Origin of the sequence: Lentilactobacillus sp. Marseille-Q4993 (assembly GCF_951230165.1) — a bacterium.
Taxonomy (GTDB): domain Bacteria; phylum Bacillota; class Bacilli; order Lactobacillales; family Lactobacillaceae; genus Lentilactobacillus.
This window is the reverse complement of sequence record NZ_CATNVB010000002.1, coordinates 1-57671: the sequence shown is the minus strand read 5'-3', so window position 1 is coordinate 57671 and position 57671 is coordinate 1. Positions and strand designations below refer to the sequence as shown.

Annotated in this window: 58 protein-coding genes and 1 riboswitch (1 of these 59 running past the window's edge); of the genes, 43 read left to right on the top strand and 15 right to left on the bottom strand. The window is 39.6% G+C overall.

All coding sequences use genetic code 11. From position 1 onward, the window contains the following. The 6 genes in view from xseA to recN are tightly spaced (at most 17 nt apart) and all read left to right on the top strand, a layout consistent with a single transcriptional unit that may run on beyond the window. Window positions 1-935: the 3' portion of an exodeoxyribonuclease VII large subunit gene (xseA, locus tag QOW94_RS01145; protein ID WP_283678218.1), read on the top strand. It extends 412 nt beyond the left edge of the window; 935 of the gene's 1347 nt are visible here — the last part of the coding sequence; its start codon lies off the left edge, out of view; its stop codon occupies window positions 933-935. Between the two features lie 14 nt (window positions 936-949). Beyond that, a complete protein-coding gene (locus QOW94_RS01140; RefSeq protein ID WP_283678217.1) occupies window positions 950-1189 on the top strand; it encodes an exodeoxyribonuclease VII small subunit in 240 nt (79 codons plus the stop codon). Beyond that, window positions 1179-2060 (top strand): polyprenyl synthetase family protein, encoded by an 882-nt coding sequence (locus tag QOW94_RS01135; RefSeq protein WP_283678216.1) that lies wholly within the window; start codon window positions 1179-1181, stop codon window positions 2058-2060. Before QOW94_RS01140 ends, QOW94_RS01135 begins: the two co-directional genes overlap by 11 nt. A 4-nt stretch (window positions 2061-2064) precedes the next feature. Continuing rightward, entirely contained in the window at window positions 2065-2889 is an 825-nt protein-coding gene (locus tag QOW94_RS01130; RefSeq protein WP_283678215.1) for a TlyA family RNA methyltransferase, read from the top strand. A gap of 17 nt (window positions 2890-2906) precedes the next feature. Continuing rightward, entirely contained in the window at window positions 2907-3365 is a 459-nt protein-coding gene (locus tag QOW94_RS01125; RefSeq protein WP_283678214.1) for an arginine repressor, read from the top strand. Window positions 3366-3382: 17 nt separating this feature from the next. Further along, window positions 3383-5077, top strand: coding sequence for a DNA repair protein RecN (gene recN, locus QOW94_RS01120; RefSeq protein WP_283678213.1), 1695 nt, complete (start codon window positions 3383-3385; stop codon window positions 5075-5077). Window positions 5078-5146: 69 nt separating this feature from the next. On the opposite strand, the gene QOW94_RS01115 is transcribed toward recN, so the two are convergent. Further along, window positions 5147-5458 (bottom strand): hypothetical protein, encoded by a 312-nt coding sequence (locus QOW94_RS01115; RefSeq protein WP_283678212.1) that lies wholly within the window; start codon window positions 5456-5458, stop codon window positions 5147-5149. A gap of 167 nt (window positions 5459-5625) precedes the next feature. Between QOW94_RS01115 and gmk the strand changes: the two genes are divergently transcribed. From gmk to QOW94_RS01060, 11 genes are all read left to right on the top strand, one after another. Then, window positions 5626-6240 (top strand): guanylate kinase, encoded by a 615-nt coding sequence (gene gmk / locus QOW94_RS01110; RefSeq protein WP_283678323.1) that lies wholly within the window; start codon window positions 5626-5628, stop codon window positions 6238-6240. 2 nt (window positions 6241-6242) lie between these two features. Continuing rightward, complete coding sequence (gene rpoZ, locus QOW94_RS01105; RefSeq protein WP_283678211.1) at window positions 6243-6455, top strand: DNA-directed RNA polymerase subunit omega; 213 nt, start codon at window positions 6243-6245, stop codon at window positions 6453-6455. A 94-nt stretch (window positions 6456-6549) separates the two neighbouring features. Then, window positions 6550-7749, top strand: a complete 1200-nt coding sequence (gene coaBC / locus QOW94_RS01100; protein WP_283678210.1) for a bifunctional phosphopantothenoylcysteine decarboxylase/phosphopantothenate--cysteine ligase CoaBC — start codon at window positions 6550-6552, stop codon at window positions 7747-7749. Window positions 7750-7769: 20 nt separating this feature from the next. Then, window positions 7770-10166 carry a primosomal protein N' gene (priA, locus tag QOW94_RS01095; RefSeq protein ID WP_283678209.1) on the top strand — a complete coding sequence of 799 codons (2397 nt, stop codon included), beginning with the start codon at window positions 7770-7772 and terminating at the stop codon, window positions 10164-10166. Between the two features lie 19 nt (window positions 10167-10185). Continuing rightward, a complete protein-coding gene (gene fmt, locus QOW94_RS01090; protein ID WP_283678208.1) occupies window positions 10186-11133 on the top strand; it encodes a methionyl-tRNA formyltransferase in 948 nt (315 codons plus the stop codon). Beyond that, on the top strand, window positions 11130-12467 hold the full coding sequence (gene rsmB / locus QOW94_RS01085; protein ID WP_283678207.1) for a 16S rRNA (cytosine(967)-C(5))-methyltransferase RsmB: 1338 nt from the start codon (window positions 11130-11132) through the stop codon (window positions 12465-12467). Before fmt ends, rsmB begins: the two co-directional genes overlap by 4 nt. Window positions 12468-12481: 14 nt before the next feature. After that, a complete protein-coding gene (locus QOW94_RS01080; RefSeq protein ID WP_283678206.1) occupies window positions 12482-13231 on the top strand; it encodes a Stp1/IreP family PP2C-type Ser/Thr phosphatase in 750 nt (249 codons plus the stop codon). Further along, the gene (gene pknB / locus QOW94_RS01075; RefSeq protein WP_283678205.1) at window positions 13224-15287 is read left to right on the top strand and encodes a Stk1 family PASTA domain-containing Ser/Thr kinase; all 2064 of its coding nucleotides are present in this window, start codon (window positions 13224-13226) and stop codon (window positions 15285-15287) included. The genes QOW94_RS01080 and pknB overlap by 8 nt, the downstream gene beginning before the upstream one ends. Before the next feature lie 69 nt (window positions 15288-15356). Beyond that, window positions 15357-16247 (top strand): ribosome small subunit-dependent GTPase A, encoded by an 891-nt coding sequence (gene rsgA, locus QOW94_RS01070; RefSeq protein WP_283678204.1) that lies wholly within the window; start codon window positions 15357-15359, stop codon window positions 16245-16247. A 16-nt stretch (window positions 16248-16263) separates the two neighbouring features. Beyond that, complete coding sequence (rpe, locus tag QOW94_RS01065) at window positions 16264-16917, top strand: ribulose-phosphate 3-epimerase (RefSeq protein ID WP_283678203.1); 654 nt, start codon at window positions 16264-16266, stop codon at window positions 16915-16917. Between the two features lie 12 nt (window positions 16918-16929). Further along, on the top strand, window positions 16930-17583 hold the full coding sequence (locus tag QOW94_RS01060) for a thiamine diphosphokinase (protein ID WP_283678202.1): 654 nt from the start codon (window positions 16930-16932) through the stop codon (window positions 17581-17583). A 113-nt stretch (window positions 17584-17696) separates the two neighbouring features. Here the strand turns inward: QOW94_RS01060 and rpmB are convergent, their stop codons facing one another. Beyond that, on the bottom strand, window positions 17697-17882 hold the full coding sequence (gene rpmB / locus QOW94_RS01055) for a 50S ribosomal protein L28 (protein WP_283678201.1): 186 nt from the start codon (window positions 17880-17882) through the stop codon (window positions 17697-17699). A gap of 217 nt (window positions 17883-18099) precedes the next feature. On the opposite strand from rpmB, the gene QOW94_RS01050 reads away from it, so the two are divergent. The 19 genes from QOW94_RS01050 (at window position 18100) to QOW94_RS00960 (ending at window position 37860) form a co-directional block, all read left to right on the top strand. Further along, window positions 18100-18462 carry an Asp23/Gls24 family envelope stress response protein gene (locus tag QOW94_RS01050; protein ID WP_283678200.1) on the top strand — a complete coding sequence of 121 codons (363 nt, stop codon included), beginning with the start codon at window positions 18100-18102 and terminating at the stop codon, window positions 18460-18462. Window positions 18463-18487: 25 nt separating this feature from the next. Then, complete coding sequence (locus tag QOW94_RS01045) at window positions 18488-20170, top strand: DAK2 domain-containing protein (protein WP_283678199.1); 1683 nt, start codon at window positions 18488-18490, stop codon at window positions 20168-20170. A gap of 120 nt (window positions 20171-20290) precedes the next feature. Further along, complete coding sequence (gene recG / locus QOW94_RS01040; RefSeq protein WP_283678198.1) at window positions 20291-22318, top strand: ATP-dependent DNA helicase RecG; 2028 nt, start codon at window positions 20291-20293, stop codon at window positions 22316-22318. 11 nt (window positions 22319-22329) lie between these two features. Further along, a complete protein-coding gene (plsX, locus tag QOW94_RS01035; RefSeq protein ID WP_283678197.1) occupies window positions 22330-23370 on the top strand; it encodes a phosphate acyltransferase PlsX in 1041 nt (346 codons plus the stop codon). Between the two features lie 48 nt (window positions 23371-23418). Then, window positions 23419-23664, top strand: a complete 246-nt coding sequence (acpP, locus tag QOW94_RS01030; RefSeq protein ID WP_283678196.1) for an acyl carrier protein — start codon at window positions 23419-23421, stop codon at window positions 23662-23664. Window positions 23665-23730: 66 nt separating this feature from the next. After that, window positions 23731-24441, top strand: a complete 711-nt coding sequence (gene rnc / locus QOW94_RS01025) for a ribonuclease III (RefSeq protein ID WP_283678195.1) — start codon at window positions 23731-23733, stop codon at window positions 24439-24441. A gap of 16 nt (window positions 24442-24457) precedes the next feature. Beyond that, complete coding sequence (smc, locus tag QOW94_RS01020) at window positions 24458-28009, top strand: chromosome segregation protein SMC (protein WP_283678194.1); 3552 nt, start codon at window positions 24458-24460, stop codon at window positions 28007-28009. Continuing rightward, complete coding sequence (gene ftsY / locus QOW94_RS01015) at window positions 28010-29551, top strand: signal recognition particle-docking protein FtsY (protein WP_283678193.1); 1542 nt, start codon at window positions 28010-28012, stop codon at window positions 29549-29551. A gap of 100 nt (window positions 29552-29651) precedes the next feature. Further along, on the top strand, window positions 29652-29990 hold the full coding sequence (locus QOW94_RS01010; RefSeq protein ID WP_283678192.1) for a putative DNA-binding protein: 339 nt from the start codon (window positions 29652-29654) through the stop codon (window positions 29988-29990). 13 nt (window positions 29991-30003) lie between these two features. After that, window positions 30004-31449, top strand: coding sequence for a signal recognition particle protein (gene ffh / locus QOW94_RS01005; protein WP_283678191.1), 1446 nt, complete (start codon window positions 30004-30006; stop codon window positions 31447-31449). A gap of 109 nt (window positions 31450-31558) precedes the next feature. Continuing rightward, entirely contained in the window at window positions 31559-31834 is a 276-nt protein-coding gene (rpsP, locus tag QOW94_RS01000) for a 30S ribosomal protein S16 (RefSeq protein WP_283678190.1), read from the top strand. A 14-nt stretch (window positions 31835-31848) separates the two neighbouring features. Continuing rightward, window positions 31849-32094, top strand: a complete 246-nt coding sequence (locus tag QOW94_RS00995; protein ID WP_283678189.1) for a KH domain-containing protein — start codon at window positions 31849-31851, stop codon at window positions 32092-32094. Window positions 32095-32160: 66 nt separating this feature from the next. After that, window positions 32161-32688 (top strand): ribosome maturation factor RimM, encoded by a 528-nt coding sequence (rimM, locus tag QOW94_RS00990; RefSeq protein ID WP_283678188.1) that lies wholly within the window; start codon window positions 32161-32163, stop codon window positions 32686-32688. Next, window positions 32678-33463: a tRNA (guanosine(37)-N1)-methyltransferase TrmD gene (trmD, locus tag QOW94_RS00985; RefSeq protein ID WP_283678322.1), complete on the top strand. Its 786-nt coding sequence runs from the start codon at window positions 32678-32680 to the stop codon at window positions 33461-33463. Before rimM ends, trmD begins: the two co-directional genes overlap by 11 nt. A gap of 89 nt (window positions 33464-33552) precedes the next feature. Further along, window positions 33553-33915: a 50S ribosomal protein L19 gene (rplS, locus tag QOW94_RS00980; RefSeq protein ID WP_283678187.1), complete on the top strand. Its 363-nt coding sequence runs from the start codon at window positions 33553-33555 to the stop codon at window positions 33913-33915. 149 nt (window positions 33916-34064) lie between these two features. Beyond that, window positions 34065-35015 carry a tyrosine recombinase XerC gene (gene xerC / locus QOW94_RS00975; RefSeq protein WP_283678186.1) on the top strand — a complete coding sequence of 317 codons (951 nt, stop codon included), beginning with the start codon at window positions 34065-34067 and terminating at the stop codon, window positions 35013-35015. Next, window positions 34999-35541 (top strand): HslVU peptidase proteolytic subunit, encoded by a 543-nt coding sequence (gene hslV, locus QOW94_RS00970; RefSeq protein WP_283678185.1) that lies wholly within the window; start codon window positions 34999-35001, stop codon window positions 35539-35541. The genes xerC and hslV overlap by 17 nt, the downstream gene beginning before the upstream one ends. A 12-nt stretch (window positions 35542-35553) precedes the next feature. Then, window positions 35554-36963 carry an ATP-dependent protease ATPase subunit HslU gene (gene hslU, locus QOW94_RS00965; RefSeq protein WP_283678184.1) on the top strand — a complete coding sequence of 470 codons (1410 nt, stop codon included), beginning with the start codon at window positions 35554-35556 and terminating at the stop codon, window positions 36961-36963. Between the two features lie 24 nt (window positions 36964-36987). Beyond that, a complete protein-coding gene (locus QOW94_RS00960) occupies window positions 36988-37860 on the top strand; it encodes an aldose 1-epimerase family protein (RefSeq protein ID WP_283678183.1) in 873 nt (290 codons plus the stop codon). A 97-nt stretch (window positions 37861-37957) separates the two neighbouring features. Here the strand turns inward: QOW94_RS00960 and plsY are convergent, their stop codons facing one another. Then, window positions 37958-38581, bottom strand: a complete 624-nt coding sequence (gene plsY / locus QOW94_RS00955; RefSeq protein WP_283678182.1) for a glycerol-3-phosphate 1-O-acyltransferase PlsY — start codon at window positions 38579-38581, stop codon at window positions 37958-37960. A gap of 148 nt (window positions 38582-38729) precedes the next feature. On the opposite strand from plsY, the gene parE reads away from it, so the two are divergent. The 6 genes from parE to msrA all read left to right on the top strand — a co-directional run bounded on the left by parE (window position 38730) and on the right by msrA (window position 46285). Next, window positions 38730-40688: a DNA topoisomerase IV subunit B gene (gene parE / locus QOW94_RS00950; protein ID WP_283678181.1), complete on the top strand. Its 1959-nt coding sequence runs from the start codon at window positions 38730-38732 to the stop codon at window positions 40686-40688. 14 nt (window positions 40689-40702) lie between these two features. Further along, entirely contained in the window at window positions 40703-43138 is a 2436-nt protein-coding gene (gene parC, locus QOW94_RS00945; protein WP_283678180.1) for a DNA topoisomerase IV subunit A, read from the top strand. A 99-nt stretch (window positions 43139-43237) separates the two neighbouring features. Beyond that, window positions 43238-44212: a LysR family transcriptional regulator gene (locus QOW94_RS00940; RefSeq protein ID WP_283678179.1), complete on the top strand. Its 975-nt coding sequence runs from the start codon at window positions 43238-43240 to the stop codon at window positions 44210-44212. A gap of 33 nt (window positions 44213-44245) precedes the next feature. Further along, the gene (locus QOW94_RS00935) at window positions 44246-45172 is read left to right on the top strand and encodes a manganese-dependent inorganic pyrophosphatase (RefSeq protein WP_283678178.1); all 927 of its coding nucleotides are present in this window, start codon (window positions 44246-44248) and stop codon (window positions 45170-45172) included. 136 nt (window positions 45173-45308) lie between these two features. Beyond that, window positions 45309-45737, top strand: coding sequence for a peptide-methionine (R)-S-oxide reductase MsrB (msrB, locus tag QOW94_RS00930; RefSeq protein WP_283678177.1), 429 nt, complete (start codon window positions 45309-45311; stop codon window positions 45735-45737). Window positions 45738-45766: 29 nt separating this feature from the next. Beyond that, the gene (gene msrA, locus QOW94_RS00925) at window positions 45767-46285 is read left to right on the top strand and encodes a peptide-methionine (S)-S-oxide reductase MsrA (RefSeq protein WP_283678175.1); all 519 of its coding nucleotides are present in this window, start codon (window positions 45767-45769) and stop codon (window positions 46283-46285) included. A 53-nt stretch (window positions 46286-46338) separates the two neighbouring features. On the opposite strand, the gene xerS is transcribed toward msrA, so the two are convergent. From xerS to QOW94_RS00865, 12 genes are all read right to left on the bottom strand, one after another. Next, window positions 46339-47427: a tyrosine recombinase XerS gene (xerS, locus tag QOW94_RS00920; protein WP_283678174.1), complete on the bottom strand. Its 1089-nt coding sequence runs from the start codon at window positions 47425-47427 to the stop codon at window positions 46339-46341. 719 nt (window positions 47428-48146) lie between these two features. Further along, the gene (locus QOW94_RS00915; protein ID WP_283678173.1) at window positions 48147-49097 is read right to left on the bottom strand and encodes a quinone oxidoreductase family protein; all 951 of its coding nucleotides are present in this window, start codon (window positions 49095-49097) and stop codon (window positions 48147-48149) included. A 52-nt stretch (window positions 49098-49149) separates the two neighbouring features. Then, on the bottom strand, window positions 49150-49419 hold the full coding sequence (locus QOW94_RS00910; RefSeq protein WP_283678172.1) for an NUDIX hydrolase: 270 nt from the start codon (window positions 49417-49419) through the stop codon (window positions 49150-49152). Window positions 49420-49435: 16 nt separating this feature from the next. Next, complete coding sequence (locus QOW94_RS00905) at window positions 49436-49681, bottom strand: hypothetical protein (protein WP_283678171.1); 246 nt, start codon at window positions 49679-49681, stop codon at window positions 49436-49438. Window positions 49682-49703: 22 nt separating this feature from the next. Then, a complete protein-coding gene (locus QOW94_RS11090; protein WP_283678170.1) occupies window positions 49704-49922 on the bottom strand; it encodes a pterin-binding domain-containing protein in 219 nt (72 codons plus the stop codon). Between the two features lie 9 nt (window positions 49923-49931). Beyond that, window positions 49932-50780 carry a dihydropteroate synthase gene (gene folP / locus QOW94_RS00895; protein ID WP_283678169.1) on the bottom strand — a complete coding sequence of 283 codons (849 nt, stop codon included), beginning with the start codon at window positions 50778-50780 and terminating at the stop codon, window positions 49932-49934. An 11-nt stretch (window positions 50781-50791) separates the two neighbouring features. Next, on the bottom strand, window positions 50792-52072 hold the full coding sequence (locus tag QOW94_RS00890) for a bifunctional folylpolyglutamate synthase/dihydrofolate synthase (protein ID WP_283678168.1): 1281 nt from the start codon (window positions 52070-52072) through the stop codon (window positions 50792-50794). Further along, the gene (gene folE / locus QOW94_RS00885; protein WP_283678167.1) at window positions 52056-53132 is read right to left on the bottom strand and encodes a GTP cyclohydrolase I FolE; all 1077 of its coding nucleotides are present in this window, start codon (window positions 53130-53132) and stop codon (window positions 52056-52058) included. Before folE ends, QOW94_RS00890 begins: the two co-directional genes overlap by 17 nt. Beyond that, window positions 53133-53480, bottom strand: a complete 348-nt coding sequence (gene folB, locus QOW94_RS00880) for a dihydroneopterin aldolase (protein ID WP_283678166.1) — start codon at window positions 53478-53480, stop codon at window positions 53133-53135. Between the two features lie 76 nt (window positions 53481-53556). Further along, window positions 53557-54093, bottom strand: a complete 537-nt coding sequence (locus tag QOW94_RS00875) for a folate family ECF transporter S component (RefSeq protein WP_283678165.1) — start codon at window positions 54091-54093, stop codon at window positions 53557-53559. A gap of 52 nt (window positions 54094-54145) precedes the next feature. After that, a riboswitch (THF riboswitch) is annotated at window positions 54146-54244 on the bottom strand. A gap of 103 nt (window positions 54245-54347) precedes the next feature. Further along, a complete protein-coding gene (locus QOW94_RS00870) occupies window positions 54348-55220 on the bottom strand; it encodes a DegV family protein (RefSeq protein ID WP_283678164.1) in 873 nt (290 codons plus the stop codon). Between the two features lie 40 nt (window positions 55221-55260). Then, on the bottom strand, window positions 55261-55674 hold the full coding sequence (locus tag QOW94_RS00865; protein WP_283678163.1) for a MarR family winged helix-turn-helix transcriptional regulator: 414 nt from the start codon (window positions 55672-55674) through the stop codon (window positions 55261-55263). 127 nt (window positions 55675-55801) lie between these two features. On the opposite strand from QOW94_RS00865, the gene QOW94_RS00860 reads away from it, so the two are divergent. Then, complete coding sequence (locus QOW94_RS00860; protein ID WP_283678162.1) at window positions 55802-57514, top strand: NFACT RNA binding domain-containing protein; 1713 nt, start codon at window positions 55802-55804, stop codon at window positions 57512-57514. The last annotated feature ends 157 nt before the right edge of the window (window positions 57515-57671 follow it).

The following is a 57671-nucleotide window of genomic DNA, read 5'->3' as shown; positions in this document are numbered from 1 at the left end:
GAATTGCGGTGGTTACTTCTCCGAGTGGGGCTGTGATTCGAGATATCATCACTACTGTTCGGCGACGGTATCCGATTGCCCAAATTGTCTTATTTCCAGCCCTAGTACAGGGAGATCAAGCTGCGGGAGACATAGTCCGCCAAATTGAACGGGTAAATGAGATTGGTAATTTTGACACACTGATAGTTGGTCGTGGTGGGGGGTCAATCGAAGATTTATGGCCGTTTAACGAAGAAATTACCGCTAGAGCGATTTTTGATAGTAAAATTCCCGTGATTTCGTCGGTTGGCCATGAAACTGACACGACGATTGCTGACTTGGTAGCTGATATGAGAGCAGCAACGCCAACTGCAGCTGCTGAGTTAGCCGTTCCAAAGTATGATCAAGTATTGATAGAAATAAAGAACAACCAGACTAGGTTGATGAATGACATGGCTCAGATTATCAAGCAAAATGATATTCGACTCACAAAACTAACCGGTTCGGTTGTCTTTAAGTCGCCAGAACGAATATATGAAACGTACGCGCAACGGTTGGACTTGATCACCCAAAAACTTCAATCAAGAATTCAGAACCAGGTTAATGGGGTAGCAAATCATTTCAATCAGATTTCGACTAGATTGAAATTAGCAGCTCCAACGACCAGAATCAATGAAACCAAATCAAAGTTAGACATGTTGAAATATAAGTTGATTGAATCTGAGACTGAATTAGTTAATAACCAAAAAAGGCAATTCGAATTACGGGTTGCAGCGTTGGATCATTTAAGCCCGTTGAAGATTTTAAGTCGAGGATATACTTACACAACCGATGAAAACAACAAATTAATTGCTAGTATCAACGGTTTGGCTGGACGCGAAATTAACGTGCACTTTGCTGATGGAACTGCTACAGCTAAGGTAGACCGGGTAGATAGCAACTCAGACGATGAATAATTAGGAGACCAATAATGGCTGATACAAAAACTTTTGAAGAAAAAATGGCAGAACTTGAAAAAATAGTTACGGAATTAGAGCAAGGTAACGTACCGCTTGAAGAATCTATGACCAAGTTTAAGACTGGAATGAAACTCAGTGAAGAACTTTCAAAGATATTAACCAGTGCGGAAAAAACAATGGCCAAGATTGTCGATGATAGTGGCAATGAGAGCCAATTTGAGACTAAGGATGACGGTCAGAATGAAGATTAGCGCGTTCGAAGATCGATGGATTCCGATAGTCAATGAATATTTGGATAAACACGTGAATGAGGATACCGACCAGAGGCTACTTGCGGACGCTATGGATTATTCAGTGGAGGCAGGTGGTAAACGGCTGCGACCATTAATGGCGATTGCGGGAGCGGTAATGTTAGGGGTTCCTATTAGTGAGAACGTGATAAGAGCATTGAGTGCGGTTGAGTTACTTCATACCTATTCGCTAATTCATGACGATTTACCTGCGATGGATGATGATGATTTGAGGAGGGGTAAACCTTCGAACCATGTTAAATTTGGCGAGGATATTGCCATTTTGGCTGGGGATGGTCTGCAAGCACTAGCATTCCAATGGGTCACAGATAATACCCTTCCTGATAAGGTTAGAGCTGATCTTGCGAGAGAATTAGCGATTGCTGCCGGCCCAGCTGGAATGGTTGCGGGTCAAGTTGATGATGTTAGCAATGAGAATCACCAGCTTTCGCTATCTGGATTGCAAAAATTGCACCGGAATAAGACGGGGGCATTAATTCATTATGCTGTTAACTCTGGGATGATTGTTGGTAATGCTAATGAAGAAGTTAGAAAATCAATGCTAGCGTTCGCTGATAAATTTGGGTTGGCATTTCAAATATACGATGATATTTTAGATGTAACTAGTAGTTCTGATAAGCTTGGAAAGCCGGTTCATCAGGACGGTAATAAAAATACGTATCCTAACTTATTAGGATTGTCAGAGTCAAAGCAAATTTTGACAACTACAGTTGAAGAAGCAAAAACGGTTCTGACAGAGATTAGTTCAAATGAGCAAATTGACACTTCACTTTTTGTCGGATTTTGTGACTATTTTAAAATTGAGGAATAACAACATGGAAAAGAAACGAGTTGACGTTCTGCTTGTTGAGCAGGGGTTATTTGATACAAGGGAAAAGGCTAAACGTTCTGTAATGGCAGGCGAAATTCTTGGAGATAATGAAGAACGATTAGATAAGCCAGGAGTAAAAATACCGGTTAATACGGAACTACATATTAAGGGTAAACCCATGCCCTATGTTAGTCGGGGTGGGTACAAATTGGCTAAAGCACTCGATGTCTTTAACGTCAGTGTTAAGGATAAAGTTGTGTTGGATATTGGTTCTTCTACTGGTGGTTTTACTGATGTAATGCTCCAAAACGGTGCTAAACTCAGTTACGCCCTCGATGTCGGTAGTAATCAGCTGGTTTGGAAGTTACGAAAAGACCCCCGAGTCGTTGTTATGGAACATACCAACTTTCGTTATAGCAAGCTAGCAGATTTTGAACATGGCCAACCAGAATTTGCCTCAATTGATGTTTCTTTCATATCACTCAAGCTAATTTTACCGGCTCTTAAGAATATTATTGCTAAGAACGGAAAAGTAGTTGCTTTAATTAAGCCCCAATTCGAGGCAGGTAAGGAAAACGTTGGGAAGCATGGAATTATTCATGATCCAAAAGTTCACGCCAACGTTTTAAAAACGGTGCTGGATTTTGCAGTTGAGGACGGTTTTTCGGTTTTAAATCTTGATTTTTCACCAATCAAGGGTGGTCAAGGAAATATCGAATTTCTGGTGTTGCTCGAATCTACGGATGAACCAAGTATTGATTCAAAAATTTCGATTGAAAACGTTCAAGCAAACGCCTATTCTAATTTAAAGGATGAAAGTACAGATTAAAGCTAGGAGGGGCATTCATGAGAAAAAAGGAGCGCCAACGATTGATCAGAATGTTGATTGAGACTAATGATCTTGAACGGCAGGAAGATTTTGTTGAGGCATTGAACAAGCAAAATGTTTGGGTGACGCAAGCAACTGTCTCTCGTGATATAAAAGAGATGCAGTTAGTTAAGGTGCCGTCGACATCTGGTGGTTATCGTTACAGTATGCCTAGCCAAAAGAATGTTGATACTCAAAAGAAATTGGTTCAATCAGTTCACGATTCATTTGTGTCAATTAGTCAAATGGATAAGTTTATTTTCATGAAGGTTCTTCCGGGAAGTGGACCGGTTATTTCGAACTTGATTGATGAAATGAAGTACGATGATATTTTTGGTACTCTGGGGGATGACAATACAGTGTTTATTCTCTGTAGAGGCGAAGAAGAGGCCCAAAAATTCCAAACGACAATTGACGGGATGGTCAAGAATTCTTAGACAAGAGGAACGTATTTATGCTGTTAGAATTATCAATCACGGATTTTGCAATAATTGAACATCTAGACGTTGTTTTTACTGCGGGGATGACAGTTTTAACTGGGGAGACTGGTGCTGGAAAGTCAATTATTATCGACGCAGTATCATTACTGGCTGGTTCGCGGGGTTCAAAAGACTTCATTAGGACTGGGGCTACAAAAGCGGTGATTTCTGGTAATTTTGTGTTCGATGATAAAAATCTAACTTATCAAACCCTGGATGAACTTGGAATTGAACATCCTGACGGTAGCATCGTTATTGAACGGGAATTGTTTGATAGCGGTCGAAACAGTTGTCGGGTGAATGGTCACATGGTAAACATCTCGACTTTGAAACGGATTGGAGAAACGATTGTCGACATTCAGGGGCAAAATGACCAACAAGAATTGATGAATCCGGATCGGCACATTTTTTTGCTTGATGAATTTGCCGATGGTCAATTGACGAACGAATTAACCAATTATCGAGAAATGTACTCTGACTACCTTAAGTTAGTTGATATTATTAAGAAAAAACACGAAAATGAAAAGCAATGGGCACAACGGTTAGATATGCTTAAATTTCAAATCAATGAAATTCAGTCGGCTAATCTAACTGAAAACGAAGAGGAAGAACTAGACGCCGAGAAAGACAGATTGGATAATTTTCAGAAGATTCATGACGCCTTGGGTAATGCCTATGAAAGTTTAAATGGGGAGCAGTTTAGTGCAATTGATTCCATTGGCTCCGCAATGAGCTCAATGCAGTCAATTGAGGATCTCGATACGGATTTTAAACAAACGGGTGAAGATATTTCGTCTGCCTTTTACAGTCTGCAGGATGCTTTAAATTCCGTTTCAGATCAGCTTAGTTCTTTAGAGTTCAATCAGGATAGGCTAGATGAAGTAGAACAACGACTTAACTTAATTTCTCAGTTAGAAAAGAAATATGGAGATAGCGTTGGCCAGATTCTTGAATACCTAAGTAAAATTCAGGCTGAGTACTCCGAAATGGAATCGACTAATGATGAAAATGGGGATTTGGACTCTAAGCTTGCTGATTATGAAAATCAATTGACTACCAAGGCCAATAAAATTTCGCAAATCAGGGGTAAGGCAGCGAAAACGCTGGAAAAATCAGTTCAAAAGCAATTATCAGACCTTTATATGGAAAAGGCCTTGTTTGAAGTTAATATTCAGCCGCTCAATCACTTTTCGTCTCTTGGAGTAGATCAAGTTGAATTCTACATTCAGACTAATCCAGGCGAGAGGATGTTACCGTTAGTCAAGTCGGCATCGGGTGGTGAACTATCCCGAATTATGCTTGCTCTGAAAACAATATTTGCTAAGGCAGCTGGAGTCACTTCGATTATTTTTGATGAGGTTGATACTGGGGTTTCTGGCCGGGTAGCTCAAGCAATTGCAAACAAAATCTATACAATTTCGACCAAATCACAGGTCTTGTGTATTACGCACTTACCTCAGGTGGCTGCAATGAGTGATCAGCATTACTTAATTAAAAAATCAGTTATTAAAGATCGAACCAAAACAACTGTTTCAGAATTATCTAAAGATAAGCGCATCGGTGAGTTGTCACGGATGTTGGCTGGGACAGAGGTTACGAAACTAACCGAAGAACATGCCTCAGAATTGTTGATGTTGGCTGGTAAAGAGAAAAAGAAAATTACCAATTAGAAAGTAAAAAGGCGGTGGTACCCTCAATTGGAAGATACCATCGCCTTTTGAAGTGAGGAATGGAAATACTTATTTTACTTTTTGAATTGAATGAACTTCGTCATTATAGAAGATTTTAAATAGATTACCGGCTGGTGAGGATATTAAGTATCGATCATCATCAAGCTGCTTAATTTTGCCGATGATGCCATTACTATCGTCGTTGTTAAAGAAGATGGCAACTTTCATATCGTTACTGATAGCTTGCGATAGGAAATACGTGATTTGAAAGGCAGGCATCTGTGTCTTACGGCTGCTGACCGGAAGACTGTTAATAATACGGTGGTAGTTTTCCTTGACTGAGTTGGTGATTTCACTGATATAAGATTGTTTGATTTGCATTTTAGTCACCCCGAACATTTGTTTGTATCTTCATTATACGAACAGGCGTTCGAAAAAGCAAGTTAGTTTTTCTGTTTTGTGTCAATTGTCGATTGCCCCTTGTCAAACGCTTCAATTTGAACGATAATATTTCTTATTATAAAGAGTTAGTGAAGGGAAATTTTTTGATGGCTAAAAGAGGAATGTTAATTGTATTGTCTGGTCCATCCGGCGTTGGGAAAGGAACGGTCAGAAAAGCACTGTTTGAACAACCGGATGTTGATTTTGAGTACTCAACTTCAATGACGACAAGAAAGCCTCGCGAAGGGGAACAAAATGGTGTTGACTATTACTTTGTTTCCAAAGAGGATTTTGAAGATAAGATTCAAAACGGCGAAATGCTTGAGTACGCTAAATATGTTGACAACTATTACGGAACCCCGATACAATATGTCAATGAGACCTTAGACAAAGGAAAAGACGTTTTTCTGGAGATTGAAGTTAATGGAGCAATGCAAGTGAGAGCAAATTGTCCAGATGCAGTGTTCGTATTTTTGACACCACCCGATTTGATGGAATTGAAGCACCGGTTGATTGGTCGTGGAACTGACAACATGGATGTCATCAATAAGCGAATCAAGACGGCAGTTAATGAGATTCGGATGATGCGGAATTATGACTATGCCGTCTTAAACGACGAGGTATCACTTGCAGTTGACCGAATCAAAGCTATTATTAGAAGTGAACGGTTACGAGTAAATCGGGTTATGCCTGATTACGAATCAATGTTAGGAGATAATTAATTATGTTACTTTACCCATCAGTTGATAAATTATTAGATAAGATCGATTCAAGATATTCATTGATCATGTTGGCAAGCAAGCGCGCTCACGAGTTAGATGCAGGTGCAAAGCCACTTTTGAATAGTTACGAATCAAGAAAGTCAGTTGGAAAGGCTTTGGAAGAAGTTGAAGCCGGCCTTGTATCAATCGACGAAAAGAATCGCGACGAAGATTAGACAGTAATTAATATGTTTGGTAAACCGGGACCGTTTTAAGTCTCGGTTTATTTTATTTGGTACAATAAAGCTAATCAATTACAGGGGGTTCGTTATGATCACCAATAAGAAAGTTACGTTAATCGTTACCGGTAGTGTTGCAGTTTATAAATCTTTACATTTAGTCCGGTTGCTGAAGAAGGCAAATAATGACGTTCGCGTCGTTATGACTGAAGCGGCTACTAAATTTGTTCAACCATTAGCTTTTGAAACGTTAAGTAAAAACCGGGTTTTGGATGATTCATTTGAGCCCGAGAATCCATCCGAAGTAAAGCACATTGACATTGCAGATAGTAGTGACGTGGTAATCGTAGCACCCGCCACTGCTGATATTTTGGCGAAAATTGCAAATGGAATTGCTGATAACATGGCAAGTACCATTCTATTGGCAACGACCGCGCCAACTTTCATTGTGCCAGCGATGAATTCGCATATGTACGATAATCCAGCTACTCAGAGAAACTTACAAACAATAAGGGAGGATGGAGACCATATTCTGGAACCTGATACTGGTTTTCTTGCCGAGGGATACTCAGGTAAAGGGAGAATGCCCGAACCTGAAAAGATAGTAGACTGGGTAAGCAGTGAAATTGAACCAAACGACCAGCTTTTGTTAGGTAAAAAAATAATCGTCTCTGCCGGTGGTACAAGAGAACCAATTGACCCAGTTCGTTATATAACCAATCATTCCTCAGGTAAGATGGGGTTTGCTGTGGCAAAGGCAGCTGCGGACGCGGGCGCAGAAGTAACAATTGTTGCCGCAAATACATCCCTTCCAACACCTGCAGGAGTTAAGATTGTCCCAGTTTCGACAGCGGTTGAATTGGCAGACGAAATTACAAGTCGTTTTCCAAATGCTGATGGTTTGGTAATGGCTGCTGCTGTTGCCGATTTTAGGCCGAAAAACGTTGCTGATCATAAAATTAAAAAGCAAGCTGATCAGGACACGATGACGATTGAACTAGAAAAGAATCCAGATATTGTAAAACAGATTGCGGCTAATAAACGGTCAGACCAGTTTGTAGTTGGTTTTGCAGCAGAAACTAACGACTTGGTGGAGAACGCGCAAAAGAAAATTGCATCAAAGAAATTAGACCTGATTGTCGCCAATGACGTTTCTGGTAAGGGAGTGGGATTCAATTCTGATAATAATCAAGTAACGTTTATTTTTGCGGACGGTCACCAACAAAAGACTCCCGTTGAAAGTAAGCAGACTATAGCTAACGAGTTAGTAAAAATAATCGGCGAATTTTAATTTAGGAAGAAGGGGTATCATTGCAGATTGCACAGGTAATTGTCGATGTTTCGGCACGGCAGACAAATACGCCTTTTTCTTATTTAGTACCAGATAATCTTGAAAACTCTCTCGATATTGGGATGAGGGTGAAGGTTCCCTTTGGCCCTCGGAAGTTGACCGGCTTTGTGGTTGGATTTGCTGATCAATCGTCGTTCAATGGTCGATTAAAACCGATTGAATCGGTAATTGACCTATATCCTGTAATCAATCCGGAAATGCTAAAAATAGCTAGTTTTCTTAGCAAAAAGACTTTCTCGTACTACATTAGCTGCCTACAAACTATGCTGCCTGGTGGAATGAAAACTAAGTTTGATAAGGTAATTACAGCAAAAGACGACCAAGTTGCTGCTGAATACCCAGAAATTTTTAACGGGAATCATGAATTGGTCGTTAGTCATGCTAGTAACGACCGTGACCAGTTAGCTAAGTTAACTAAATTAAGGGCTGCTGGGAAGGTAAATGTTGATTATCGTTTAGTCAAGAAGGCTAATCCAGTCCAGGCAGTTGCTATTAAGTCTAAATTGGATGGATCTCAACTTAATGAATGTTTGGCTACGGTTAAACAGAATGCTAAGGCTCAGCGGAAACTATTGGAAACGTTGATTGCAGACCCGAATGCTGAGTTGTTACAGTCAGAATTAGTAAAACAGGGCGTATCGTCATCCGCAATCAAACATGGAATCGATGCCGGGTGGGTAGAAAAAGTGATGGTTACTCAGCGGCGCAATCCTTTTTTTAAACCGGTTGAGCCATCAAAGCCATTAAATCTTAATTCGGACCAAGCAAAAGCCGTTTCTAAAATCACAGAGGCGATTGACCATGATGAGAATACCCGTTTCTTGCTTGAAGGAGTTACGGGTTCCGGAAAAACTGAGGTTTATCTCCAGTCAATGGCCCATGCCTTGGCAATGGGAAAAACAGCTTTGATGCTGGTGCCTGAAATAACGTTAACGCCACAAATCGTTGGCCGCATTAGGTCTCGGTTTGGTGATCAAGTTGCAATGCTTCACAGTGCTATGTCGACGGGAGAGCGGTTTGATGAATGGCAGCGAATAAATAGAGGAGAGGCAAAGGTTGTCGTTGGCGTTAGGTCAGCAATTTTTGCCCCACTTACGAATGTCGGGTTGATCATTATGGACGAGGAACACGACTCGAGCTATAAGCAGGGTGATAATCCTAGGTATCAGACTAGGGATGTTGCTAAGTTTAGAAGTGATTACAATCACTGTCCCGTGGTGTTTGGGAGTGCCACACCGGCATTAGAGAGTCGGGCTCGAGCTCAAAAAGGGGTTTATCAACTACTTAAACTACCAACTAGAATCAATAAGCAGGCGTTGCCTCACGTTGATATCGTTGATATGACTGATGCAGGTAAACAAACGCCCTCAATGCTGTCGTTAGAGCTCCAGAAAGCGGTAGAAGAACGATTAACCAAGCACGAACAAGTAATTTTACTATTGAATCGGCGGGGTTATGCCTCGTTTTTGATGTGTCGAGATTGTGGATACGTACCGAAGTGTCCTAACTGTGATATTTCACTAACGGTACATAAGTCTAGTCATAGTTTGCGGTGTCACTATTGTGGTCACGAAGAACCGATTCCTATCAAGTGTCCTAACTGTGGTGGCAAGCGAATTCGCCACTTCGGATACGGAAGTGAACAGTTAGAAGAACAAGTTAACGAACTATTTCCTGAAGCAAAAACTCTCCGAATGGATGTTGATACGACCCGTAAAAAGGGTTCTCATGAACGGATAATTGATGAATTCGGAGCTCATAAAGCAGATATCCTGCTTGGAACCCAAATGATTGCTAAAGGTCTTGATTTTCCAGATGTGACCTTAGTTGGAGTTTTAAATGCCGACTCAGCGCTTGATTTTCCAGATTTTAGGTCCAGTGAACGAACATTTGAACTACTTACCCAAGTAGCCGGAAGAGCCGGCAGAGCGGAAAAGAGTGGCCAAGTAATTATTCAAACGTTCAATCCGGATCATTACGCCATCAAATTGGCAAAGGAACAGGATTACGAAAAGTTTTATGAAACTGAAATGAGGGTTAGACAACTCGCCAAATATCCGCCATACTATTACACGGTTAAGATAACCGGGAGTGGTCCTCAAGAACGGAAAGTAGCTGCAGAAATGTATGGAATCGCTACTGAACTAAAACAACAACTGTCCAACAAGTCAATTGTGCTTGGACCAACTCCAAAAATGATTACTAGAATCAACAATCAATATTATTATCAGATTATTATCAAATATCGGTTTGAGGATAATCTCCAGTCCACGTTGGAGCAATTAGCTTTTGACCGAACTAATAACCGCAACGGAATTCAAATTGCGATTGATAATGATCCATTAGATTTGATGTAAAACGAAGGGAAGAATAAATTTGCCATCAGTTATATTTATGGGAACGCCAAACTTTGCGGTTCCAATTTTAAAAGCACTAGTTGAAAACAATTACGATATTATTTATGCCGTTACCCAACCTGATAAGCCGGTTGGAAGAAAGCACGTATTAACCAAGACCCCAGTTAAAATTGCCGCCGAAGAATTAGGGATTCCAGTCTTAACTCCAAAAAAACTTTCGGGTAGCGAAGAACTTGAAAAAATCGTTGCCGCAAACGCGGATTTAATTGTGACGGCAGCATTTGGCCAGTTTTTACCAACTAAGATTTTAAATTCAGTTAAAATTGCTGCTGTTAACGTCCATGGGTCGCTATTGCCTAAGTATCGGGGCGGGGCACCAATTCAATATGCCATCATGAACGGTGATAAAGAAACCGGAATTTCGATTATGTACATGGAAAAGAAGATGGATTCTGGTGATATTCTTGCCCAAAAGGCGATTCCAATTGAAAATGATGATGACTCGGAATCTATGTTTGCTAAGTTAAGTCTAGTTGGAAGAGATCTTTTGCTTGAAACTTTACCAAGGGTAATCGATGGGAGTGTTGAACCCATTAAGCAAAATGAAGCCGAGGTGATTTTTTCACCAAATATCAAGCCGGAAGAAGAACAGTTGGATTTCACCAAGTCGGCATTTTTAGTTGATGCAAAGGTAAGGGCATTACGTCCGGATCCTGGAGCATATACGATGATTCGAGGCAAACGGGTCAAGATTTGGCGTTCAGAAGTGGTTACCGATATTCAAACTGATTTGAAACCAGGGTCAGTTGTTAAAAAAAATAAACATGACTTAATTATTGCGGCAGGAAATGGAACTGCGTTAAAGCTGCTAGAGGTTCAACCCTCCGGTAAGCCAAGACAACAAATAACAGACTATTTAAATGGTGCCGGTCAGGCCCTAACAGAAGGACAACAGGTGATTGAATGAAGATAACATCAAATAACCCGAGGAAACTTGCGGTTGATACGTTGGTTGAAGGAAAACAAGGCGCTTACTCAAATATTCAGGTAAATAATGTTTTGAGTAATACGGACATGAAGGCTAGCGATGGGGCACTGTACACCACAATCGTGTATGGGGTCATTCAACACCGATTGACTCTTGAGTACCAGTTGAGACCGTTTTTAAGGGATGAAAGCAAAACTGATGAATGGGTCAAGGAATTATTGTACACCGCAATTTTTCAGATGCACTACCTTGACCGCATCCCAACGCGGGCAATTTTTGATGAAACAATCAAAATCGCAAAAACAAAGGGTCACGATGGAATTAGGAGAATGGTGACCGGTATTTTGCATGCCATTCAGAAAAAGGGATTGCCATCATTCGACAAAATCAAAGATCCGACCGAAAGATTATCAGTCGAGTTTAGTGTGCCGGTATGGTTGGTTGAAAAACTGACCAGTCAGCTGGGTAGCGAAAAGACACTTTCAATTTTAGAGAGTATTAATTCTGCTCCAAAACAATCGATAAGGGTAAATCAAAATAAGATTTCAAAGGAAGAATTGACAGCCAAGCTTGAGGATGAAGGCTTCACAGTGACCCCAAGTGCCGAAGCAGCTTCTGCTCTGATCATCAGCGACGGGCATCCCGTTCACTCTCAGCTCTTTAAAGATGGTTATTACACTATTCAAGATGAAAGTGCAATGCTTCCAGTTGAATCAATGACACTTCATCCAGATGATACTGTGTTAGATGCTTGTAGTGCCCCAGGTGGGAAGACGACCCAAATTCTGGAACACGTAACTAACGGGCAAGTTATTGCGCTTGATATACACGATAAGAAGCTCCAGACCGTCAACCGTAATGCCAAGAGAATGGGATTGAACGGATCGCTTGAAACGATTGCGTTGGACGCCAGAAAAGTAGACGAAAAGTTTGCGGATGGCTACTTTGACTCAATCTTAGTTGATGCACCATGTACTGGGTTAGGCTTAATTAGAAAGAAACCTGAAATCAGATATGGTAAACTTCCCGAAGATATTGAGCACCTTAGTAAAATTCAACTTGAAATTTTAAATGCGGTAGCGAAAAAATTAAAACCAAGTGGTACTATTACTTATAGTACGTGTACCATTGTGGACGAGGAAAACATTGGTGTCGTTAACCGGTTTTTGACGGATAATCCTGATTTTGAGTTACAGCCAACCAAGACTAAGCTAGGCTTAACCTCGAATATAGACAACGGATTAATCAAAATTTACCCAGACGACTTTGAATCAGATGGTTTCTTTGTGGCGACCCTAAAACGAGTTAAATGACGGAGTTGGTCAGATTGAAAAGTGCGTATAAATCATCCATCGGTATGGTTAGAGATAAAAACGAAGATGCCGTTGGAACTTTTAAAAATCAGCAGGGAGTGATTCTCGCTCTCATTACTGATGGGATTGGTGGCAACAAGGGTGGCGAAGTCGCTTCCCAATTTGTCGTTAGTAAAATTGGTCAAGTGTTTAAAAAGACTGATATTGCGGATTCTGGCACCCTTAAAAAGTGGCTTGAACAGATTCTTACCGAAGTTAATAACGATATTATCAATGAATCAAATAGTGATCTTAATCTTAAGGGGATGGGGACCACTTTTGTTGCTGCCCTTATCGCTCAGGATAAGTCGTTGATTTCAAACATTGGTGATAGTCGTGGCTATCTGTATCGTGATGGTGAATTGGTCCAATTATCAGAGGACCATTCTTACGTCAATGAATTGGTAAAATCAGGTGATATTACTCCGGACGAGGCCAAACATAATCCGTACAAAAATATTATTACCAAGAGTTTAGGAATCAATGACGTTTCAACTGCTGACTTTAGGGAGTTTGATTTCCAGCCTAACAATCAGATTCTCTTATGTTCTGATGGGTTAACAAATATGGTTGACGAGGACGTTATTAAAGGCGTCCTTGCCAAAGATATTGACGTTAAGGAAAAGTGCCAACAGCTAATTGATTTAGCAAATCAAAATGGCGGATTAGATAATGTTACTGTTTTGATTTTAGATAATGATTCAGAAGGTGATCCCGATGAATAAGGGATACGCCTTAGGAGGCAGGTACGAGATCATTCGTCAGTTAGGCGAAGGTGGAATGGCGGATGTGTACCTAGCTTTTGATAGAATTTTACATCGTCAGGTAGCGGTAAAATTACTACGTTTGGACTTTCGGGATAATCCAAAAGCAAAAGAGCGGTTTGATCACGAGGCTACCGCTGCATCCGGCCTAAATAACCCGCACATTGTCGGGGTTTACGACGTTGATGAAGTTGAGGGGATGCAGTACCTTGTAATGGAGTATGTGGACGGTGAGGACCTAAAGCAATATATTCATGACCATTCACCAATTGATAAGCCCACTGTCATCAACATTATGGAACAAATTGGTTCTGCCGTTGAGGAGGCTCATAAATCAGGGCTTATTCATCGAGATTTAAAGCCCCAAAACGTGTTAATTGATAAGAACGGTTACGTAAAAATTACTGACTTTGGAATTTCAAGGGCAGCAAGCGAAGATACAATGACGCAGACAAGGTCAATCATTGGCTCGATTCACTATCTTTCACCTGAACAGGTTAAGGGGCAAATGGCGACCAAGCAGTCCGACATCTACTCGCTTGGAATTATTCTGTTTGAGTTGTTAACGGGTAAGGTTCCGTTTGATGGTGAAACCGCGGTTTCAATAGCCATGAAACATTCACAGGAATCAATTCCGTCGGTTCGAACGATTGATCCTACAATTCCGCAGTCACTTGAGAATGTGGTGTTAAAAGCCACTGCTAAAAATCCAGATGACCGTTACGCTACGGTATCTGATTTTAATGATGACCTAAAGACTAGTTTGTCAGCCGATAGATCCGGAGAGGCTAAATTTGTTGTTCCTAGTGATGGTGATGATGGCGAGACTCGGGTAATGCCATTTGCACCGCTAAAGGAAAACACTGCCCTGGCGGATGACAAGCCAAAGAGTTCTACTAAATCCGAAGAAACTCCAGTTGAAAAGCCACAAAAGAAGCGAAAGCACCGAAAATTGAAGATATTCATATGGGCGTTGTTAGTTGCGTTGCTTGGATTCCTAATTTTTGCAATAGCATCTTCAACTTCCAATGCTAAGGTTCCTGAGACAAATGGCTTGGTTGAAACTGATGCTAAGCAAAAAATCGAAGATGCCCATCTTGAAGTCGGCAAGATCACCTTTAGAAGTAGTTATACGATTGATAAGGGCAGAGTGATTGCTTCAGATCCCGATGCAGGGAAAAAGGTTGACCGAAACAGTAAGGTTAACCTAGTAGTCAGCTCAGGAATCAAAAAAATAAGAATCGAGAACTACGTTGGTCAACAGTACAAGAAGGTTGCTCGTCACCTCAAGAATGAGGGAGTAACTGTGGTTAGGCGGAATTCACCGTCATCTACATTCGCAGCTGGCAAGATTCTTCAGCAAGATATTGCCGCCAAAAAGCGGGTTGACCCTAAAAAGACTACGATTACATTTGTTGTGTCGACTGGTATCAAACAGATTCAACTTAAGGATTTGACTGGAATGACCAAACAGCAAGTGGTTAACTATGCCAATGAAGTTGAACTTAATCCGACATTTGACTACGAATATTCTGACCAACAGAAGTCTGGCCGGGTAATCAGCACAACGCCTAAGGCAGGAGTTAATATTCAGCAGGGGAGCAATGTTGCAGTTACAATTTCCCGTGGTAAGAAGCCAGTTAAGCAAAAAAAGCAGGAGCAGTTACGCTCATTTAATGTGCGAATTACGATTCCATTCCACGAGGACACTACGAACGTGCTTAATCAGGAGCAAGAAGAATCATCTGATTCTGCAGCATCTGGTAGTGATACTCAGGAATCAAGAAAAATAATTTCACAAAATTCATCATCTGTTCCTGATGAGAATGTCATTTTGATTTATTTGAAAGATCACGATCATGATTATTCCACTGTTTATAAGCAGATGGTGATCAATAAGGATACCACGGTATTACTACCGTTTAAGCTGTTAGACAGTGAAAATGGTAAGTACAAAGTGGTTCGAGATGGGCAGACAATTTTACGTGATAATAACGTAACTTATGATTCTCATTAAAATAAAATACTGCAAAAAAATTTCACTTCTTCTATAATGTAGAGGAAGTGATTTTTTTGAGGTGATTAATTGGCAAAAGGTAAAATTTATCAATCATTAAGTGGTTTTTATGATGTCCTTGCAGATGACGGCAAAATATACCGGACTCGAGCTCGAGGCAATTTTCGGAAGAAGAAAATAACTCCAATCGTTGGGGATGACGTAGAATTTTCAATCGAAGATGGAGATAAGGGATATATTCTTGATGTTCTACCAAGAAAAAATTCCTTAGTCCGTCCGCCAATCGCTAACATTGATCAGGCAATCATCACCACGGCTGCAACTCAGCCAGAGTTTTCGAGTAACCTGCTTGATCGGCAATTACTAGCTCTTGAAGTAGAAGGGATTACTCCAATCATCTACTTTTCAAAAGTGGATTTACTGACTAAGGATCAAATCGACTTCTTTAGAACATTGGCTACAGGGTATCGGCAAATCGGTTATGAGGTAGTTCTGCCAAAAGTAGCGTTTGACGATGAGTCATTAAGGGAAATCCATTCACTATTGGCTGGTAAGGAAAATGTAATTATGGGCCAAACTGGAGCGGGAAAATCAACGTTACTCAATCATCTAGCTCCAGAACTAGATTTGTCGACGGGTGAGATTTCTGCAGCCCTAAATCGGGGTAAGCATACTACTCGTAAGGTATCGTTGCTAAGCGTGGGTGATGGTTTAGTTGCGGATACCCCTGGCTTTTCATCGTACGATACGTTTGAATTAGATTATCGTGATTTGGGCAAGTACTTCCCAGAATTTAGACGGGCGGCGGTTAATTGTCGATTTAGGGGATGTGTCCACGTCAATGAGCCAGACTGTGCAGTTAAAGCTGGAGTCGAATCCGGTGACATCATGAATTCAAGGTATGAGAATTACCTTCAGTTTTACACTGATATAAAAAATCGTAAACCAAAATATAAATGAAACGAGGAAATTTACTATGATTAAAGTAGCACCTTCAATTTTAAGTGCAGATTACGTGAACCTTCAAAAGGACATCGAAAAGGTTGATAAGGGTGGTGCCGAATACCTTCACATCGATATTATGGATGGTTCATTCGTCCCAGCATTGTCATATGGCCCAGGTTGGGTCAAAGCAATCAGACCAATCACAGATATGGTCCTAGACGTTCATTTGATGGTTGACCAACCAGAAAGATATATCGATACGTTTGCTGACGCTGGTGCGGACATTATCGGAGTTCACGCTGAAGCAACTCCCCACATTCACAGAGCACTTCAAATGATCAATAATAAGAATGTTGGGGCAGAGGTGGTTATTAACCCCGGAACTCCAGTTTCATTTATCGAACCAGTTCTTCACATGGTAAAACAAGTTCTTGTTATGACGGTTAACCCCGGCTTTGGTGGCCAAAAGTTTCTTCCAGAAACAGTTGAAAAGATTGCTCAACTTAATCAGATTAAGCAAGAAAAGGGATTGGACTTTGACATCGAAATTGATGGTGGTGTTAATTCAGAAACAGTTGTTGCTGCCTATAAAGCAGGGGCTACTGTTGCTGTTGCTGGCTCATATGTATTTAATGCTGACGATCCAGTTGCAAAAATCAATTCAATTAAGGATGCTACTAAGTAGGAGTGGTGACGTTTGAAAAAGCTAAACCTATTGGTTGGTGGACCGACTGATTTATGGCCAGATGATTTGAAAGCTGGCCGGGTTAAGGGAGACTTTATTGGGATTGACCGAGGAAATCTCCGTCTTATTAAACTAGGGATTGATCCTATTGTTGCTATCGGTGACTTTGATTCCCTACAACCGGACGAATTTAAGCTGGTCAAAGAACACGTTGCTGATATTCGGCAATCAATTCCGGAAAAGGATGATACGGATACCCAACTTGGCTTAAAAGTTGCTTTGGACGAATATCACGCAGATTCAATTGATATTTACGGAGCGACTGGTGGCAGACTCGATCATTTTCTTGCAAACCTTTGGATGGTACTTGAGCCAAGATTCAAAAGATTTGCCCCAAAAATTAGGATGGTTGATAGACAAAATACAATTACCTTCTTCTTACCAGGGAAGCATACGATTTCCAAAGAGGTGGATAAGAAATACCTAGCTTTTGTTTGCTTAACGCCAATGAATTCGTTAACGCTCTACGACGAAAAATATCAACTGAATAATTATAAAGTTGATCGACCAATTTCATGGGCCAGTAATGAATTTATTCAAGATACTGCGTCCTTTGAATTTGATTCCGGAGTCATGGCTGTCATTCAAAGTAAAGATTTAAACTAAAAAACGGACGATACTTTAATTTACCTATGAGGGTGAATTAAAAATCGTCCGTTTTTGGATATTTGATGTAAAATAAAAAGACCATCGCGAGTGGCCTTTTTAAAATTTATAAATTAAACGCGGGTAACTTTACCTGATTTAAGTGTCCGAGCAGAAACCCAAACTCTCTTAGGCTTACCATCAACGAGGATGCGTACCTTTTGCAAGTTTGGCTTCCAGCTACGACGACTTGAGTTCAAGGCGTGTGAACGCTTGTTACCAAAGTGTGTGCGCTTACCGTTAAAAAAGTCTTTAGCCATGTTAACAAACCCCTTTCTCTACAGTTTGACTCAACAATCTGTTTTATACCACCCAAACAATTTATCATAATTGGCAATCTATTGCAATAGTTTTCTTTCAAGGAAATTTACTTGACACCACAAAAAGCACTTGTCTACTTTGGTTTTTTGCTGGGTTGTGGTAACATTACAATCGTTAATGGATTTAATTTTTAGTAATCAAGGAGGCTATCGATTCATGGCCGTAAAAATCAAAACCAAATTTGGAACAGTTGACATTGACAATGATGTAATTGCAAACGTTGTTGGTGGATCAGCAACTGAAAACTTCGGTGTTGTAGGAATGGCAAGCCGTAATCAACTTAGAGATAACGTGAATGATATCTTAAAGCGCGAAAATTATTTCAAGGGTGTTGAAGTTAAGCAAAACGAAAACCAAATCACCGTTGATGTGTACATTATCGTTTCGTATGGAAATAAGATTTCTGAAGTCTCTAAAAATGTTCAGAACAAGGTAAAGTATAATTTACAAAGCATGCTTGGAGTAACTGCCAACGAAGTTAATGTTATTGTGCAGGGTGTTCAAGTAGAAAACGATTAATACCGGTGTTTAGGGAGGAAAAGTTTTGAAAGTAACCAAAATAACCAACACCGAATTCACGGCGATGGTGTTTGCTGCGTCCAAAAAACTTAATAAAAACGCAGATTTTATAAATTCTTTGAATGTGTTTCCAGTTCCAGACGGAGATACCGGAACCAATATGAGTATGTCGCTTCAAAGCGGTTACAAGTATGTTAACCAAGAAGTTAGTTCAAATGTTGGCGATATTGCTGCGTCACTCGCTAAGGGCCTGCTGATGGGTGCTCGAGGAAATTCAGGGGTTATTTTATCGCAAATTTTCCGTGGCTTTTCAAAGTCAGTTGAAGGAAAAGATTCGCTAAACGCCCAAGATTTGTCCGATGCGTTTGTGGCCGCAACCGAAACTGCCTATAAGTCAGTTATGAAACCTACTGAGGGAACTGTTTTAACGGTCGTTAGGTTAGCTGCCCAGGCTGGTAAAGAAGCAGCCTCAAAAACCGATGATGTAATAACGGTGATGGATGCGATTTATGAGAATGCCAAAATTGCGCTTAAAAAAACGCCTGAGCTACTTCCAGTCCTTAAGCAGGTTGGTGTAGTTGATTCTGGTGGTCAGGGTCTGACATTTGTTTTAGAGGCCTTTGATGATGCATTAAATGGTCGAGCTGACAGTAACGATGACGCTTATCAACCAAACGATGGTGAAATGGACGAGATGATCGATGCTGCCCATCACCAAAGCGTTCAAAGTAAACTAGACCCAGACGATATCGTCTATGGTTATTGTACTGAAATTATGGTGCGCATCGGCAAGGGTAAAGAAGTTGACAAGAAGTTTGACTACCAAGAATTCTATGATTATCTTGCTAACCTTGGAGATTCTCTTCTAGTTGTGAATGATGATGAGATCGTTAAGGTTCACGTTCATACTGAGCATCCTGGTAAGGTAATGGCCTGGGGTCAAGAGTTTGGTGATTTAGCCAAGGTGAAGGTTGACAACATGAGATTACAGCAAGAGACCATTATTTCTAATGACGAATCTGAAGCCGTTGCAGAGGAACCAACTGAAACTCCAGATATAGCTGTGATTTCAATTGCCTCTGGAGATGGCCTTGAAACATTGTTTAAGAGCTTGGGGGTTACCTCGGTTCTCAACGGTGGTCAAACGATGAATCCAAGTACCGAGGATATTGTCAATGCAATTAACGCCACGAAGGCTAACAAAGTAATCGTTTTGCCAAATAACAAAAACATTTTCCTTGCTGCGGAACAAGCGGCTGAGGTCGCTGACATCCCGGTTGCTATCGTTCATAGTAGAACCATTTCTCAAGGAATCACATCCATGCTTGGATTCAACCCGGACAATAGTCTTGATGACAACCGTGACATGATGGAAGATGAACTTGATTCAGTTAAATCTGGACAGGTAACGCATGCAGTTCGGGATACTACAATCGATGATGTAACAATCAAGAAGGGCCAGTTTATGGGAATCGTGGATGGTAAAATCAAGGTCGTTGATGATGACCTTGAAACCACAGCAATCGAGATGACCAGGGCTATGCTTGATGATGATAGTGAAGCAATTACGATCATCTGGGGCGAGGGTGCTAACGAAAAGTTGGCTGATAAAGTCGAAAGTCAAGTTGCTGAAATTGATGATGACCTTGAAGTCGAAGTTCATGAGGGTGATCAACCAGTTTACCCATTCTTGATTTCAGTTGAATAAAATTAATAATGGTTGGTCGTTATGACCATCAGTGGAGGCAATGATTATTTTCGTTAATTTTGAAAATGATTGTTGCCTTTCTGTATGATAATTTGAAAAAAGTGAGGAGGATAGAATGATATGGAATTAACGGATTCTGTAACTGTGCTAAAGGGTGTTGGTGATAAAACAGCCGTGGCACTTAATAAGCTTGGCATTAATTCAATTAATGATCTGTTAACATACTATCCTCGACGATACGACGATTTTTCAATCAAAAAGCCCGATGAAAGTATGGATGGAGCTAAAATTACCGTTAAAGGGCAAATTGTGTCAGAGCCAAGTCTTTCGTTTTTTGGTCGCAAACGGAGTAGACTACGGTTTCTAATAAAAATTGATGATGAGACCTATCCAGTTAGTTTTTTCAACCAACCATGGCTTAAGAAGCAGCTAGAAATTGGTGATGAAAAGATTGTTTTTGGGACTTTTGACGCCAGCAAACAGCAAATTAATGGTATCAAAATTATCAGCAAACAAAGCGGTTCTGATTACGATTCAATTTATCCAACCACCAAGGAAGTTAAGCAAGCGACAATCAAGAAGTTGATCAAGGAAGCGTATGAGCAGTGTGGTGATAAGTTGGTGGATTTTATTCCTCAAACCATTCGTGATCATTACCGGCTTGAAAGCTTTCGCCAAACGGTTGCTAATATTCATTTTCCAACCAGTCCTCATGATGCGGAATTAGCGTATCGAACAGCAAAATTCGACGAATTCTTTCTTTTTTCAATGAGAATTCAGATGATGAAATTGCAAAAACGGAATAGCAACGCTGCGTCTATTGTCACTTATCAACCAAAAGTGATCGATGAATTTAAAAGCACGCTAGCGTTCGAACTCACTACCGCTCAAAATAAGGTTGTTGACGAAATCTTGGCTGACTTAGAGAGTGATCGGCGAATGAACCGTTTGCTTCAAGGTGACGTTGGTAGTGGCAAGACAGTGGTGGCAGCATTAGCAATGGCGGCTGTAGTCAGTGCAGGGAAGCAAGCAGCTATTATGGCCCCAACCGAAATATTGGCCGAACAGCACGCAAATAACCTAGCAAGTATGTTTGCTAAATTAGGATTTAATATTGCTCTTTTGACTGGGGCAACCAGTGCAGCAGCTAGAAAACAACTATTACCCAGGATCGCTAATGGGGAAGTTGACATAATTGTAGGAACCCATGCACTGTTTCAGGACGCTGTTGAGTATAAAGACCTAGCGTTAGCGATTATTGATGAACAGCATCGGTTTGGCGTTCATCAGCGGCAAGCATTAAAGGAGAAAGGAGAGGCGACAAACGTACTGGCAATGACAGCAACTCCGATCCCCCGAACGCTAGCAATTACTATGTATGGTGATATGGACGTTTCGATTATTGATCAAATGCCAAACGGCAGAAAACCGGTCAAGACAACTTGGGTACCTTCGACAAAGACGAATTCGGCTCTGGGGTTCATGAAAAAGCAACTTGACGCAGGAAAACAGGCATATGTTGTTGCCCCCCTAATTGAAGAATCGGATGCGGTCGATATGAGAAACGCAACTGAAATTTTTGAAAAGTTCAAAAAACTATTTAGTCCTCAGTATCAGGTTGGTTTGCTTCATGGCCAAATGACGAATGATGAGAAAGACCAAGCGATGCAAGATTTTAAGCAAGGAAAGTTTGCGGTACTGGTTGCGACAACTGTTATCGAAGTTGGAGTTGATGTTAAAAACGCTAATGTGATGATTATCTTTGATGCTGATCACTTTGGACTGTCACAACTTCATCAATTACGAGGACGAGTTGGGCGTTCCAGCGAACAAGCCTACTGTGTTTTAATCGCTGATCCGAAGAATGAAATTGGTAAGGAAAGAATGCGAGCCATATCATCTAGCACTGATGGATTCTTCCTATCCCAAAAAGACTTAGAGTTAAGAGGCCAAGGCGATATTACTGGGCTGAAACAATCTGGAATGCCTGATTTTAAAGTTGGTGACCCCGTTGCAGATATAAATATTCTAAACGTGGCAGTCGCAGAGGCAAAAAATATTACATCGAAAAACAATTGGCAAAAAAGTCCTGAAAATGTACAATTGTTTAAGTATTTAAAATCAAATCAAACAATTAATACCGACTGAGGAGATATGAAATGAGAATTGCAATTGACGCAATGGGTGGCGACAACGCCCCTGAAGAAATTATCAAGGGTGTTGAACAAAGCCGAAACGAAAACCCTGACATTATTTTCGATTTGTTTGGCAAAACTGAAGAAATTAAAAAGTATCTTCAAGACGATAAAAACATCGAGATTACTCAAGCTGACGAAGTTATTGAAATGGGTGATGAACCAGTACGGGCTGTTCGTAAAAAGAAGAATTCAAGTATTGTTTTAGCTGCTCAGTCAGTTAAAGAAGGCAAGAACGATGCATTCTTCTCAGCAGGTAGTACGGGTGCAATCCTAGTTGCAGGCTTGTTTATCGTTGGTCGGGTCAAAGGAATCGATCGTCCTGGCTTAACCACAACAATGCCGGTAGTGACTAAGGATAATGGTAGTTTTGTTATGCTAGATGTGGGTGCCAATGCTGACTCAAAAGCACTAAACCTATATCAATATGCATTGATGGGCAAATATTATGCAACTAACATTATGAAAATTGAAAACCCACGAATTGGGTTGCTCAATAACGGGACTGAAGATGACAAGGGTGATATGATGCACAGACAAGTGCATGATTTACTCAAAGAGAATAAAGATCTTAACTTTATTGGAAATGTTGAATCCCGTGAATTATTAAACGGTGCTGCTGACGTGGTTGTTGCAGATGGCTTTTCTGGAAATGGTGTTTTAAAGAGTATCGAAGGAACTGCATTGAGTACCCTTAATCTAATCAAATCAAGCATCATGAACGGCGGTTTGAAGTCAAAAATGGGAGCCCTATTACTAAAGGATACCTTTAAGGAAATTGCTGCTAAGATGGATTATTCAAAGTATGGTGGCGCTGTGTTTCTTGGGTTAAACGCTCCGGTTGTTAAGGCTCACGGCAGTAGTAAGGCTGTAACTGTAAAAAATACGATTCATCAGATATCAACGATTGTTGAGTCTAAAATGATTGAAGACGTAGCTGATTATTTGAACAATAATCAAGAACAGCTTGAAGCAATCAAAGAGAGTGTTAAAAGTAGTAAATAATTTGCTATAATAGATTTAAATTCTAGGATATATGGGTGTTAATTAAAAATGACAAAAGACGAAGCATTTAACAAAATTGCTGATATGGTTGCAGATCAGTTTAGTATCGACCGGGCCAAAATCACCGGTGATTTGAACTTTAGAAATGACTTAGATGCAGATTCAATTGATTTTGTTGAATTCGTACTCGATCTCGAGGATGTGTTTAACGCAGAAATCAGTGATGAAGATGCTGAGAAACTCAATACAATCAACGAAGCTGTTGACTTCGTTATGAGCCAACAAAATTCGTAACTTGGACGATTGAGGTTGAAATTTACAACCTCAATTTTTTGTTGAACAATAATTTGGAGGAAATTGATGATACAAGGTTTACCTGAAATGTTGAAGAAGGATTTTGACATTACTTTTGAAAACGTGGATTTATTAGACGAAGCGTTTACTCAGGCATCATACGTAAATGAGCACCGCGACCAAAATTTAAAGTTTTATGAACGAATTGAATTCCTTGGTGATGCTGTTTTACAGTTGATAGTTTCAGAGTACATTTATAAACGATACCCAAAGCTTCCCCAGGGACGTCTTACACGACTCAGAGCTGCAATGGTCAACGAAAAAAGTTTTAGTACTTTTGCCAGGGGATGTCACTTTAATGAGTACATTCGGCTTGGAAAAGGGGAGGAGCGGGCAAATGCTCGTAACCGTGATTCCCTTCTCTGTGATATTTTTGAATCATTCGTTGGGGCTCTCTACCTTGATCAAGGTAAGCAAGCGGTTGAACAGTTTTGTCATCAAGTGATTTTTCCTAAGCTTGACACTGGCATGTTTGATGACTTCTTTGATCACAAAACAGAACTTCAAGAAATTGCTCAGGAAGATGGTCCTGTATCAATCGACTACGAATTAGTTGATGAATACGGACCAGATAATGACCGGATTTTTAAGGTTGCTGTTTACGTAGATAAAAAAGAGTTTGGTATTGGGGAAGGCCATTCAAAGAAAGAAGCAGAACAAAAAGCCGCTCAACAGGCATTAACGCATTTTTCAGATCATAACATGAATCTTTTATAGAATTGGGGACACTAAGGTGCAGTTAAAATCCATTGAAATCGTTGGATTTAAATCCTTCGCAGAAAAAACGCGAATAGATTTTCCAAATGGGATGACGGGGATCGTCGGGCCAAACGGTAGTGGAAAAAGCAACATAGCTGAATCCATTCGTTGGGTCTTAGGTGAACAGTCAGCAAAGAGCCTCCGGGGTTCCAAAATGCCGGATGTGATTTTTTCTGGATCAAGCAATCGGAAATCTCAGGGTATGGCGGCTGTTAGTTTGATTCTCGATAATTCAGACCATTATATTAACTCAGCTTTCTCAGAATTAAAAATTACTAGAAAGCTTTTTCGTGATGGCGACAGTACGTACATGATCAATGAGAAAGAGTGTAGGCTGAAGGATATTGTTGACCTTTTTATGGATACCGGAATCGGCCAAGGCTCGTTGTCAATTATTTCTCAGGGTAACGTTGAAGCAATTTTCAACAGCAAGCCTGAAGAACGACGGTCAATTATTGAAAACGTTGCTGGAGTATACAAATATAAGCAGCAAAAGGATACCGCTAATAAAGAATTAGCCAAAACAAATGATAACCTTGACCGAGTAGAAGACATAATTCAAGAGCTTCAAGGTCGCTTGCAACCACTTGAAGAACAAAGCAGCATTGCGAAGGACTATCTTGATCAAAAGAAGCAACTTGATGGTTTAGAAAAGTCCTCTTTAATCGTTGAAACTAATCAATTACGTGTTGATAAGTCAAAGACTCGGAGTGAACTTGATGAAAAGTCAGCATTAGTTTCAAAAATGACTAAATCCGTCAGTGAGCTTACTAATCATAGGAACGAACAAAAAACTGAGGAATCGAATCTTCAAAAAAAGATAGACCAACAGCAGGATGATCTGCTTACACTTTCTCAACAAATCGAGTCATTAAAGAGTCAACAACAGTTGAGCAGTCAGCAACTTGCATACAAGCAGACTGAACTCCAGCGTCACGTTGACCAATTAAAACAATTAGAAATCAATCTTGAAGATAATGATGAAAAGAAACAAAAGATTAACAATCATCTAAAGCAATTAACTGATGAGCAACATAAGCTTCAGGAACAACTAACGACAATTGATCATGACATGTCAAGATATGATTCAGTGAAAATTGAATCTCAAATTCAAGCTGCTAGAGAGAAATACGTTGATCTTCTTCAGGAGCAAACTAGGCTAAAGAATGAAATCAGTTTGCGTGAGCATGATAATCAGCAACTTGATGAACGGCTCAAGGAGAAAAAAAGCCAAATTTCCAAATTAGAAGCAGAACTAGAGTCGAAAACAGCGGAGTTAGCAACTGGTTCCAATCAACTATCAGAATTAAAAATCAAAGCTAATCAAATTCAATCAGATTTGACTGATGCCCAACAGACTCAGGCTCGCCTGACTCAAGCTGTAAATGACGCAAATTCAAGCTGGCTTGCTGCATTGAAGATTGCCGAGGAAGCGAAGGCCAAGAAGAACTCATTAGCAAGTCTCCATTCTACATATCAAGGGTTTTACTATGGGGTTGCAAATTTGCTTAGAAACAAGGACAAGTTTTCTGGAATTTACGGTCCCGTTTCAGACTTCTTGGAAATTGATAAACAATACGTGAAAGCCATTGACACCGCCCTTTCAGGTCAGTCACAAAATGTGATCGTTGCTAATAATCAAACAGCCTCAGAGTCGATTAGGTATCTGACTACAAATAGACTTGGCCGAGTTACCCTACTTCCAGTTGATACCATAAAACCAAGAAGGATTTCATCGGCTTTACTGAGTAATGCGCAGGGTGTTGATGGGTTTGTAGGCGTTGCAGCTGACTTGGTGGAGATGCCTGAGCAGTTTACTAACATCAGGTACTTTTTATTGGGAACGACCTTTGTTGCAAGTGAACTAAAAGCCGCAATTGCTATTTCAAAGGTAATTGGTCACCGTAATCGAGTTGTGACTCTTGATGGGCAAATCGTTAATCCTGGCGGTTCTCTTACGGGTGGAGCCAACAAAAAGAGTAGTCAGAGTGTCTTGATTCAACAAAGCGAGTTAGAATCTTTGAATGCAAATTATGATGAGATGCAAAAGAAGCTTAAACTACGTGAAAATGAACTAACTCTTTTAAAAGATAAGTTAGAGAAGGCTGGTCAGTTAACGGCTGAGATTATGTCAAAGAAAAACCAGTTTGCGCAACAGTGGCAAATAGTTAAGTCTGAGTGTGATCGAAAGCAAACAGAATTAGATCAGCGTTCACGCCAGATTGAAACGCTAAAATTGGCATTGAACAATGAGATTAAGGATAATGGTGGCGTTGATGAGGATGCTATCAATTTACAATTAACCAAGATTGCTGATCAAATTAAGTCAATTGAATCTGAGTCACAGCAATTACAAAAGGATTTATCTGTTGCTCGTGAGAAACAGTCGGGCTTGACCGAACAGAAGCAAAAGTTAAACGAGCAGCAAGCCGTAAATCGCCAACAAATAAAACAACTTCAATCAGAACTTAATGAATTGAAGATGACCAATGAAACCATCAGTCGTGAAAAAGACGAAATCAATACCAAGCACAAGCAACTTCAAAATGAGCTAAGTTCAACCAAAAGTGCTGCCGCTATTGAAAGTCAAATTAAGGAACAACAAACAACGTTTAACACACTTCATGACACATTGGGTACCAATAGACAAGAACTCCAACGATTAGCTCGAGATAATGATGAGCTTAGTGAACAAATTTCCACTGATCAAATCAATTTGAATAGTGCAACTAGTGAAAAAGCGGACGCCCAAAAACGGTTGTCAGCTATTGATAATCATATCCAATCTAACTTACTTGAATTGTCTGAAAACTACGGTCTCACCGCGAGCGAAATTTCGGTTGGAGATGGATCTGATGACCTGGATGAAATTCGGCGCCGAATCAGAATGCTCCAACGAGGAATTGATGAAATCGGTCCAGTAAACATTGGTGCGATTGCTGAGTTTGAAGAAGTTTCTCATCGATTTGAATTTTTAAACGGTCAAAAAGATGATTTAGTTTCAGCTAAAAATAAGTTGATTCGAACAATGAATCAAATGGAACGGACTATTTCGACGAAATTTAAAGAGACGTTTGATGAAGTGGCAAAGACATTCTCAAAAGTTTTTGTGGACATGTTTGGCGGTGGTGAAGCTAAGCTAGTCTTGGTAGATCCAGATGATTTGCTAAATACTGGAATTGAAATTATGGTTAAGCCACCTGGAAAGAATTACAGAAACTTAAGCCTATTATCGGGTGGTGAGAAAGCATTAACGGCAATTACCTTGCTGTTCTCAATTATCAAGGTCAGACCTGTTCCTTTCTGTATTCTTGATGAAGCTGAGGCTGCGCTGGATCCATTTAATGCTGACCGATTTGCCAACTACTTAAAGCAGTTCGGTAATGGCACCCAATTTATTGTTATTACCCACCGTAAGGAAACGATGATTTACGCTGACCAACTATACGGAATTACGATGCAAGAATCTGGAGTGTCTAAAGTGGTAACCGTAAACTTAGATAATTTGAAGCAAGAGGTGAACTAAATGGGCTTATTTGACATTTTTAAACGGAAAAACAAAAAAACTGAACCAAAACCCGAAGAAAAAAAGGATGAACCAGAGGTTGATAAAGCAGCCCAGCAGGAAAATGACTCTGAACTAGCGCATGAAGAGCCAAATCCAGCTAGCAACGAAGAAGTTCATCAGCCGGATGATGAATTGACTGATGACAGTCAAAAGTCTGAAACCACGGCTGATATTCAGACTGAGCATAATGAATCATTTGAAGACAATGAATCAGAAACGAAATCTGATGAATTGGTCAGCGACAATCATGATACTGATCAAGTAATTGATGAAGGGAACACCTCATCTGAAGGCACTGACAGTATAGTTAGTGAGCAATCAGATCAGGCTGATGAGAAAACAAATAATCAGACTTCAGTCGAATCAAATGAGGATGATGAATCATCTGAATCACAGTTAGCAGATAAGCAGCTACCAGCTGATGAAACTGACTCCGATAAGAGTAATCAAGAATCAGACTCAAGGCCTGTAACTAATCAGCCAGTTGAACAACCAGTTTCTTCAGAAGAACCTGTTACCGATAGCCAAGAAGAATCGGCAGATTTGGAATCCAAGACTGATCAAGGTTCTGAAACCAAGTATGAACACGGGTTGGAAAAATCACGTTCAACTTTTGGCGAGAAACTTAATGCGTTGTTTGCAAACTTTAGAAGTGTTGATGAAGAGTTCTTTGAGAATCTTGAAGACATGTTGATTGAATCCGATGTCGGGTTTGAAACGGCAATGAGATTGATTGATGAGCTGAGAGATGAAGTAAAACTGCAAAATGCTAAAAAACAGCGTGATGTCCAAAATGTCATTGTTCAGAAAATGATTGAGTTGTACGACAGTGAGGGTAGTGGCGAAGACAACTCAATTGCTGTCGCTTCTGAAGGACCAACGGTCTATCTGTTTGTTGGAGTCAATGGGGTTGGTAAAACAACTACGATTGGTAAGATGGCCAAAAAGCTAAAGGATGAAGGTAAAAAAGTCCTTTTAGTTGCTGCTGATACGTTTAGAGCTGGAGCCATTGAACAATTAAATGTTTGGGCAGAACGAGATGGGGTCGATATCGTTAAGACTCATGAAGGTGCTGACCCAGCAGCGGTTGTTTTTGATGGTGTTAAAAAAGCTAAAGAAGAGTCGTACGACATTTTGATGGTCGATACTGCGGGGAGACTTCAAAACAAAGTCAACCTAATGAATGAGTTATCTAAGATGAAGAAGGTTTTGACTCGGGAAATTCCTGATGCTCCACATGAGGTGCTTCTAGTCCTTGATGCAACTACTGGACAGAATGCAATGACCCAAGCAAAAACATTCAAAGAAACGACAGATGTTACGGGAATTGTGTTAACCAAGCTTGATGGTACTGCTAAGGGTGGAATCGTGTTAGCTATCAGAAATGAACTTCATTTACCGGTCAAGTTGGTAGGACTAGGTGAAAAGGTTACCGACCTTGAGAAGTTCGATCCAAACGAATTTGTCTATGGCCTATTCAAGGGGCTATTTAAGGAATAAGCTGGGTGCTGATCCAGCTTTTTTCGTTGTGGAATTATGTTGACTAACTGATGAAAAGTCGGTAGTGTTATTAGCGGATGGATAGACTGGAGATAGTACGATGGAATTAGAAAAAACCAACTACATTAACGCTTTGCTCGAGTTTTATGGCCCTTTACTTACCAAAAAACAGGCAAATTACTTAGAGTTGTACTATGCTGATGACTTTTCTCTTGGTGAAATTGCTGAGAACTTCCATGTTAGCAGACAGGCAGTTTATGACAATATCAGAAGATCAGAGAAAATTCTTGAGGGATACGAAGATAAGCTTAGGCTATATGCAACGTACCAGACTAGAAATGATCAGCTAGATGAGCTTCAGTCGTACGTTAATAAAACATATCCAAATGACAAACGATTAACCGAATTAGTAAATACTCTGGAAACAGAAGAAGAGTGAGAGTGGTGAAACCATGGCCTTTGAAGGTTTAACTGAACGAATTCAAAATGCGATGCGTAAGCTTCGTGGTAAGGGAAAGATTAGTGAATCCGACCTTCGTGAAACGATGCGTGAAATTAGGCTTGCTTTACTTGAAGCCGATGTTAACTTTACAGTTGTTAGAGACTTTGTTAAGACAGTTTCTGACAGAGCCAAGGGGGCGGATGTACTTCAAGGACTAAATCCGTCTCAACAAATTATCAAGATTGTTAATGAAGAACTTACCAAAATGATGGGTGAGTCTGAGGTGCCTTTGAACAAGTCACCAAAGATACCGACTATCATTATGATGGCTGGACTTCAAGGTGCTGGTAAAACGACAACTGTCGGGAAACTTGCATTGAAATTAAAGAAAGAACAGAATGCCAGACCACTGCTGATTGCTGACGATATTTATCGGCCAGCTGCCATTGACCAATTGCAGCGAGTGGGAGAGCAAGTTGACGTTCCTGTATTCTCAATGGGAACTGACGCTGATCCAGTCGACATTGCTAAAAAAGGACTTGAACAAGCCCTTGAAAACCACAACGATTATGTTCTGATTGATACTGCTGGTCGACTTCAAATTGATGAAACGTTGATGCAGGAACTTGCCGATATAAAGTCAGCTGTTAATCCAGACGAAATTTTGCTGGTTGTCGATTCGATGACTGGTCAAAATGCGGTTGCAACGGCAGATGGCTTTAATAAGACACTTGATATCACCGGTGTTGTTCTTACTAAGTTGGATGGTGATACTCGTGGTGGTGCCGCTCTTTCAATTAGAGCCGTTACTGATAAGCCAATCAAGTTTGTTGGTCAAGGTGAGAAAATGTCTGATTTGGATGTTTTCTATCCAGACCGAATGGCATCAAGAATTCTTGGAATGGGAGATATGCTTTCCCTTATCGAGAAGACCCAGCAAGACTATGATCAAAAACAGGCTGAGGAACTGTCGGAAAAAATCAAAGAAAATACTTTTGATTTTAATGATTTTGTAGACCAACTTGATCAAGTTCAAAAGATGGGGCCACTTGATGAAATTATGAAAATGATTCCGGGAATGGCTAATAACCCTGCTTTGAAGAACGTTCAGATGGATCCCAAGGACTTGGACCATTTAAAGGCAATCGTCTTTTCAATGACTGAACAAGAACGTGAAAATCCTGATGTCTTGAATCCCTCAAGACGACGTCGAATTTCCCGTGGTTCTGGTCGACCAATCCAAGAAGTTAACCGAATGATTAAACAGTTCGGTCAAATGAAAGACATGATGAACAAGGTATCAAAGGGAAACATGTCTGGCATGGAAAATATGATGAACGCCACTGGTATGGGTGGTGGCATGGGTGGCAAGTTATCTAAAATCGCCATGAAACAAATGAGTCGAAAGATGCATAAAAATAAGAAAAAACGGCTCAAAAAGAAGCGGAAAAAGTAAAATAAGCTTGAAATAACGATAATTTCAAGGTGTAAAGAAAAAAACCTTTACAAGGTTCGAAATTGTTGGTATATTATTATACGTTAAAACATTATAGGAGGAATTATGCATGTCTGTTAAAATTCGCTTAAAGCGTATGGGCTCAAAGAAGCGTCCATTTTATAGAATTGTTGTTGCTGACTCACGTAGCCCTCGTGATGGTCGCTTCATCGAAAACGTTGGTACTTACAGTCCATTAACTGATCCAGCCAAGGTTACTTTGGAAGAAGATTCAATCCTTAACTGGTTAAATAACGGTGCTCAACCATCAGATACTGTTCGTAACTTGTTATCTGATGCAGGTATCATGAAGAAGTATCACGAAGCTAAATACTCAAAAAAGTAAGCGAGTGATTCAACATGGTCGACGTTGATAAGTTAATTAAGACTATTGTTACACCATTAGTCGATGATAAGGATGAAATATCCATCAGTCATCAAGAATCTGATCGTTTCAACGAATATCATCTTCACTTAAGTAAGGATGATGTTGGTCGAATCATTGGTAAGCACGGGCACGTTATCCAAACGATTCGGACCCTTGTTTACAGTATTCCAGTAGACGGTAAAAAGATTAGGCTAGTCGTTGACGACAGTGAAGACTAAATATTAAAGTTCTTATTCGAAACCGACGTTTTGTTTAAGAGCTTTTTTGTTTATACGGAGGATCAAATGGATTATTTTAACATTGGAAAAATTGTAAACACCCAGGGGCTAAAGGGTGAAGTTCGAGTTATTGCCATCACCGACTTTCCAGAACAACGGTTCAGAAAGGGAAACGTCATCTTTGCAAAAACCCCAACCAGTGAAAAGTTGATTAAATTGGAAATTGATGGAGTAAGGAAACACAAAAGCTTTATTTTATTGCACTTTAAGGGTTACGAATCAATTAACGATATTGAATTTTTAAAACCTTCAGAAATAATGGTAGACGAAACTGCACTCTCAAACGAAGATTTAGCTGAGGGAGAATATTACTATCATCAAATTATTGGATTAACTGTTGTTGACCAAGAGGGGTCGGCTCTTGGTACAATCAAGGAAATATTGGCTCCAGGGGCAAATGATGTCTGGGTAGTTAAAAGAAAGGGGAAGTCAGATCTCCTGCTTCCCAAAATTGACTCGGTTATTCTTGATGTAAATCTGGATGCAGGCAAAGTGACTGTAGATGTACCGGAAGGACTAGATGATGAAGATTGATGTTTTAAGCCTATTCCCAGAAATGTTTGGCGAAACAATGCATAACTCTATCTTAGGAAAAGCAATCGAAAACGACATTCTCGAACTTGAAGTTACTAATTTCCGTGACTATACCAAGGATAAGCATCGTCATGTTGACGATTATCCGTTTGGTGGTGGGGCAGGTATGCTTTTGCAAGCTCAACCTATTCTTGATGCATTTGATGCTATTAGTGATAAAGCTGAATCTGCTGGAATCAGTAAGGGAAAAGTAATTCTAATGGATCCGGCTGGTAAACAGTTTAATCAGCATGAGGCCGAAAAGTTAGCTAGTGAGGATCACATAACATTTATTTGTGGGCACTATGAAGGGTATGATGAACGTATTCGTAGCATTGTGACGGACGAGTATTCACTCGGTGATTATGTTCTTACTGGTGGCGAATTACCCGCAATGGTAATGATTGATGCAATTTCACGACTAATTCCTGGGGTCCTTGGTAACGATGAATCAGCCGTTACGGAGTCGTTTTCAACGGGATTATTAGAAGGGCCTCAATACACTCGACCAGCAGAATACCGAGGAATGAAAGTTCCCGAAGTATTAATGAATGGTGATCACAAGAAGATTTTTGAGTGGAATCAAAAGGAATCACTCAGAAGAACCTATCTCAGACGGCCTGATTTAATTGATCATAGCAAACTTACTGACCTGCAAAAACGGTTGCTGGCTGACGTTAGGATAGAGGAAGAAAATTCTGATATCAAGAATGATCCCTTTACAGATGACAAATAGATATGATATTATTATTTTTGGCGTGAGCCGCAAAACAACATTCCGCTGTCAAACAAGATAATGAATGTTAGTGAAAGGAAGATTTGTTTATGCGACAAAATCAATTAATCGAAAAGCTCAACAACGAACAATTACGTAATGACATTCCTGAATTCCGTGCTGGTGATTCAGTTAAGGTTTACGTTAAGGTTGTTGAAGGTACTCGTGAACGTATCCAATTGTTCGAAGGTGTAGTTATCAAGAGAAAGGGTTCTGGCATCCAAGCTACTTATACTGTTCGTAAGATCAGTAATGGTGTTGGTGTTGAACGTATTTTCCCACTTCACTCACCACGTGTTGATAAGATTGAAGTTGTCCGTAAGGGTCGTGTACGTCGTGCTAAGCTTTACTACTTGCGCGAATTACAAGGTAAGGCCGCTCGGATTCCTGAATCACGTAGAGCAAGAAAGTAATTCAAATATGGAAGCTAAGTTCTTTATGAGCTTGGCTTTTTTTATTTGATTAGAATTAGTTAAAAAATAAGGATTGAAGGCGCAATCATTTTAAAGATTTGCTATTATTAATAGAGTGGACTTTTTCATTTAGGAACTAGGTGAAAGTAATGACAAGCAAAAATACGCAGATGCAGTGGTTTTTAAAATACTTAAAAAACGAGCGGAAATACTCGGATGATACGATTACCGCGTACTCAAATGATATTTCGGAGTTTGAAAAGTTTTTAAACCAAGTTGATAAAGATTCAAAGCAACTTGTAGATGTTGATTCGTACGATGTGGAATCGTATTTGACCTATTTATATGACAAAGACTACGCTAAAAATTCGATTGCCCAGAAGGTTTCAGCGTTACGTTCTCTGTATGCTTATTTGGTCAAAAACGAGATTGTTACTAAAAACCCCTTTGAATATATCCATCTAAAGACTAATAATCGGCGACTCCCCCGTTTCTTTTACAAAGAAGAGATGGAAGAACTGTTTAGGGCGGCAAATTCAGATGATGAGAACCCCTTAAAATTACGAAATATCGCGATTCTAGAGGTGCTGTACGGAACCGGGGTTCGGGTAAGCGAATGCACGGGAATCACTTTAGAACGGTTAAATTTAGCCGATAAGGTCATATTAGTTCAAGGAAAAGGCAATAAGCAGCGATATGTACCGTTTGGTGACTATGCAAGCCAAGCAATAAGAAATTATTTACCGTTAAGATCATCTTTAATGGAGGACAAAGGGGAGTCTCACGATTTCTTGTTTATTAATAAATTAGGAAAACCGTTGACACCCCGAGGAATCGAGTATATTTTGGACCACATAGTCAAAATTAGTAATTTGACTACTGATATTCATCCCCATATGCTCCGCCATTCCTTTGCAACTGAGATGTTAGATGAAGGGGCAGATATGAGGTCAGTGCAGGAGTTGTTGGGACATGCTAGCTTATCATCTACGCAAATATATACTCACGTAACTCAATCACATTTGATGAAGGATTATAACAAATTCTTTCCCAGAACAAAAAAGAAAGAGGAAGAGGAAAATAATGACAGTAAAATTTGAAGCAACCACGATTTGTGCCGTTCGCCATAACGGTCACTTAGCGATGGCCGGTGACGGTCAGGTAACGATGGGCGAAAAAGTAATCATGAAGGGAACTGCCCATAAAGTTCGTCGTATCTTTGGAGGCAAGGTAGTTGTCGGCTTTGCAGGTAGTGTTGCAGATGCGTTCAATTTGGAAGAACGATTTGAAAAGAAACTTGGCCAGTACGATGGCGATCTTAAGCGGGCCTCAGTTGAGTTAGCACAAGACTGGCGTAAAGATCAAGCGTTACAAAAGCTTGAAGCATTGTTGATTGTCATGAACGATAAGGACTTGCTATTAGTATCAGGTTCAGGAGAAGTAATTGAACCAGATGATGATATTTTAGCCATCGGTTCAGGTGGGAACTTTGCTTTAGCGGCAGCTACGGCCATGAAACACCACGCTCAAGATATGAGTGCAAAGGAAATTGCTGAGGCTGCAATTCATATTGCCGGCTCAATTGATATTTTTACTAACCAGAATGTTATTTCTGAAGAGATATAGGAGAGACTTTAATTGACTGAATCTACTCAAACCCCAAAACAAATTGTTGAAGTTTTAGACCAATATATTATCGGCCAGTCGGATGCAAAGAAGGCAGTTGCGGTTGCCCTTAGAAATCGGTATCGGCGAATGCAGTTATCTAAAGACATGCAGGATGAAATTTCACCAAAGAATTTACTAATGATTGGACCTACTGGTGTTGGTAAAACCGAAATTGCAAGACGGTTAGCTAAAATCGTCAACGCTCCATTCGTTAAAGTGGAAGCTACTAAATTTACTGAAGTTGGTTACGTTGGTTCTGACGTGGAATCCATGGTCAGAGACCTTGTAGAAAACGCAGTTGCAATCGAACGGACTGAGGCATACAAAAACGTGAGAACTGATGCGGTTAAGGATGCTAACAACCAGCTTGTTAAGTTACTTGTACCTGCTGAACGCAAGAAAAACCGGAAAAATGACATGCAAAACATCATGGATATGTTCTCATCAATGCAAAACGGTGAAATGCCTGGTGCTGATGATGGTGAAGAAGATGTTACGGAAGATGTGCGTGAAAAGCGGATGTCCGTTTCAGATAAACTGCGTGCAGGTTTGTTAGAAGATGAAGAAGTTAAAATCAAAGTTGATGATCCGTCATCACAACTAGCTGGTAATAACTCGATGATGAACCAAATGGGTATCGATCTAAACCAAACCTTATCTGGTTTAATGCCTAAGAAGCAGATTGAGAGAACCGTTCCCGTCCGGGAAGCTAGAGAAATTTTAATTAATGAGGCTTCTGAAAAATTGGTTAATCAGGCAGACCTCTATCATAATGCAATTGTTAGAGCGGAGAACACTGGTATTATTTTCATTGATGAAATCGATAAAATAACTGGTGGTAATTCTCAAAACAGTGGTGAAGTTTCTCGAGAAGGGGTTCAGCGAGACATTTTACCAATTGTTGAAGGCTCACAGGTTAACACAAAGTATGGCCCAGTAAAAACTGACCACGTACTGTTTATTGGTTCGGGTGCGTTTGCAACCTCTAAACCATCTGATTTGATTCCGGAACTTCAAGGAAGATTTCCAATTAGGGTTGAATTGGATGATTTGACCAAGGAAGACTTCGTTAGAATCCTTACTGAACCTAATAATGCTCTAGTTAAACAATATATGGCATTGATTGGAACCGATAATATTAACATTACGTTTACGATTGAAGCGATTAACAAAATCGCTGAGATTGCGGCTGATGTGAACCACAACACTGATAATATTGGTGCCAGAAGGTTACACACAATATTGGAAAAACTGCTTGAAGATATTCTATATGAAGGCCCAGATATGCAGATGGGTGAAATTCAAATCACTGAAAAATATGTTCAAGATAAAGTTGGTAAATTGGCCGAAAACAAGGACCTATCTCGATATATCCTTTAATAAGTGGAGAAAAGGAGCTGCATGATGCAAACGCTGAAGAATGAATACTTAACCGTTACTATAAACGAACACGGGGCCGAATTAACAAGTGTTATTGGTGATGGAATTGAATATATGTGGCAAGCTGATCCTGAGTATTGGAAGCGTCACGCCCCAATTCTATTCCCGATTGTTGGTCGGTTGAAGGATAACCAGTTTGAATATCAGGGAAAAATTTACTCAATGAGCCAACATGGGTTTGCTCGGGATCGGGATTTTACCGTTACTGATAAGTCAAATACATCGGTTGAGTTTCAGTTAGTTTCTGATGATCAGACTCGGGAAGTCTACCCATTTGACTTTGAATTAAATGTAAAATTTGATTTGAGTGATCATCAATTAAGTGAAAGGATTACTCTAATCAATAAGACTGACGGAGAGATTCTGTTTCAAATTGGGGCTCATCCTGGATTCAATGTCCCATTGACTGATGAAGGCTCATTTAATGACTACTTTGTTTCAGTAGCCCCTAAGGGTAAGTATGAAAAAACGCCGTTAAAGCCACCATACAGTGACCCTAATGACGTTTCTGAACTTGACTTTAGTAAGCCTAAGTATTTAGACCATGAATGGTTTAATAGTGATGCCCAAGTGCTTAATCTTAAGAATAAACCTACTACGGTTATGCTAAGCAACAATAGCAACGATCATGGTGTGTCATTGCATCTCGAAGACGCACCCTTTGTCGGTATTTGGTCACCATACCCTAAGGAATCCCCATTTGCATGTATTGAGCCATGGTGGGGGCTTGCTGATACGGTTGACGCTACTGGTAAGTTGGATGATAAGTTTGCAATTAACAAATTAACTAACAAGGATGAACAGTTTACGGCTAGTTTTGAACTAACATTCTTCTAAATAAAAAATCCGGGAATGATATTTAAGGAATCTGGTTATCCTTAAACTACATTCTCGGGTTTTTAAGTTTGATTTAACTGTGATTGTTATAATTGATTTACTTTTTACCAAACCAATACGGGAAGCCAAGATTAACTTTGCTTTCCGTACCGTTGAGCATTCGTTTGATATTTTCCCGGTGTCGATAGATGATAAAGATACACAAAATGGTAGCTAAAACACTTAAGAAGATATCATGAGTAAAGTAAATAATGATGGTAATTGTGATAAAGGCAAAGATGCTTGCAAAACTCACTGTACTAGTAATTAGAATCAATGATATCCAAAGGCCGGCGGCAATCAAGAAAAGGATTGGCCGGTATGCAAGTAGCATCCCCGCACTGGTGGCAATAGCTTTACCACCCTTAAACTTATCAAAGATGGAAAAAGTATGGCCTAAAATAGCAAATAAACCAAAAACCAGTGGATTTATCGTATTGTTATTTAGGAGGGTTGGTAGTAAGGTTGCAAGAGCTCCCTTGGAGATATCCATTACCAAAACGATCGATCCAGCGATTGGCCCAAGAACTCTGTACGTGTTGGTAGTTCCAATGTTGCCGGAACCGTGGCGGCGAATGTCAACATGATAGAACAGTTTACCAATCCAAACTCCGCTGGGAATGGAACCAAGGAGATAGGCGATAATAACCATGCCAATAATTTCTAAAACGTTAGAATCCAAAATAATAACCTCATATTCCTTGTGAATATATTTGTGAAAACGCCTATTATTTTAGCATGGAAACAAAGGTTAGCCAATAAAATTTCGTTTTCAAACCAATATTTTTAATGTATTATGAAATAGATTGCAGAAAAAGGAGTCAGATAAAATGGGAAAGCAAACATCACGTTATGATGATTCCTCGATTCAGATATTAGAGGGCTTGGACGCCGTTCGTAAGCGACCAGGAATGTATATCGGTTCAACCGATTCGAGGGGATTACACCATCTTGTATACGAAATTGTCGATAATGCTGTCGATGAAGTTCTTGCGGGTTATGGTAAGGAAATCAACGTCATAATACATAAAGACAATAGTATTACCGTCGTTGATCATGGCCGTGGTATGCCAACTGGTATGCACGCGTCAGGAAAACCGACTGCTGAGGTGATTTTCACTCAATTGCATGCCGGTGGTAAGTTTGGCCAAGGTGGTTATAAAACGTCAGGGGGGCTTCATGGCGTTGGGGCTAGTGTCGTTAACGCCCTATCTACTTCACTTACGGTAACAATTGTTCGTGATGGTAAAAAATATGAAGAGCATTTTGAAAACGGTGGCCACCCGGTTGGTACCCTGAAGAAGTTAGGTAAAACAACTGACAAACCCGGGACCACTGTCACGTTCAAACCGGATTCATCAATTTTTACTAGTACCGTTTACAATTTTGGCACCCTTTCTGAACGACTTAGAGAAGCAGCGTTCTTGCTTAAAGATACCAAGATTACTTTGACTGATGAACGGACTGACCCTGAAAAAACTGAGACTTACCATTACGAAGAGGGAATTAAGGAGTTTGTTAATTACCTTAACGAGGACAAACACACCCTCGGAGACGTTATGTACTTCGATGGGACAAAGGATGGCGTTGAAGTTGAGGTTGCTGCTCAATACAATGACGGCTACTCGGAGACGCTATTATCCTTCGTTAACAACGTTAGAACTAAAGATGGTGGAACTCACGAGTCAGGACTGAAAAACGCATGGACGAAGGCGTTCAATGACTACGCTCGGAAAATCAATTTGCTCAAAGATAAAGATAAAAACCTTGATGGTTCTGATGTTCGTGAAGGGTTGTCAGCAATCATCTCACTAAGAATTCCAGAAGAAATCCTTCAGTTTGAAGGCCAGACTAAGGAAAAACTTGGGACTCCAGAAGCTAGATCTATCGTTGACAGTGTCGTATCTGAACAACTCGGCTATTACTTAATGGAAAATGGTGAGTTTGCCCAGACCCTTGTCCATAAGGCACTGCGGGCTCGTCAGGCCCGTCAAGCTGCCCGAAAAGCAAGAGACGAAAGCCGAAATGGAAAGCATAAAAAGAAGCAGGAACGCCTGCTATCTGGCAAGCTTACTCCTGCCCAGTCAAAGGACTACAGTAAGAACGAACTGTTCTTGGTCGAAGGTGATTCTGCTGGTGGGTCCGCAAAACAAGGACGCGACCGGCGTTACCAAGCGATTCTTCCCTTAAGGGGAAAAGTTCTAAATACTGAGCGAGCTAAACTGGAAGACATCATGAAAAACGAAGAGATCAACACCATGATTTATACAATTGGTGCTGGCGTTGGTGCTGAGTTCAAGATTGAGGATGCGAATTACGATAAGATCATCATCATGACTGATGCTGATGATGATGGTGCCCATATTCAGATTCTGTTGCTAACGTTCTTCTATAAATACATGCGGCCAATGATCGATGCTGGCCGGGTTTATATCGCACTGCCGCCACTGTACCGTCTCCAAAAAGGAACTGGGAAGAAAATGCAGACCAAGTATGCTTGGACAAATGAAGAGTTAGCAAAGGACTCAAAAGCGTTTGGTAAGGGTTATAGTTTGCAACGATACAAAGGTTTAGGAGAAATGAACGCAGACCAGCTGTGGGAGACAACCATGGATCCAGATTCAAGAACATTGATTAGAGTTAGGATCGAGGATGCCGCTCTTGCTGAACGCCGGGTTACTACTTTGATGGGTGATAAAGTTGAACCCCGAAGAAAGTGGATCGAAAGTAACGTTAAATTCAATCTAGAAGAAGAAGGAAGTATTTTGGATAATACTTCTAATGAATGAAAGGGGAGTTCTTTTTGAGTAAAGTTGAAGAACTTACGCTTGAGGAAGTAATGGGAGAACGGTTTTCTCGTTATTCGAAATCGATTATCCAGGAACGGGCCCTTCCAGATATTAGGGACGGGTTGAAACCTGTACAACGACGAATTCTCTATGCAATGAACAAAGATGGTAATACTTATGACAAGGGCTTTAGAAAGTCAGCCAAGTCGGTTGGTAACGTCATGGGTAATTTTCACCCTCATGGTGATAGTTCTATTTATGAAGCCCTGGTGCGAATGAGTCAGGACTGGAAACTTAGAGAACCGTTGATTGAAATGCACGGAAATAATGGTTCAATGGATGGCGATCCTGCTGCTGCGATGCGATATACCGAAGCACGTCTTAGTAAAATCTCTACTGAAATGTTGCGTGATATCGATAAAGATACGGTCGATTGGGTTCTCAATTTCGACGATACGGAGTACGAACCAACTGTCTTACCATCAAGATTCCCCAACTTATTAGTAAATGGGTCAACTGGTATTTCGGCGGGATATGCAACGGATATTCCCCCTCATAATTTAGGTGAGGTAATTGATGCTGTCTTGTACTTACAAAAGCATAAAGACGCTACTTTAGACGACTTGATGCAGTTTGTTAAGGGTCCTGATTTCCCGACTGGTGGAATCGTTCAGGGAATTGACGGCATAAAGAAGGCATACGAAACTGGTCACGGGAAGATTATCGTTCGGGCCAAGACTAGTATTGAAAATCTTCGCGGTAACAAATCTCAGATCGTAATTACGGAAATTCCTTATGAAGTTAATAAAGCCCAAATGGTTAAACGAATTGATGAAATTAGGCTGAACAAAAAGATTGATGGGATTGCGGAAGTTCGAGATCAGACTGACCGTAACGGACTTTCAATTGTAATCGAGCTTAAACGAGATGTTGATTCAAACGGGGTTTTAAACTACCTGTTTAAAAACACTGACTTACAAATTTCGTATAGCTTTAATATGGTCGCAATTAACCATATGCGGCCTGAAAGGCTATCACTGAAGAAAATTCTTCTGTCCTACCTCGAATTCCAACAAGAAGTAATCAAGAAACGGACAACTTACAATTTGAACAAAGCCAAAGATCGTCAGCATATCGTTGATGGTCTAATCAAGGCTCTTTCGATTTTGGATGATGTAATCAAAACGATTCGAGCTTCTAACAATCGTAAGGATGCCCGGGATAACTTAGTTAAACAGTATGATTTTTCTGAAAAACAAGCTGATGCAATCGTTGCTTTACAACTTTACAGATTAACTAATACTGACGTTACTGAACTTCAGAAGGAAAGCGAAGATTTGGCAGCGAAGATTGCTGAATATAACAAAATCATTGATGACCCTAAGGAATTAAACCGGGTTCTTGCTAAGGAACTTAAGCAAATTGCTAAGGAATATCGGAATGATAGAAAAACTGAGATTCAAGAAAAAATCTCCGATATTAAGATCAATACAGACGTCATCGTCCCTGATGAAGACGTGGTGGTTTTAGTTAGTCATGATGGTTATATCAAGCGGAGTAGCTTACGTTCGTATACAGCATCTAGTGACGAGACTGGTTTAAAAGATGAAGACTATCCAATCTTCATGGAGAAGGTAAACGCTCGGGATCATTTGTTTATGTTTACGAACAAGGGTAATTTGATTTACAGACCAATCTTTGAAATTTCCGACGTGAAATGGAAGGATACTGGTGAACATATTTCCCAGACGATTGGTTTGGATTCAGACGAGGAGATCGTTGCGACCTTTAGTTTCACAGACTTAAAGCAACAGGGTAAATTCTTGATTGCAACCAACGATGGTTTGATCAAACAGGTTGAGTTTAGTGAACTAACGCCAGGTCGGACATATAAAAAGCATGCGTACATGTTTAATAAAATGAAGCATGACGATTCCAGAATTGTTAGCGTCAAGTACAATGCAGAACCGGATGGCAAGCAAATTATTCTGATTTCTAGATTAGGGTTGGCCTTAAGATTTGATCTTGATGAAGTATCTACGTTTGGTGCGAGAACTGCTGGGGTTAAATCAATGAATCTTGGTGAAGATGACGAAGTTACTAATTTTCAAGTGGTTGATGATAATTCCGTCCTAGGACTTGTTACCCAGCGAGGATCATTTAAGAAAATTGCCGTCAAGGAAATCTCAAGCACGTCCAGGGCCCGAAAGGGAGTTAACATTCTCCGAGAACTAAAGCGCGATCCGCATAGAATCGTTGATTTTGCTGTTTTAACGGCTGATGAACAACCGCTGGAAGTGATTACCTCTAGGAGAAAGTTCCATGATATATTGCCAACTGATTACTCCCTAGGTGGACGTTACTCAAATGGTTCATTTGTGATTGATGTTGCCACTGAAGGAACTCCTGAAATTATTAGAAATAAGCCCAATGAAGTAATCGACAATTAACTTTCTGTTGTTTTTGGCAACAATTCATTTGAATATATATAAATTTTGAATTATAGTAGTGATAACATAAATTTATTATAAGTGGTAAGGAGATTCAAAATGAAAACAACACAGGAAAATATTTTTTCCTCAAAAACTCTTTCATACTTCCTTCAGCTGTCTGAGACGATGAACTACACCCAAACAGCCCAAATCCTGGGAATTACTCAACCTGCATTAACTCAACAAATCAAAAAGCTTGAGCGAACAGTTGGTACTCCACTTTTTTATTCAGTTGGGAAGAAACTTCGGTTAACCGATGCTGGAATCATAATGCTAAAAACGACTCACCAAATTTATGATTTACTCAACGAAGCAACCGACGAGATTCAACAAGCCACTAGTTCAACGACTGGTGAAATCAACCTTGGAATTTTAGCTTCAATTGAGACTAAGGTATTTGAAGATTTTGCACTAGAACTGTATAAAGAAAATCCTGATTTGGTAATCAACATTCATATGCTTACTAGAAAAGAAATCTGGGAAAGTCTGGAAAACAACAAGATTGATTTAGCAATTATGTACTTACCTGACGAATCAATTAAGAATTGGAAGCCATATAGCTCTGAGAAGATTATTTCTGATGATTTAATTTTTATCCATCATGACGAGTCTTTGGCACAAAAGAAGAGTATTAGTATCCAAGAAATTGGCAGTCGCCCATGGGTTATGTATCCGCAGGGATATTACTTGAACGTTGCGCTTAGAGAACAATTCAAGAACAACATGGTTGACGTTCCACACGTTACCGCACGCTATACAATGCCAGAGCAGATTCTTAAATTCGCGCTGAATACCAACGCTAATACTGCATTGCCAAAATCGTACCTGCTTAGTCTAGACCCAGAATCATTAAAGGAACAGGGAGCATACACTGCTGAGTTTGAACCAAAAGTTAAGTTTGACCTCGAATTTGTTTTCAGAAAAAACAAAAATGATATTCCTCGAATTGGTCGATTCCTTGAAAAATTCAATGAGTTTATTTCTAAAAAAAGTTTTACAGATCGCCTCATTGACGATAAAGAACAGTTATAATAGTTATATTACAAGTAAGAAGGAGATTTTCACATGTCAAAAGAATTAGTTTTTGGTCACCAAAATCCTGATACAGACGCCATTGTTGCTGCAAAGGCTTACTCATACCTTATGAATCACACTGGTTATGATACTGAGGCAGTTGCCTTGGGTGAACCTAACTCAGAAACTGCGTTTGTATTGAATTACTTCGACGAACCAACCCCACGAGTTATTAAAGAGGCCAGTTCAGAAGTTGATTCAGTAATGCTGGTCGACCACAACGAATTCCAACAAAGTGTTAGTGACATTGAAAAATTAACTGTTACTCACGTTGTTGATCACCACAGAATTTCTAACTTCCAGACTACTCAACCATTGTTCTATCACGCTGAGCCAGTTGGATGTACCAGCACAATTTTAACTAACCTGTTTGACCAAGCAAAAGTTGAAATTCCAGCTCAATTGGCCGGATTGATGTTATCAGCCATTATTTCTGACACATTGTTGTTGAAGTCACCAACAACAACTGAAAAGGATCGGATTGCCGTTAAGACCCTTGCAGAAATTGCTGACATCGATTACGAAAAGTACGGAATCGAAATGTTGAAGGCAGGTACTAATACAGATGCCAAGTCTGATAAGGAATTAATTGATTCAGACGCAAAATCATTCAATCTTGGTGGTAAAAACATTCGGATCGACCAAATTAATGTTGTTGATTTTGATGATATTTTGAAGCGTAAAAGCGACATTTTAGCTGCAATGAAGCAAGAAGCTGATGAAGAAAACTACGATTTATTCCTTGTCTTAATCACTAACGTCTTGAACAGTGATTCAAAGATGTTTGTTCTAGGCGAACCTGCAGAAGCCGTTGAAAAGGCCTTTAACAAAAAGATTGCTGATTCAACCCTTGAGTTACCAGGTGTTGTTTCACGGAAGAAGCAAGTTGTCCCACAATTAACTGACGCCTTAGATTAATAAATTAAGCTCCTAGGCCTTGTTTGAGTTGGCTTTGGGGCTTTTTTATTCGCTGATACTGGTATTTTAGATGAAAAGAAAGTATACTAACTATAATCAGTTGTGTACAATCAATTAATATCAGGAGGCATTTTTTATGGATGAAGACCTAAAGAAGCGACTAACTAAAGAACAATATGAGGTTACTCAAAACGCAGCCACTGAAATGCCATTTTCCGGTGAATATGATAATTTCTATCAAGACGGAATTTACGTTGATGTTGTTAGTGGTGAGCCACTCTTCTCATCAACGGATAAGTATGATGCTGGTTGTGGTTGGCCGTCTTTTACGAAGCCGATTGACAAGCAGGCTTTGAAAACCAACACTGATAAATCGTTTGGAATGATTCGTGACGAAGTTAGAAGTAAAGAAGCGGGTTCCCATTTAGGTCATGTTTTCCCTGACGGACCGGCAGTTGCTGGCGGACTTCGTTACTGCATAAATTCAGCCGCCCTTAAGTTTATTCCAGTGAATGAACTTGATGAAAAAGGGTATAGCGAATATAAGCAACTTTTTGTAAAATAATATATAAAAGTAAGTTGGAGGTTTTATTGATGGAAGATACAGCAATTTTCGCCGGTGGATGTTTCTGGTGCATGGTTAAGCCATTTGATGAGATGCCTGGAATTGATAAGGTAGTTTCTGGTTATACAGGTGGTCACGTTGAAAATCCGACTTACGAGCAAGTTGCAAGTCACACTACTGGTCATACAGAGGCAGTTAAGATTACGTTTGATCCAGAAGTAATCTCCTATGACAAACTAGTTCAAATCTACTGGCAACAAACAGACCCAACAGACGCAATGGGTCAATTCCAAGACCGTGGTGATAACTATCGGCCAGTGATTTACGTTAAGGATGAAGAACAGCGAAAAATCGCTGAGAAGTCTAAAGCAGAACTGCAGGCCAGTGAGATGTTTGACAAACCAATCGTTACTAAAATTGAAGACGTTCAACCATTCTACGATGCTGAAGAAGAGCATCAAGAATTCTACAAAAAAAATCCACTTCGGTTCCAAATGGAAGAGATGGGTGGTCGGTCGAAGTTTATTGACGACCACTGGAATAAGTAAGTAAAGTAAGACACAGACAAGACCGCAACTGCGATTTTACCTGTGTCTTTTTGCTACGATTTCTTATGAATATTATTTAAAGCCTTTCGTTGAGTGCTATCGACAATATGAGTGTACAGACTAGTAGCCTTTGTCGATGATTGACCTAGTTGAGTGGCGACTAGTCGTTCGTTATGGGTTTCTAAGTATAGTTTTGAGGCAAGGGTATGACGAAGCTTATGGGGAGTGATTCTAACGCTGTTGAACGCTTGTGAGTATTTACCCACTAGTAGTTCAACGGACGCTGGCGTGATTCGACGTGGCCGTTCAGCCGCCTTTGTCAGGAACAGGGAAGGGGTAGTGGGGGTTGCAAAATACCGGCTGCTTCTTATTTCTAAATATGGTGAGATGTACGGAATAACCCATTCAGCAATTGGGACTAAATCCCGTTTACCACCTTTACGGACAACCGAAATTGTCTTTTTATGAATGTTAAGATCATCAAAATTAGCATTGGTTAGTTCAGACACTCGAATCCCAGTTCCTAGCATAGTTGCAATAATTGCAATGTCTCGTTCATGATCCCGTTGGTACATTTTCAAACTGCGTTTGCCATTCAGCTGCTTTGGATATTCGTGAATAATAAAATCTAAAAAGTTTTTATCATTTTCATCGAGTAACAATTTATCTTTGATATTGTTAGCTCTTGTTTGATAAGTTTCACTATCTGAAACCAGAGATATCTTCTTCATCACATTCCGATAGAAATAAGGTTCGCCATCAGCTGTTTCAGATTCCTCGGTTAGATACCTAAATAGCGCTGACAACGCGTTTAAAGAGCGATTTACAGTGCTGTGAGACAGAGAATCACTGGCATGATTTGAATTTTGTTTTACACGATTTAGGAGAAATGCCTTGTACAGTTCCATATCCTGCTTTCTAAAATGTTCAAGTTCAGTAAGTGTAATTGATTTAATATTAACGGCTGAGGTGATACCCGTATCAATCATCCAAGTGAAGAACCGATGAAACTCGTTTAGGTACTGATAAAGAGTAGCTGGCGACAAGGGAACTGCAGACTTTTCAACGTAATAATCATGAACAAAGGTCGGCAACTCGGTTAATATTTTTTCATTATGGACTATGTAATCAGATTTTTTCAAAATTATTAAAACCTCCAAAAATAAGGATTTTTTGATGGGGCGAATTTTTATAAATTTATAACTTAGTAAAACTGATATTTTATTAAGTTAACTATAAAACCATTATACCGTGATGATTAGTGACCAGTAAATAGGGAAATATTGGATTTAATTGTTGCTTACCTCTTATATAAAAAATTTGCCTGCCATTTTGGCTTACCTTAGTTGTCCAAACTGACTATGAAATCTGGTTGATTATGATGATTAACTCGATTTAAGCATAAAGATTAATTAGTTGAACCCAAGTGTTTGCCCAGCTGAATTCGACGTTAAATAAGCGCATTCTGACGCCTTATTTAACTTTTTGGATGAACAACTAACAACTACTAATTTACTTATCAATCAGATTCTAAAGGTAATTAGGTTTACTGAACTAAGCTATAGGTACTTCGCAACAGCAACTAAAGATCTAACTTGAATTAGTTGGATATGGATATTGAGTAATCTCAAAAAGAACTCTATAAAATTATTTCAATTCAATTCCACTAAATGCAGAAAGCATCATTTTTTGATTACTCAGAATTTGTCATTCTCGCATATTACAGCAGATTTTTTAAAAATATTACTTCTACGTATAATATATATTATGTAAAGTAAAATATATAAATTCAATTCTCACGTTTAACCTCCCTAATTTAGCCCAAAATAAAAACCAGATTTTCATCTGGTAATCGATAACACTAAATTATAATTACTGGTCTGCCCTTTGCATTCCATGCATCTTCGATTTCACTTAGCGGGAATTCGTTAATGTTAATAGTTATATTGCCAGCAGCTGCATACTCGTAAATCTTTGGTAATTCTGTTTTTAAGTAGCTTTGGAATATCTCAGCTTTAAAACTACCAATTCCAGATCCAATTAACTGAATGTCTTTACTTCGTAAAATTTGAGACGGCAAATTAATTTCTGCACCAGCCATATTGCCGACGGTAATATATTTAACTGATTTGGTTACTTTTATCTTCTTAAACGCGTTTAAAATCAATTCTGCAGGTTTACCCCAAAGATAGTCGATAATTATATCAAATGGATGCTCATCATAAGCCTTTTGGATTGATGTTTCAATCTCTGCGTCAGTTCCACTCAAAGAAATGGTTTCATTTGCTCCCAAATCTTTTAATTGATCCAAGGTTTTTTGGTTTCTCCCAGTAGCAATTATGTGCGAAGCTCCATGAAATTTAGCAAGTTGAACTGCCATCATACCCGTTGATCCAGTAGCTCCGTTCACAAATACAACGTCATTTTTTCTTATGCCACCTCGTTCAGTCAACGCAACATCTGAACCCATAAGTAAATTAGGTAATGCTGCCGCAACAGAACTTGATAATCCCTTTGGAACTGGAACTAATTTAGTTTTGTCAACGATGGCATTTTCAGCCATCATTCCAGTAATTCCCATTGCAAAGAACCGATTATCATCACCAAGTTTGACTACACCATCCATTCCCATAATTGCTGGGAGCGGATCATAATTGGTGTAATGTTTGCCGGCTGCTTTGATGATATCCAATTGTTTCACAGACGATGCAATTGGATGTGCAATAATTTCATTTTGCTTCGATGCAACTGGATTGCTAATGTCTTGAAACTTCGGTGATTTACCATATTGGGTTAAAATTGCAGCTTTCATGTTAAATTACACTCCTTAATTGGTTGTATATTACAAAGATATGAACTTTAGCCTATTTTTTCAACTCCATTAACTTAAAATAAGGCTTAAACTCTTCCGGAGCCTCATCCTCTGTAAGTAAAGTTGTTGGTAGTTCTGCATTCTTACCAAATTCATCATAGCTATATAGCCAATATCGAAAGTCAAGATGTTTATGAGCACCTTCGTTTTTAACTGGATTAGCAGGAATATCAATCACGTTGACGTCAACCAATGTTGGTTCAATTGCCGGAATAGCGAAAATCCCAGTTTCTTCAAGAAATTCGCGCATTGCAGTTTGCAACGGTATTTCCCCTGATTCAACATGACCAGCTGGCAGTAACGTAGTCTTGAGATACGGATGAAGAATAAATCTTGCTATTGGCAGTAAATGCAACCGCACTAGCCGATAAATGAAATGGGGTTTTTCGATTCGTAAGATCTTCACTTGGGATAGTAAGCAGTGCATTACGCATTTTCTCTAGTTTCCCAGTCGTTAACCATGGAAAAAATGACCCAAGCGCTTGATCAATTTCGTTTGTCAGAAAGTTTGCTAATGAGTTCACCAATTACCACCACCTAGCTAGTCTAAAGTTCAGATTTAATCTCTTCATAAGCATCAATCAGCATCTTAGTTTCTTTGACATCGTGAGTTCTGATCAGACTGCCGCCAAAAACCGTCATCAATGTTTCGAACAGTAGTGTTGGAATCAAGCGGTCATCAGCTTTATCTAAGTCAAATAGCCGACTAGAAAAGCTCTTACGAGAGATAGCAATCATTATTGGAACGTTAAACTGATTCATCATCTTTGTATATCACATCTTTATCATATCAAACGTTAACGTATTATGGTTAGAAAAGCCTACCCCCGGATCCAAAACGATGTTCTCTGGTTTAATCCCCGTCGATAACAAGTCCTTTAAGTTTTGCTCAAAAAAACCATTCATTGTATCAGTTAATGTGTCAGGATGCTCGTCAAAATTTCGGCCGTTAAACATTGAGACCACTGATGGTTGATATTGTTCCACCAAATTTAATTTTTCTTTCGAATCAAAGCCATCGATATCATTTATAATTTGAATCCCATCGTCTAGGGCATACTTCATTACTTCAGGTGTGTTTGAGTCAATTGCAAGTACCAAGTTGGGAAACTCACGGTGAATCTGCTTTAGATAAGGAACTAAGCGATTCCATTCTTCACTAGCACTTATGTCGTCAAAATGCGGTTTTGAGGACTTGCCACCCACTTCAAAAATAGAGGCACCTTGCTCAAGTTCAGTTTCAATTCGATGAAGAACTCCATCAACTGAGTTATTAACGCCACCGTCATAAAATGAATCTGGGGTTAAATTCAAAATCGAGTATATCAAAGGTTTGCTGGTAATATCAAAACTAAAGTTGCGACCGGTGAAATATAATTTACTGGAGTCGATAATCTTAGTTATTTGGTGAGATATTTTAGGAAAAGCTGTGGAGTGTTTTGCAAAGTTCGTAATTTTCGATCTACTATCATCGATAACGAATGTCTTACCAATGCTGTAGTAATTGATATTACTTGTATTAAGCAAGTTTAGGACATTGCCATGATCATCATCGATGTTTGAAATCGATATTTGTAGGTGGCCACGACTATTAAAATTATTGTTGATGGGTTGAACGTCCAAATTAACCCCTCCTATTTGTTTAAAATGTAATCTCTAATTGGGTTAATTAAGTAAAATGACCCAACGCAAAATATGGTGGTGTTTGCTTCCGCTAAACTGATTGCTTTATCTATAGCATGACGGGGGTTAGACTCTTTGCCAGCGATTTTCATGCCTAAGTTAGTGGCCGTTTCCGCTAATGTACCAACCGCTAACGCTCTATTGTCATTGATTGGTTGAGTTATGACAAATCTGGGATTATTAAGTGTTGCTAGTTCCGCCATTGATTTAACATAGTTTTTATCCTTCAAAAAGCCAACAACTATGATAAGCTCATGCGTTATGAACTCATTGCTAACAGTTTCCTTGAAGGAGCTAATGCCATCTGGATTATGAGCCCCGTCAACGATTATCTTTGGAGTATTGTTTATTTCTTCAAATCGGCCAGGAATCATTAAATCACCTAAAGCTTTGGATAATAAAGTCTGAGGACCCTGTGAAATAGAATGACGGTCGATAAAATTCATAAACCAAGCAAGCACAGTTCTTAAATTAGTTTGTTGATAGTTGCCACTTAAGCCAAACTTGAATTCATAATTGGTATCACCAAACGTTGCTGATACCTTGTTACCGTTTTTAGTAACAGCAATTGAATCAGCCATTATCAGAGTCGACCCCTTGTCTAGGGCCTCTTTTCTAATTATAGACTGAACCACTCCCGGTTCACTCGGAGCCACAATGGTTGTGTTGCTAGGACGAATGATTTTTGCCTTTGCCGTGGCAATTTCTGCTAGCGTATCACCTAATATGCCTAGATGATCCAGGCTAATTGGAGTAAAAATTGAATACATTGTTGTAAAAACTGCATTAGTTGCATCTAATTCGCCACCTAAGCCACATTCCAGGACGGCGAAATCGACCCCGCCTGAGGCAAAATAGAGAATTGCAACAATTACTCTCATTTCAAAGGGTGACAACCTTTTATCGCCAGATTTTAAGGCTGGCAAATTATTGACACGGTGTTCAATATTTCTAACTTCTCGATTCGATATCGATTCAAAATTAATGCAGATATCGCTGTTACGTGGTCCGACAACGGGGCTCATAAATAAGCCAACTTTATCACCCAATTCTGCTAATATTTTAGCAATCATGGTTGCCGTGGAGCCCTTTCCGTTAGTCCCACAAACGTGAATTATCTTAAATTGTCGGTCTTGATTACCCAGCTCACTTAGAACTTTTTTCAGTAATCCAATCCGATCTCCCTGGTTATACAAAGAACCTTCTGGGATTTCGCTATAATGATTGGTCATTTAAATCACCAATTGAGTTTAGAAACTCAGATTTTATAATATTATCATTTTCAAATTGACCAGAAAAGCTAAAAGTTCTAGTTGTAGAATCAGCTTTTTTTACGCCCCGCATTTCAACACACATATGGCGAGCATCAACAACCACAGCAACGCCTTTTGGTTCAAGAATTTGATTGAGTTGAGAAAGAATATCACTAGTTACTTTCTCTTGGAGGCCTAACTTGTGGGTTACAAAATCCACTAATCTCGGGATTTTACTTAACCCAATAATCTTGCCATTATTTGGGATATAAGCCACGTGAACTTTGCCAAAAAATGGCATCATATGATGTTCACACATTGAATAAAACGGAATATTTCTCATCATAACCATATTTGAACTAGATGATTCATCTGTTTGAAATAGTTTATAATCAGTGAAGTTACTTTGCCCAGTAGAACTGAAAATTTCATCACTCATTTTTGCAACCCGTAACGGGGTCTCAAGCAGTCCCGCCCGATCAGGATCGTCCCCGATAGCTGCTAAAATAGTCCTAACACTAGCCTGAATTTGCTCTGAATGATGATGTTCCAAAGCAATTTTACTGAATTGTTGGTTTGTGTGCTCTTTTAGCGAGTTAATAGTCGACTCAATCTGATTGTAATATGCAAATTCCTTTGGTAATACCTCTGATGCAGGAGCCAAAACAAACAACCGATTAAATGCTTCTGGGTGTGGTACCACTAAATTATCTTCGTTAATCTGTTGGGTTCCCCAAAAAATGATATCAATGTCTAGTGTTCTTGGTCCCCAGTGAACATCACGCTTACGATGAAAATCTTGTTCAATTTGGTTAATAGTTGCAAGCAAATCTAAGGGCGTCATTGTAGTTGAGATATTAACTGCAGCGTTGATAAAATTCGCCTGCTTAATTTCACCAACGGGAGTAGTTTCATAATAACTAGATTGACTAACAATCATAATCCTGGGATTGTTGCCAATTGCATTAATGGCACTATCTAAAAACGCTTCTCGATTGCCCATATTACTTCCTAGGCTGAGAATAATGTTATCTTGCATTTAGTCGCTCACCTCAATTTCAACGTTATCTAGTCCAACGTCTAATGGTAAATTTTGTTTTCTAATTTTAACACGAATGCCAGCTATTCTGCTGTCAGTCGCTTTTAGTCGATCGATGATTGTCTGAGCCAACGTTTCAAGCAAATTTACCCTAGACTCAGTCACTATTGATTGAATAATTTTTGGCATGTCCGCGTAACTAACTGTAGTTGTGATATCATCGTTACTTACCGTGGCATTTACCTTAATTTCAACGTCAATTTCAATGTTCTGTCCAACCACTTTTTCCTCAGGTAACACTCCCAGATGACTATGAAATCTCAAATTATTAAGTCTAATATAATACATAGTTTCCTCCAAAATTAAAAACAGCAAGCACAGGTACTTACGTCCATATACTGGAGTACCCGTGTTTGCTGTTTTATTATCTATTTAAAAATAACCGATTGGTGATTTGCTTAAATTGAGGTAGGTTTAAAACAATCCAAATAATAATCATTTGAATTGGAGTAACCAGCAACTCCTTAGCAAGTCTAAGTGGTAATAGTGAAACAAACGGTGTCTTGTACAACACGGTTAGCCATAGAGTGTTCAATACTGTATTTACGAACACTGCGATGATCAGCTGTGAAACTACAACGTTCTTAATGGATACTTTTCTGTCATAAAGAAAAATACCATACAAAACAGCGCCCAGGACAGCGGATAGTGTAAAACCTGGGAAGTAAGTCGTTCCTGCAATCAGCGTACCCAAAATATCACTAATTGCAGCAATGGTTCCCGCCCAAGTCGGACCGTACCAATACGCCATAATTGCCGTAATTACAAATGCAAAGTTTAACCTAATAAACTCAGTGCCAACATTAAACTTTGCCACAATTAACCCAAGGGCCATCAATAATCCAAGCATAACGATATCGACCGTTCTTAACTTGGTAAAACCTAAACTAGCTGTCTTCATGATCATGACATCTCCTAAGCAGGAGTTCACCAATATTTCAACGCGCAAAACATTTAGCGAATGCGAGAATAACACCGCAAGGTAAAAACCTTTTCGTCCGAAGTTCACATTCCGTTCCTTCGACACTTAACGCGTTATTCCCTACTCCAAATTTTTAATACAAGATTAAGTCTAGCACAGAAAATAAAAAAAACAACAAAATCACTGATATCTGTTGAAATAGTGAGTTTATTGTTCGTGTTTAATATATATGATTATAGTTTATCTTGGTCAAAATCCCGAATCCAAGCAAGGGCTAAAGCCTTATTACCAAGGTGAGTACCAATTTCCGGTCCAAAGTAACTACGCTCAATTGGCATATCAGGATATAGTTCGGAAATTCTAGCTGCCCATTCTTCACCGCTCTTAGGATCATTGGCATCCAAGACAAGCGCTCTTAACGGATAAGTTGCTTTACTTCTAGCGTTTTCGAATAATTCTTCAACCCGCTTGAGAGCCTTTTTACGGGAGCGAATTTTTTCAATGGCAACGATTTCGTGGCTATTATCATCAAACGTCAATAATGGTTTGATTTTTAAAATACCACCAATAAAGGCGGAAGCATTAGAAAGTCTGCCACCTCTAACCAAGTTCTGCAGATCATCAACCACAAACAACTCATCCATTGTGCTTCTTAAATCATCTAGGTAGCTAATGATCTCCGATGGAGTTCTTCCGAGAACGGCCATTTTACTGGCCTGAATTGCAAGGTAACCCATCAATTTAACGGTAATTTGGGAATCATATGGAATCACTTTGATATTCTCAATTGTAGGAGCCAACTGTTTGATTGAGTTTAGCATTCCGGAAATTGTACTAGCCAAGTGAATACTAATCACCGTATCATATCCCTGATCAGCAAGAGATTGGTAAACGTTGATCATCTCTCCCATCGGTGCTTGAGACGTACTTGGAAACGATTCGGAACTGAGGAGTTTTTCATAAAACTCCTCAGTTGTAATGTCAACACCCTCGTGATATTCCCTGCCATCAATAATGACTGGCATTGGTACTACGGTAATATTGTATTTTTTGATTTCTTCTTCAGAAAGATACGCTGTGCTGTCAGTCACAATTGCAATTTTCATATTTTCCACCTATATAAATTAGTCAAGTATGTATTAAGCATTAGAGACGATTAATACTTTTATCTAGTCGGTTAATTAGGATTTTAAGCAACTTTTTTTCTTCTTCGGTCCAGTGGTTGAAAACCACATCATTTGCTTTTCTGATTTCTTCGTTGATTGAACGGAGAGCATTATTGCCCTTGTCTGTTGGTGAATATACCAATTGTCGGCGGTCTTTGCCAACCGCGACTTTGGTTACCATTTCTTTTTCAAATAGGCGCTTTAATTGTCTAGATAATGTAGATATATCCAACCTAGTAAAATCTGATAACTTTTCCTGAGTATCAAGGCCATCAACAATGTGACCGAGAAGGCGCCACTCAGATACAGTTAATTCCTTTTGTTTAGTTGTCCTGTACAAATGCAGATTGTATGAAGAAGCAGAATCAAGTAGACCTGACAGAATACTTTTCATTCTTAAAATACCTCCGAAAAATTAGTATACCCTTTTTAGGGATTATAGACAAATTGGTTACTATTCGCATTCTCATTAAAATAAGCTATACTGTAAGTTGCGATTAATTGAAAGGAGTGGATTTTTCATGTCATTTGACGGATCTTTCACCCACGCGATGAAAAAAGAACTGAACAATCTGCTAGCAACAGGTCGGGTCAGTAAAATCAATCAACCTTACCCTAACGAACTATTAGTGACGATTAGGGCTAATGGAAAAAACAGAACCGTGCTTCTATCGGCTAACCCCAATTATGCTAGAACGCAAATAACTACCATTCCAGCGGCCAATCCCGCTGTTCCTAATAACTTTACTATGGTGATGAGAAAGTACCTTAGTGGCTCAATTTTAGAACAGGTGACCCAGTTAGATAATGATAGGGTCCTTAAGTTTCACTTTACGGGGCGAAACGAATTAGGCGATCAAACAAAACTGCTATTAATTGTTGAAATTATGGCCCGCCACAGTAATGTAATTTTAGTGGATGACGCTAACAGCAAAGTCATCGATGCAATTAAACACGTTGGTTCAGACGTTAACCGTTACCGAACAATTTTGCCAGGTTCAACTTACATCAATCCTCCTAAACAGGACTTACTTGATCCGTTTGAGTTTGACGATTTTGATAAACTTACCGATTTAATGCGCCAATTCCCCAATCAAGATGTGCTTGCGGAGAATTTAAGAAAAACATTCCAAGGACTTGGTAATGACACATCTTTGGCACTTGCAATTAGTTTACATCAAAGTAACGACATAAAGAATACCTTTACTGAATTTTTTGCGAAATTTTCCGATCCCAAACCTAGTCTTGGGGAACTTGCTAATGGCAAGCCAAATTTCAGTGCCTTTGCCTACCCGCAGATTAAAAATAACCGGGAATTTGATACCCTTAGTGAATTACTTGATGTTTTCTACGAAGAAAAAGCCCAAAAGGACCGCGTTCACGAACAAGGTTCCGTTCTAATCAACGTCGTTAAAAAGCAACTGAAAAAAAATCGGACCAAATTAAAGCGCCTAAAGAAAGATATGGCCGAAACAGACCACGCTGACGAATTTAGAATCAAAGGTGAAGTTCTTACTACGTACCTAAGTCAGGTCAATCGTGGAGATACATCAGTTACGTTACCAAACTTCTATGAAGAAAACGCACCAATCAAGATCAGCCTATCAAACGAAATTAGCCCCTCAGCTAATGCTCAGAAGTATTTCAAGAAGTATCAAAAACTGAAGAATGCCGTTTCTTATTTGAATGATCAAATTTCAACGACTGAAGCAGAAATTAGTTATTTTGAAAGTATCGAATCACAAATTGAGCTAGCAAATCCAGAGGATCTTAGAGATATTCGGTTAGAATTAGAACAGGGCAATTATCTCAAGAATCATGAGCAACATCAGAAGAAAAACAAACGTAAACAGAAAATTAACAAGCCAGAAGTATTTACCGCCAGTGATGGAACGGAAATATTGGTTGGGAAAAACAACCTTCAAAATGAAAAGTTGACAATGCACACGGCTGATAAGCGGGAATACTGGCTTCACACTAAAGACATTCCTGGCTCTCACGTCATTGTTCGCAGTTATGAACCAAGTGAAGAAACCCTGCTTGAAGCAGCAAATCTTGCTGCCTACTTTTCAAAAGCTCGGGATTCAACCAAAGTTCCAGTTGACTATACTCAGGTTCGACATATTAGAAAGCCTAATGGAACAAAACCAGGATACGTTATTTATGACAGTCAAACCACGGTGCTTGTTGATCCAGATGAAGCAGCAGTTAAAAAACTACAATCAAAAAGATAATGCTAATATCAAAAGGCCTAGGAAAATTCCGGAACTTAGTCAAATCGTATTGATGAAGTTTCTGAAGCATCGCCGAAAGGTGATGCTTTTTTTGTCTAATCATGAATCAATCTGATTCTGATGAATAAATGGGCCATATTTTTAAAGCCATAACAAC

What these genes read in the sequence shown, in the direction of transcription:
- QOW94_RS01140 (WP_283678217.1), top strand. Translation starts at nt 950, where the DNA reads ATGGCTGATACAAAAACTTTTGAAGAAAAAATGGCAGAACTTGAAAAA.
- QOW94_RS01135 (WP_283678216.1), top strand. Translation starts at nt 1,179, where the DNA reads ATGAAGATTAGCGCGTTCGAAGATCGATGGATTCCGATAGTCAATGAA.
- QOW94_RS01130 (WP_283678215.1), top strand. Translation starts at nt 2,065, where the DNA reads ATGGAAAAGAAACGAGTTGACGTTCTGCTTGTTGAGCAGGGGTTATTT.
- QOW94_RS01125 (WP_283678214.1), top strand. Translation starts at nt 2,907, where the DNA reads ATGAGAAAAAAGGAGCGCCAACGATTGATCAGAATGTTGATTGAGACT.
- recN (WP_283678213.1), top strand. Translation starts at nt 3,383, where the DNA reads ATGCTGTTAGAATTATCAATCACGGATTTTGCAATAATTGAACATCTA.
- QOW94_RS01115 (WP_283678212.1), bottom strand. Translation starts at nt 5,458, where the DNA reads ATGCAAATCAAACAATCTTATATCAGTGAAATCACCAACTCAGTCAAG.
- gmk (WP_283678323.1), top strand. Translation starts at nt 5,626, where the DNA reads ATGGCTAAAAGAGGAATGTTAATTGTATTGTCTGGTCCATCCGGCGTT.
- rpoZ (WP_283678211.1), top strand. Translation starts at nt 6,243, where the DNA reads ATGTTACTTTACCCATCAGTTGATAAATTATTAGATAAGATCGATTCA.
- coaBC (WP_283678210.1), top strand. Translation starts at nt 6,550, where the DNA reads ATGATCACCAATAAGAAAGTTACGTTAATCGTTACCGGTAGTGTTGCA.
- rsmB (WP_283678207.1), top strand. Translation starts at nt 11,130, where the DNA reads ATGAAGATAACATCAAATAACCCGAGGAAACTTGCGGTTGATACGTTG.
- pknB (WP_283678205.1), top strand. Translation starts at nt 13,224, where the DNA reads ATGAATAAGGGATACGCCTTAGGAGGCAGGTACGAGATCATTCGTCAG.
- rpe (WP_283678203.1), top strand. Translation starts at nt 16,264, where the DNA reads ATGATTAAAGTAGCACCTTCAATTTTAAGTGCAGATTACGTGAACCTT.
- rpmB (WP_283678201.1), bottom strand. Translation starts at nt 17,882, where the DNA reads ATGGCTAAAGACTTTTTTAACGGTAAGCGCACACACTTTGGTAACAAG.
- QOW94_RS01050 (WP_283678200.1), top strand. Translation starts at nt 18,100, where the DNA reads ATGGCCGTAAAAATCAAAACCAAATTTGGAACAGTTGACATTGACAAT.
- recG (WP_283678198.1), top strand. Translation starts at nt 20,291, where the DNA reads ATGGAATTAACGGATTCTGTAACTGTGCTAAAGGGTGTTGGTGATAAA.
- plsX (WP_283678197.1), top strand. Translation starts at nt 22,330, where the DNA reads ATGAGAATTGCAATTGACGCAATGGGTGGCGACAACGCCCCTGAAGAA.
- acpP (WP_283678196.1), top strand. Translation starts at nt 23,419, where the DNA reads ATGACAAAAGACGAAGCATTTAACAAAATTGCTGATATGGTTGCAGAT.
- rnc (WP_283678195.1), top strand. Translation starts at nt 23,731, where the DNA reads ATGATACAAGGTTTACCTGAAATGTTGAAGAAGGATTTTGACATTACT.
- ftsY (WP_283678193.1), top strand. Translation starts at nt 28,010, where the DNA reads ATGGGCTTATTTGACATTTTTAAACGGAAAAACAAAAAAACTGAACCA.
- QOW94_RS01010 (WP_283678192.1), top strand. Translation starts at nt 29,652, where the DNA reads ATGGAATTAGAAAAAACCAACTACATTAACGCTTTGCTCGAGTTTTAT.
- ffh (WP_283678191.1), top strand. Translation starts at nt 30,004, where the DNA reads ATGGCCTTTGAAGGTTTAACTGAACGAATTCAAAATGCGATGCGTAAG.
- rpsP (WP_283678190.1), top strand. Translation starts at nt 31,559, where the DNA reads ATGTCTGTTAAAATTCGCTTAAAGCGTATGGGCTCAAAGAAGCGTCCA.
- QOW94_RS00995 (WP_283678189.1), top strand. Translation starts at nt 31,849, where the DNA reads ATGGTCGACGTTGATAAGTTAATTAAGACTATTGTTACACCATTAGTC.
- rimM (WP_283678188.1), top strand. Translation starts at nt 32,161, where the DNA reads ATGGATTATTTTAACATTGGAAAAATTGTAAACACCCAGGGGCTAAAG.
- trmD (WP_283678322.1), top strand. Translation starts at nt 32,678, where the DNA reads ATGAAGATTGATGTTTTAAGCCTATTCCCAGAAATGTTTGGCGAAACA.
- rplS (WP_283678187.1), top strand. Translation starts at nt 33,553, where the DNA reads ATGCGACAAAATCAATTAATCGAAAAGCTCAACAACGAACAATTACGT.
- xerC (WP_283678186.1), top strand. Translation starts at nt 34,065, where the DNA reads ATGACAAGCAAAAATACGCAGATGCAGTGGTTTTTAAAATACTTAAAA.
- hslV (WP_283678185.1), top strand. Translation starts at nt 34,999, where the DNA reads ATGACAGTAAAATTTGAAGCAACCACGATTTGTGCCGTTCGCCATAAC.
- QOW94_RS00960 (WP_283678183.1), top strand. Translation starts at nt 36,988, where the DNA reads ATGCAAACGCTGAAGAATGAATACTTAACCGTTACTATAAACGAACAC.
- parE (WP_283678181.1), top strand. Translation starts at nt 38,730, where the DNA reads ATGGGAAAGCAAACATCACGTTATGATGATTCCTCGATTCAGATATTA.
- QOW94_RS00940 (WP_283678179.1), top strand. Translation starts at nt 43,238, where the DNA reads ATGAAAACAACACAGGAAAATATTTTTTCCTCAAAAACTCTTTCATAC.
- QOW94_RS00935 (WP_283678178.1), top strand. Translation starts at nt 44,246, where the DNA reads ATGTCAAAAGAATTAGTTTTTGGTCACCAAAATCCTGATACAGACGCC.
- msrB (WP_283678177.1), top strand. Translation starts at nt 45,309, where the DNA reads ATGGATGAAGACCTAAAGAAGCGACTAACTAAAGAACAATATGAGGTT.
- msrA (WP_283678175.1), top strand. Translation starts at nt 45,767, where the DNA reads ATGGAAGATACAGCAATTTTCGCCGGTGGATGTTTCTGGTGCATGGTT.
- QOW94_RS00915 (WP_283678173.1), bottom strand. Translation starts at nt 49,097, where the DNA reads ATGAAAGCTGCAATTTTAACCCAATATGGTAAATCACCGAAGTTTCAA.
- QOW94_RS11090 (WP_283678170.1), bottom strand. Translation starts at nt 49,922, where the DNA reads ATGATGAATCAGTTTAACGTTCCAATAATGATTGCTATCTCTCGTAAG.
- QOW94_RS00890 (WP_283678168.1), bottom strand. Translation starts at nt 52,072, where the DNA reads ATGACCAATCATTATAGCGAAATCCCAGAAGGTTCTTTGTATAACCAG.
- folE (WP_283678167.1), bottom strand. Translation starts at nt 53,132, where the DNA reads ATGCAAGATAACATTATTCTCAGCCTAGGAAGTAATATGGGCAATCGA.
- folB (WP_283678166.1), bottom strand. Translation starts at nt 53,480, where the DNA reads ATGTATTATATTAGACTTAATAATTTGAGATTTCATAGTCATCTGGGA.
- QOW94_RS00875 (WP_283678165.1), bottom strand. Translation starts at nt 54,093, where the DNA reads ATGAAGACAGCTAGTTTAGGTTTTACCAAGTTAAGAACGGTCGATATC.
- QOW94_RS00870 (WP_283678164.1), bottom strand. Translation starts at nt 55,220, where the DNA reads ATGAAAATTGCAATTGTGACTGACAGCACAGCGTATCTTTCTGAAGAA.
- QOW94_RS00865 (WP_283678163.1), bottom strand. Translation starts at nt 55,674, where the DNA reads ATGAAAAGTATTCTGTCAGGTCTACTTGATTCTGCTTCTTCATACAAT.
- QOW94_RS00860 (WP_283678162.1), top strand. Translation starts at nt 55,802, where the DNA reads ATGTCATTTGACGGATCTTTCACCCACGCGATGAAAAAAGAACTGAAC.